52 protein-coding genes (1 of these 52 only partly in view) are annotated in these 57,671 nt (G+C 40.5%); 21 read left to right on the top strand and 31 right to left on the bottom strand.

Annotated elements, in window-relative coordinates; all coding sequences use genetic code 11:
• The 11 genes from WSC_RS0116050 to WSC_RS0116000 form a co-directional block, all read right to left on the bottom strand.
• Positions 1 to 192 carry the 5' portion of an urease subunit beta gene (locus WSC_RS0116050; RefSeq protein ID WP_016956968.1) on the bottom strand. The gene continues 117 nt to the left of window position 1, outside the view, so the window shows 192 of its 309 coding nt (coding positions 1–192); the start codon lies at positions 190 to 192; the stop codon falls past the left edge of the window.
• A 9-nt stretch (positions 193 to 201) separates the two neighbouring features.
• The gene (locus WSC_RS0116045; RefSeq protein WP_016956967.1) at positions 202 to 504 is read right to left on the bottom strand and encodes an urease subunit gamma; all 303 of its coding nucleotides are present in this window, start codon (positions 502 to 504) and stop codon (positions 202 to 204) included.
• Between the two features lie 24 nt (positions 505 to 528).
• A complete protein-coding gene (locus WSC_RS0116040; protein WP_026016895.1) occupies positions 529 to 1,422 on the bottom strand; it encodes an urease accessory protein UreD in 894 nt (297 codons plus the stop codon).
• A 924-nt stretch (positions 1,423 to 2,346) separates the two neighbouring features.
• Positions 2,347 to 3,042, bottom strand: coding sequence for an urea ABC transporter ATP-binding subunit UrtE (gene urtE / locus WSC_RS0116035; protein WP_016956965.1), 696 nt, complete (start codon positions 3,040 to 3,042; stop codon positions 2,347 to 2,349).
• Complete coding sequence (gene urtD / locus WSC_RS0116030) at positions 3,039 to 3,848, bottom strand: urea ABC transporter ATP-binding protein UrtD (protein WP_016956964.1); 810 nt, start codon at positions 3,846 to 3,848, stop codon at positions 3,039 to 3,041. Before urtD ends, urtE begins: the two co-directional genes overlap by 4 nt.
• Positions 3,845 to 4,957 carry an urea ABC transporter permease subunit UrtC gene (urtC, locus tag WSC_RS0116025; RefSeq protein ID WP_016956963.1) on the bottom strand — a complete coding sequence of 371 codons (1,113 nt, stop codon included), beginning with the start codon at positions 4,955 to 4,957 and terminating at the stop codon, positions 3,845 to 3,847. The genes urtD and urtC overlap by 4 nt, the downstream gene beginning before the upstream one ends.
• Complete coding sequence (gene urtB, locus WSC_RS0116020) at positions 4,957 to 6,576, bottom strand: urea ABC transporter permease subunit UrtB (protein WP_026016894.1); 1,620 nt, start codon at positions 6,574 to 6,576, stop codon at positions 4,957 to 4,959. Before urtB ends, urtC begins: the two co-directional genes overlap by 1 nt.
• A 302-nt stretch (positions 6,577 to 6,878) precedes the next feature.
• A complete protein-coding gene (urtA, locus tag WSC_RS0116015) occupies positions 6,879 to 8,162 on the bottom strand; it encodes an urea ABC transporter substrate-binding protein (RefSeq protein WP_016956961.1) in 1,284 nt (427 codons plus the stop codon).
• Between the two features lie 30 nt (positions 8,163 to 8,192).
• Positions 8,193 to 9,134 carry an outer membrane beta-barrel protein gene (locus WSC_RS0116010; protein WP_016956960.1) on the bottom strand — a complete coding sequence of 314 codons (942 nt, stop codon included), beginning with the start codon at positions 9,132 to 9,134 and terminating at the stop codon, positions 8,193 to 8,195.
• Between the two features lie 302 nt (positions 9,135 to 9,436).
• Complete coding sequence (locus WSC_RS0116005) at positions 9,437 to 9,664, bottom strand: DUF350 domain-containing protein (protein ID WP_016956959.1); 228 nt, start codon at positions 9,662 to 9,664, stop codon at positions 9,437 to 9,439.
• Positions 9,645 to 10,745, bottom strand: a complete 1,101-nt coding sequence (locus tag WSC_RS0116000) for a hypothetical protein (RefSeq protein WP_016956958.1) — start codon at positions 10,743 to 10,745, stop codon at positions 9,645 to 9,647. The genes WSC_RS0116005 and WSC_RS0116000 overlap by 20 nt, the downstream gene beginning before the upstream one ends.
• A 117-nt stretch (positions 10,746 to 10,862) precedes the next feature.
• On the opposite strand from WSC_RS0116000, the gene WSC_RS0115995 reads away from it, so the two are divergent.
• The 7 genes from WSC_RS0115995 to WSC_RS0115965 all read left to right on the top strand — a co-directional run bounded on the left by WSC_RS0115995 (position 10,863) and on the right by WSC_RS0115965 (position 19,505).
• Positions 10,863 to 14,243 carry a hybrid sensor histidine kinase/response regulator gene (locus WSC_RS0115995; RefSeq protein ID WP_016956957.1) on the top strand — a complete coding sequence of 1,127 codons (3,381 nt, stop codon included), beginning with the start codon at positions 10,863 to 10,865 and terminating at the stop codon, positions 14,241 to 14,243.
• Positions 14,236 to 15,120, top strand: coding sequence for a response regulator transcription factor (locus WSC_RS0115990; protein WP_016956956.1), 885 nt, complete (start codon positions 14,236 to 14,238; stop codon positions 15,118 to 15,120). The genes WSC_RS0115995 and WSC_RS0115990 overlap by 8 nt, the downstream gene beginning before the upstream one ends.
• Before the next feature lie 229 nt (positions 15,121 to 15,349).
• Entirely contained in the window at positions 15,350 to 16,252 is a 903-nt protein-coding gene (locus WSC_RS0115985) for a DMT family transporter (RefSeq protein ID WP_016956955.1), read from the top strand.
• A gap of 59 nt (positions 16,253 to 16,311) precedes the next feature.
• Complete coding sequence (gene ubiK / locus WSC_RS0115980) at positions 16,312 to 16,575, top strand: ubiquinone biosynthesis accessory factor UbiK (protein ID WP_016956954.1); 264 nt, start codon at positions 16,312 to 16,314, stop codon at positions 16,573 to 16,575.
• Between the two features lie 243 nt (positions 16,576 to 16,818).
• Positions 16,819 to 17,763 (top strand): SPFH domain-containing protein, encoded by a 945-nt coding sequence (locus tag WSC_RS0115975; RefSeq protein WP_016956953.1) that lies wholly within the window; start codon positions 16,819 to 16,821, stop codon positions 17,761 to 17,763.
• A complete protein-coding gene (locus WSC_RS0115970) occupies positions 17,760 to 18,215 on the top strand; it encodes an NfeD family protein (protein ID WP_016956952.1) in 456 nt (151 codons plus the stop codon). Before WSC_RS0115975 ends, WSC_RS0115970 begins: the two co-directional genes overlap by 4 nt.
• A 102-nt stretch (positions 18,216 to 18,317) precedes the next feature.
• Positions 18,318 to 19,505: a mechanosensitive ion channel family protein gene (locus WSC_RS0115965; RefSeq protein WP_016956951.1), complete on the top strand. Its 1,188-nt coding sequence runs from the start codon at positions 18,318 to 18,320 to the stop codon at positions 19,503 to 19,505.
• A 141-nt stretch (positions 19,506 to 19,646) separates the two neighbouring features.
• On the opposite strand, the gene WSC_RS24340 is transcribed toward WSC_RS0115965, so the two are convergent.
• The gene (locus tag WSC_RS24340) at positions 19,647 to 20,966 is read right to left on the bottom strand and encodes a YfiM family lipoprotein (protein ID WP_016956950.1); all 1,320 of its coding nucleotides are present in this window, start codon (positions 20,964 to 20,966) and stop codon (positions 19,647 to 19,649) included.
• A gap of 119 nt (positions 20,967 to 21,085) precedes the next feature.
• Here WSC_RS24340 and chrA point away from each other — a divergent pair, with 119 nt between their 5' ends.
• Positions 21,086 to 22,258, top strand: coding sequence for a chromate efflux transporter (gene chrA / locus WSC_RS0115955; RefSeq protein WP_016956949.1), 1,173 nt, complete (start codon positions 21,086 to 21,088; stop codon positions 22,256 to 22,258).
• Here chrA and mutM read toward each other — a convergent pair.
• Positions 22,253 to 23,071: a bifunctional DNA-formamidopyrimidine glycosylase/DNA-(apurinic or apyrimidinic site) lyase gene (gene mutM / locus WSC_RS0115950; protein WP_016956948.1), complete on the bottom strand. Its 819-nt coding sequence runs from the start codon at positions 23,069 to 23,071 to the stop codon at positions 22,253 to 22,255. The two genes, chrA and mutM, sit on opposite strands and share 6 nt — an antisense overlap.
• Before the next feature lie 294 nt (positions 23,072 to 23,365).
• On the opposite strand from mutM, the gene glnK reads away from it, so the two are divergent.
• A complete protein-coding gene (gene glnK, locus WSC_RS0115945) occupies positions 23,366 to 23,704 on the top strand; it encodes a P-II family nitrogen regulator (protein ID WP_016956947.1) in 339 nt (112 codons plus the stop codon).
• A gap of 42 nt (positions 23,705 to 23,746) precedes the next feature.
• Entirely contained in the window at positions 23,747 to 25,012 is a 1,266-nt protein-coding gene (locus tag WSC_RS0115940; protein ID WP_016956946.1) for an ammonium transporter, read from the top strand.
• Between the two features lie 88 nt (positions 25,013 to 25,100).
• Here WSC_RS0115940 and WSC_RS0115935 read toward each other — a convergent pair whose 3' ends face one another.
• The gene (locus WSC_RS0115935) at positions 25,101 to 25,739 is read right to left on the bottom strand and encodes a TetR family transcriptional regulator (protein ID WP_016956945.1); all 639 of its coding nucleotides are present in this window, start codon (positions 25,737 to 25,739) and stop codon (positions 25,101 to 25,103) included.
• A 163-nt stretch (positions 25,740 to 25,902) separates the two neighbouring features.
• On the opposite strand from WSC_RS0115935, the gene WSC_RS0115930 reads away from it, so the two are divergent.
• From WSC_RS0115930 to WSC_RS0115910, 5 genes are all read left to right on the top strand, one after another.
• The gene (locus WSC_RS0115930; protein WP_016956944.1) at positions 25,903 to 27,036 is read left to right on the top strand and encodes an efflux RND transporter periplasmic adaptor subunit; all 1,134 of its coding nucleotides are present in this window, start codon (positions 25,903 to 25,905) and stop codon (positions 27,034 to 27,036) included.
• Positions 27,037 to 27,039: 3 nt separating this feature from the next.
• Positions 27,040 to 30,165, top strand: coding sequence for an efflux RND transporter permease subunit (locus tag WSC_RS0115925; RefSeq protein ID WP_016956943.1), 3,126 nt, complete (start codon positions 27,040 to 27,042; stop codon positions 30,163 to 30,165).
• On the top strand, positions 30,162 to 31,577 hold the full coding sequence (locus tag WSC_RS0115920) for an efflux transporter outer membrane subunit (protein ID WP_016956942.1): 1,416 nt from the start codon (positions 30,162 to 30,164) through the stop codon (positions 31,575 to 31,577). Before WSC_RS0115925 ends, WSC_RS0115920 begins: the two co-directional genes overlap by 4 nt.
• 151 nt (positions 31,578 to 31,728) lie before the next feature.
• The gene (locus WSC_RS0115915) at positions 31,729 to 32,121 is read left to right on the top strand and encodes a hypothetical protein (protein ID WP_016956941.1); all 393 of its coding nucleotides are present in this window, start codon (positions 31,729 to 31,731) and stop codon (positions 32,119 to 32,121) included.
• A gap of 40 nt (positions 32,122 to 32,161) precedes the next feature.
• Positions 32,162 to 32,656 (top strand): DUF3016 domain-containing protein, encoded by a 495-nt coding sequence (locus tag WSC_RS0115910; protein ID WP_016956940.1) that lies wholly within the window; start codon positions 32,162 to 32,164, stop codon positions 32,654 to 32,656.
• 32 nt (positions 32,657 to 32,688) lie between these two features.
• Here WSC_RS0115910 and WSC_RS0115905 read toward each other — a convergent pair whose 3' ends face one another.
• The 7 genes from WSC_RS0115905 to WSC_RS0115875 form a co-directional block, all read right to left on the bottom strand.
• Complete coding sequence (locus WSC_RS0115905; RefSeq protein WP_016956939.1) at positions 32,689 to 33,009, bottom strand: hypothetical protein; 321 nt, start codon at positions 33,007 to 33,009, stop codon at positions 32,689 to 32,691.
• Entirely contained in the window at positions 33,002 to 33,652 is a 651-nt protein-coding gene (locus tag WSC_RS0115900; RefSeq protein WP_016956938.1) for a hypothetical protein, read from the bottom strand. The genes WSC_RS0115905 and WSC_RS0115900 overlap by 8 nt, the downstream gene beginning before the upstream one ends.
• A 135-nt stretch (positions 33,653 to 33,787) precedes the next feature.
• A complete protein-coding gene (locus WSC_RS0115895) occupies positions 33,788 to 34,477 on the bottom strand; it encodes a PspA/IM30 family protein (RefSeq protein ID WP_016956937.1) in 690 nt (229 codons plus the stop codon).
• Positions 34,478 to 34,490: 13 nt separating this feature from the next.
• Complete coding sequence (locus WSC_RS0115890) at positions 34,491 to 34,904, bottom strand: YjfI family protein (RefSeq protein ID WP_016956936.1); 414 nt, start codon at positions 34,902 to 34,904, stop codon at positions 34,491 to 34,493.
• Between the two features lie 92 nt (positions 34,905 to 34,996).
• Positions 34,997 to 36,742: a polyamine aminopropyltransferase gene (locus WSC_RS0115885; RefSeq protein WP_016956935.1), complete on the bottom strand. Its 1,746-nt coding sequence runs from the start codon at positions 36,740 to 36,742 to the stop codon at positions 34,997 to 34,999.
• Positions 36,743 to 37,645 (bottom strand): DUF350 domain-containing protein, encoded by a 903-nt coding sequence (locus WSC_RS0115880; protein ID WP_016956934.1) that lies wholly within the window; start codon positions 37,643 to 37,645, stop codon positions 36,743 to 36,745.
• A 23-nt stretch (positions 37,646 to 37,668) separates the two neighbouring features.
• Positions 37,669 to 38,658, bottom strand: coding sequence for a hypothetical protein (locus tag WSC_RS0115875; protein ID WP_016956933.1), 990 nt, complete (start codon positions 38,656 to 38,658; stop codon positions 37,669 to 37,671).
• 42 nt (positions 38,659 to 38,700) lie between these two features.
• Between WSC_RS0115875 and glnE the strand changes: the two genes are divergently transcribed.
• Both glnE and WSC_RS0115865 read left to right on the top strand, forming a co-directional pair.
• A complete protein-coding gene (glnE, locus tag WSC_RS0115870) occupies positions 38,701 to 41,601 on the top strand; it encodes a bifunctional [glutamate--ammonia ligase]-adenylyl-L-tyrosine phosphorylase/[glutamate--ammonia-ligase] adenylyltransferase (RefSeq protein WP_016956932.1) in 2,901 nt (966 codons plus the stop codon).
• A 126-nt stretch (positions 41,602 to 41,727) separates the two neighbouring features.
• Positions 41,728 to 42,633 (top strand): ABC transporter substrate binding protein, encoded by a 906-nt coding sequence (locus tag WSC_RS0115865; RefSeq protein ID WP_157447318.1) that lies wholly within the window; start codon positions 41,728 to 41,730, stop codon positions 42,631 to 42,633.
• Between the two features lie 31 nt (positions 42,634 to 42,664).
• On the opposite strand, the gene WSC_RS0115860 is transcribed toward WSC_RS0115865, so the two are convergent.
• Positions 42,665 to 43,585: a bifunctional GNAT family N-acetyltransferase/hotdog fold thioesterase gene (locus WSC_RS0115860; RefSeq protein WP_016956930.1), complete on the bottom strand. Its 921-nt coding sequence runs from the start codon at positions 43,583 to 43,585 to the stop codon at positions 42,665 to 42,667.
• Positions 43,586 to 43,637: 52 nt separating this feature from the next.
• Here WSC_RS0115860 and WSC_RS0115855 point away from each other — a divergent pair, with 52 nt between their 5' ends.
• Positions 43,638 to 44,303, top strand: a complete 666-nt coding sequence (locus WSC_RS0115855; RefSeq protein WP_016956929.1) for a spermidine synthase — start codon at positions 43,638 to 43,640, stop codon at positions 44,301 to 44,303.
• Between the two features lie 23 nt (positions 44,304 to 44,326).
• Here WSC_RS0115855 and WSC_RS0115850 read toward each other — a convergent pair whose 3' ends face one another.
• The 4 genes from WSC_RS0115850 to WSC_RS0115835 are packed head-to-tail and all read right to left on the bottom strand — an operon-like array spanning position 44,327 to position 47,327.
• Positions 44,327 to 44,908, bottom strand: coding sequence for a thioredoxin family protein (locus WSC_RS0115850; protein ID WP_016956928.1), 582 nt, complete (start codon positions 44,906 to 44,908; stop codon positions 44,327 to 44,329).
• A gap of 12 nt (positions 44,909 to 44,920) precedes the next feature.
• Positions 44,921 to 45,436, bottom strand: a complete 516-nt coding sequence (locus WSC_RS0115845; protein WP_016956927.1) for a DUF2937 family protein — start codon at positions 45,434 to 45,436, stop codon at positions 44,921 to 44,923.
• A 27-nt stretch (positions 45,437 to 45,463) separates the two neighbouring features.
• A complete protein-coding gene (locus WSC_RS23100) occupies positions 45,464 to 46,729 on the bottom strand; it encodes an MFS transporter (RefSeq protein WP_016956926.1) in 1,266 nt (421 codons plus the stop codon).
• A gap of 16 nt (positions 46,730 to 46,745) precedes the next feature.
• Positions 46,746 to 47,327 (bottom strand): hypothetical protein, encoded by a 582-nt coding sequence (locus tag WSC_RS0115835; protein WP_016956925.1) that lies wholly within the window; start codon positions 47,325 to 47,327, stop codon positions 46,746 to 46,748.
• 101 nt (positions 47,328 to 47,428) lie between these two features.
• Here WSC_RS0115835 and WSC_RS23095 point away from each other — a divergent pair, with 101 nt between their 5' ends.
• Entirely contained in the window at positions 47,429 to 48,700 is a 1,272-nt protein-coding gene (locus WSC_RS23095) for a CHRD domain-containing protein (protein WP_016956924.1), read from the top strand.
• A 311-nt stretch (positions 48,701 to 49,011) separates the two neighbouring features.
• Here WSC_RS23095 and ssb read toward each other — a convergent pair whose 3' ends face one another.
• Together ssb and WSC_RS0115820 are read right to left on the bottom strand one after the other, a co-directional pair.
• A complete protein-coding gene (gene ssb / locus WSC_RS0115825; RefSeq protein WP_016956923.1) occupies positions 49,012 to 49,614 on the bottom strand; it encodes a single-stranded DNA-binding protein in 603 nt (200 codons plus the stop codon).
• Positions 49,615 to 49,623: 9 nt separating this feature from the next.
• A complete protein-coding gene (locus WSC_RS0115820; protein ID WP_016956922.1) occupies positions 49,624 to 51,000 on the bottom strand; it encodes an MFS transporter in 1,377 nt (458 codons plus the stop codon).
• Positions 51,001 to 51,194: 194 nt separating this feature from the next.
• Here WSC_RS0115820 and uvrA point away from each other — a divergent pair, with 194 nt between their 5' ends.
• Positions 51,195 to 54,014, top strand: a complete 2,820-nt coding sequence (gene uvrA / locus WSC_RS0115815; RefSeq protein ID WP_016956921.1) for an excinuclease ABC subunit UvrA — start codon at positions 51,195 to 51,197, stop codon at positions 54,012 to 54,014.
• A gap of 676 nt (positions 54,015 to 54,690) precedes the next feature.
• Here the strand turns inward: uvrA and rpe are convergent.
• Positions 54,691 to 55,362: a ribulose-phosphate 3-epimerase gene (gene rpe, locus WSC_RS0115810; protein WP_016956920.1), complete on the bottom strand. Its 672-nt coding sequence runs from the start codon at positions 55,360 to 55,362 to the stop codon at positions 54,691 to 54,693.
• Between the two features lie 421 nt (positions 55,363 to 55,783).
• On the opposite strand from rpe, the gene WSC_RS0115800 reads away from it, so the two are divergent.
• Positions 55,784 to 56,458 carry a TorF family putative porin gene (locus WSC_RS0115800; RefSeq protein WP_016956918.1) on the top strand — a complete coding sequence of 225 codons (675 nt, stop codon included), beginning with the start codon at positions 55,784 to 55,786 and terminating at the stop codon, positions 56,456 to 56,458.
• A gap of 105 nt (positions 56,459 to 56,563) precedes the next feature.
• Here the strand turns inward: WSC_RS0115800 and WSC_RS0115795 are convergent, their stop codons facing one another.
• Positions 56,564 to 57,427 (bottom strand): Dam family site-specific DNA-(adenine-N6)-methyltransferase, encoded by an 864-nt coding sequence (locus WSC_RS0115795; RefSeq protein ID WP_016956917.1) that lies wholly within the window; start codon positions 57,425 to 57,427, stop codon positions 56,564 to 56,566.
• Positions 57,408 to 57,671 (bottom strand): SPOR domain-containing protein (locus tag WSC_RS0115790; protein WP_016956916.1); only part of this gene is annotated, 264 nt, incomplete at its 5' end. The genes WSC_RS0115790 and WSC_RS0115795, both read right to left, overlap by 20 nt.

Genomic DNA, 57,671 nt, shown 5'->3' with positions numbered 1-57,671 from the left:
AGTAATGTCTAAACGAAAACCATATGCTTTTTCACGATCGAATTTAAGTGCAGGGTTTGCTTCGTAAAAATGGTAGTGCGAACCAACTTGCACAGGGCGATCACCACTGTTAACTACCTCTAAAGTAATTTTTGTGCGACCAACATTCAGTTGATGTTCACCCGCAGGTGTTTTAATTTCACCAGGAATCATGCTGCGCTCCTATACAATTGGGTTGTGCACTGTTACTAGCTTAGTGCCGTCTGGGAAGGTTGCTTCAACTTGTACTTCAGGGATTAATTCAGCTATGCCTTCCATAACCTGATCACGGGTTAACAAAGTGCGACCATAATCCATTAGCTCAGCAACGGTTTTACCATCGCGCGCACCTTCAATAATTTCCATGGAAATATAAGCCATGGCTTCTGGATAATTGAGTTTTAAACCGCGATTTAAACGTCGCTCCGCTAACAAAGCTGCGGTGAAAATCAGCAGTTTGTCTTTTTCTCTTGGTAATAAATCCATAATCAGTTCTCTTTGCTAGTTGTTCTATGTTAACCAGATTCTTGGTTGCGCCACTTGGCTTTGATACAAAGCTTGGCGAGTTGTTTGCCAAAGGGCGATAAATATTTTTTTACACTCAGCGCTGCGTTGGCCTAAGTAACGAATAACGTACACATTTTCAATTAAACTAATACTAACCTTTTGAGTTAACTCAGCTTGTTCAACTTGTAAGCGTAGTGCATCAAGCAAATCTTGCTGCGCGAGTTTGTCGGTTAATTTACTTGGCGCTGTGATATAAAAAGTGCCGATAATAGGATTGTTGGCCAAACCTGCACGCGCGAGTAATAATTTGTTTTCAGGCGCAATCACTAACCTGTCGTGAATAGCGAGTTTGTTGTCGATATAAATTTGCGTTAACTGCTCAAACTTACCCTGTTCAAATTCTTTGCCTATTGCCGGTAAACCGAGCGATATAACATCCCACCCCAAATAAACACCTTGTTTATCCACATGCACGGTTAGATTATTTTTAGCATTGGCATTTGGATAGATTAAGGTTTCTTGCGGTAAGTGCTCAAGTCTTGAGTTCGCTGCGACTGTATAGGCGGTGTCCTGCAACTGCAGCGCATGACCAATTTGGGCATTTTCACGCGCACGATAAAAACGATTCGCGCCCGGCGTGGTTAACAAAGCTTGGCTGTTTTCTTCAGTTTTGGCGGTTATGTATAACTCGTCCCCCGAGACTATGCCTGCAGGTGGGTGCAACAGGTACACATGTGCGCAATCTGGCCCTTCTGGATAAAAGGCTTTTTGTACCGACAATGGACCATTTCGTTTTATATGGCTTAGTCGGCTGCCATGTGCTGTTTGGCTGAATGTTAAATCTAGCTGCGCTAACCATTGTCTTTGTTGTGGTTGGGCGCTTGCTGTTATTGTCATAGTACCTTCTTTTGTTCTTCTACCTTGCTTTCTAAACATTTTTATCGCTGCCAGTACACTCGCGGCAACATCGAGGATTCCCAATCAGTCAGGAATCGTGGTTAATACGCAGACTCGCTGGTCACCAGTACCATGAAGCAAGTTTGAAGCATAATTTTTTAAAATCGCCGTGAATATATCCCTATAGGCTCTGCTTTATCATCCCTGATAAAGAAGTTTTAAAAAATCAGCATTCAAACCCGCTTCTTCCAACACTTTTATTGCTGCCAATAAACTCAACGCAACACCAGTGCTAAAAAGGTGGGTGGGCGTGTTGGTCGAAAAATCTCTTTTTCAGGGATGAAAAAGCGAAGCGTACATGGATGTATTCACCGCGTTTTTTCGAGCAATTCCCCATTCGCCTTAACTTTCCCTGCCACCCTACTAGCAGCGCTTTTAACTCCCTGCTACGAAGCAAGTTTGAAGCATAATTTTTTAAAATCGCCGTGAATATATCCCTATAGGCTCTGCTTTATCATCCCTGATAAAGAAGTTTTAAAAAATCAGCATTCAAACCCGCTTTTTCCAACTCTTTTATTGCTGCCAATAAACTCAACGCAACACCAGTGCTAGAAAGGTGGATGGGAGTGTTGTTTGCAAAACTTCAATCGGCATGGATGCCGTTTGCGAGCGGGCCATGGATGGCCTTGCAGCGTTTTTGCAAATAATACCCCATGCAACTTTACTTTCCCTGCCACACAACTAGCAGCGGCCAATCACCAATCGCAACACCAGTGCCCAAAAGGTGGATGGGCGTGTTGTTTGCAAAACTTCAATCGGCATGGAAGCCGTTTGCGAGCGGGCCATGGATGGCTTGCAGCGTTTTTGCAAATAATACCCCATGCAACTTTACTTTCCCTGCCACCAAACTAGCAGCGACTTACCCTAAACAGCTAAATATTTACCAACTAACTCATCATCCAAATCAGCCATTGGCCCAGAAGCAACAACCTCACCTTTCTCCATCAAATGAAACTGCTCACCAACAGCACGGGCAAAAGGTAACTTCTGCTCAACTAAAACAATAGTCATGCCCTGCTCTTTATTCAGCTTCAACAACACATCACGAATCAACTGAACAATATTTGGCTGAATACCCTCATTTGGTTCATCTAAAATCAGAATATCAGGATTCAACACCAATGCACGCGCAATTGCTAACTGCTGCTGTTGACCGCCGGATAAATCACCACCACGGCGATGCAACATCTCTTTAAGTACCGGAAATAACTCAAAAACAGATTCAGGAATGGTTTTACTTCCTTGACGTTTACAGTTCAAACTCACCTTTAAATTTTCTTCAACCGTTAACTGGCCAAAAATATGTCGGCCTTGTGGCACATAACCCACACCAATTTCCGGACGCTGCTCAACCGACTTTTTGGTCATATCCAAATCGTTAATAGTTACAGAGCCAGTGCTAACCGGCAACATGCCCATAATGCACTTTAACAAAGTGGTTTTACCCACACCGTTACGACCCATAATACAAGTGCGCGAACCTTTTTCTATTTTCATATTTAGGTTCCACAAAATCTGCGTGCCGCCGTATTTTTGATTTACATCTTTAAGCTCAATCATTCGCCAGTCTCCTCACCTAAATACACACGCACAACTTCTGGGTTAGATTGAATCTCAGACATGCTGCCTTCAGCCAAAACACTACCTTGATGCAACACAGTCACTTTGCGCGCAATTGAACGAACAAACGCCATGTCATGCTCAACTACCACCACAGAGTGATCACCCGCAAGCGAGGTTAATAACTCAGCGGTGCGTTCAGTTTCTTGCGCTGTCATACCAGCAACAGGTTCATCCACCAGCAATAGTCTTGGTTTAGCCGCTAACAACATACCAATTTCTAACCACTGTTTTTGCCCATGAGATAACGCGCCAGCTTGCATGTTACATTCACCAACTAAACCTATGGTGTGAAGAATCTGTGCAATTTCATCGCTCTGCTCGCCAGATAATTTATGGAACAAATTAGCCCAAATACCTTTATCACCATGTAAACTTAACTCTAAATTTTCAAACACTGTTAAGTTTTCAAATACAGTTGGCTTTTGGAATTTTCGACCAATACCAGCACGAGCAATTTGTGCTTCGTCCATTTCCAACAAATTAACTTGTTGACCAAAACTGACTTTACCAACATCTGGGCGAGTTTTACCGGTAATTACATCCATCAAGGTAGTTTTACCGGCACCATTTGCGCCAATTAAACAGCGTAATTCACCATCGTTAATATAAAGGCTTAAATCGTTTAATGCTTTAAAGCCATCAAAACTTACGCTGACATCTTCCACGTATAAAATAACCCCGTGGCGCGTGTCTGGCTTGATGTTTTCTTCTTCTAATAACGGGCTACCCGCTTCACGGCTCATGACTTCACCTCGGCTAATTTTTTCTGATTAAAACGCGCTGCAATCGCAGGGAAAAATCCGGCAATGCCTTTTGGCAATAACAAGGTTACCAATACAAACAAGCCGCCCAATGCATATAACCAAGCTTCAGGCATAATTGCGGTAAAACGTGTTTTTGCGTAGCTCACAACAATCGCACCAATAATCGCACCATATAAAGAACCACGACCGCCAATAGCCACCCAAACAACCATTTCAATTGAGCTTAACGGCGAGAATTCACCTGGGTTGATGATACCCACTTGCGGAACATATAAAGCGCCTGCGATACCAGCCAACATAGCCGAAACAACGAAGATCCAAACTTTGTAGTTTTCAGGTTTATAACCAATAAAACGTACTCGGTTTTCAGAATCACGAATGGCGGTTACTACACGTCCCATTTTTGAGTTAACGATAAAGTGACAAACCGCAAAACCAATTGCTAAGAAAGTTGCTGTGGTAGCAAATAACGCAATACGTGTTGTGTCTGACTGCAACGAGAAACCTAGAATATCTTTAAAGTCGGTTAAACCATTGTTGCCACCAAAACCCATTTCGTTACGGAAGAAAGCAAGCATTAAGGCGTAAGTAACCGCCTGAGTCATAATCGACAAATACACACCACTTACACGTGAGCGAAATGCCATAGTACCGAAGATATAAGCTAATAAACCTGGTGCTGCGACTACCATTACCATCATCCAGATAAAGCTGTCGGATCCCGCCCAATACCAAGGCAAGGCATCCCAGTTTAAAAACACCATAAAGTCAGGTAATTCAGGGTTGCCGTATACACCACGGTCGCCAATTTGACGCATTAAGTACATGCCCATGGCATAACCGCCGAGGGCAAAAAATGCGCCGTGACCTAGGCTTAAAATACCGCAGTACCCCCAAACTAAATCAACCGCTAACGCCAATAATGCGTAACACAAGTATTTACCAAATAAGGTGACAGTATAAGTACTCACGTGCAACGCTGAGCCTTCAGGAAACGCTAAGTTACATACCGACACATATAAAGTTGTAATAAATAAACAACCTACGACTACAGGCAAACTGCCTAGTTTTTTAAATAAATCAGCCATTAGTCTGCAGACCTCCCTTTTTGTGGGAATAAACCTTTAGGTCGTTTTTGAATAAACAACACTAAACCAACTAGCACGATAATATTGGCTAGTACTGAACCTGTTAGTGGCTCTAAGAATTTGTTGATTGAACCGAGTGACATAGCGGCAACTAAGGTGCCCCACAAGTTGCCAACACCACCAAACACAACTACTAAGAAAGAGTCGATAATGTACGACTGGCCTAAGTTTGGCCCTACGTTAGTTAATTGGCTTAACACCACGCCCGCAATACCAGCAATACCCGAGCCTAAACCAAAGGTAATGGCATCAACCCTGTCACTGCGCACACTTAACGCGCGTGCCATTTCACGGTTTTGCGCCACCGCTCTTACATGTAAGCCAAGTGATGAACGCTTCATAAATGCCAGCAAGGCGAAGAACACGGTTAAAGCAAAAATGATGATGTATAAACGGTTATAGGTAATTGAGAAAATTGGGTTAATTTGCCATGAACCACTCATCCATTCAGGCGCAGCAACTGTGCGGTTTAACGGCGAGAAAATAGTACGAACCAACTGTTGTAAAATTAAGCTGATACCAAAAGTTGCTAACAAGGTTTCTAACGGGCGACCTTTTAAGAAGCGGATAACACCACGTTCAATTAATACCCCAACAAAACCAGAGACTAAAAACGCCGCAGGAATAGCAATAAACAACGAATAATCAATCCATTGTGGGAACATTAATTGGATAACATATGTAGTGTAAGCACCTAACATGATCATCTCGCCATGCGCCATGTTAATTACACCCATTACCCCAAAAGTAATGGCTAAACCAATTGCCGCTAGCAATAGCACTGAACCTAGGCTTAAACCAAAAAACATATTTTCGATAAATTCGTAAATCGAACGTTTTTGTTTAATTTTATCTATCGCACTGGTTAACTCAGTTTTTAACTGTTTTTCCGTTGCGCTAAGTTGGCTTTTTTCAACTTCATCCAACAATGCCAATTGATTCACCATAGCATTGCGTACTGCTGGTTGTAAGCTGTCACGCAAAGCTTTGGCAACGGCTAATTTCTCTTCGGCATTGCCATTTTTTAAGGTATTCACACCTATGGCAGTTTGCATTAAATCTGCAACTGTTGAATCTTGTTCTTTTGTCACTAACTGAGTTAGCAGCTCGATTGTTTCGTCGTCTGGGGAGTCCAGAATCTGTTTAACCGCAGCTAAACGTACCTCGGCATTTTTGTGGGTTAAATCAAGCTGAGCGATTAGTCCACGAATTGTGCTACGAATTCGGTTACTGGTTTTAACCTTTTTCATTGATGATTTACTGGCTGTGCCAAGGTCATCACCAGTTAACACGTCAGTTAGTTGATAATCACCATCTGGCGTTTTGCGAATGCTCACTACTTGTTTGTTATTTTTCTTGTAGTAAAGATCGCCGTTTAAAATTTCAGTTAATACGGTTTTAGTTCGCTCATCGGGGTGAGCCGCAATTTGTTCCAATAAAGGGGTAATGTTGCGCAGAGACTTGCTGGGCAGTTGGTTAACCAACTGGGAAAATTCATCGGCTTGAGCCGAAAAACTCGCCAGCAGTATGGAGAGTGTGAGACAGAATATTCGCAGCATTGCGGCATCCTTCATGTTTGTTACTTCGTATTTGGGTTGGTGCTGCTGCCACTAGCTAACAGCAACACCTTGGGAGTTATTTTGGGCTGGCTTATGTTCGCGAACTCTTGCGGGGAGAAGGTAAATTCCTCACAAAGGCGCTGTGAATACATCCTTGTAAGCTTCGCATTCGCATCCATGCGAATGAGACTTTGTGATTAACTTACTTCCCCCCTCTGTTTGTTGCTCAACTCACTTTAAGCTTTGCCCTTGTGTGTTTGGCGGAGTGCCAAACACACGGCACATTTAATATCTTGCTATTATTAGAAGTTTTGGCCTGAACACTTACCAGTTTTAATGTCGAAGTTGCCGCATTTAACTGGTGCTGTCCAATCAGCAATTAGGTTTTTCGAGCTAGGTAAGAAGTCAGACCAAGCGTCACCAATTACTGTGTCAGGTGTTTGCCAAACAACTTCGAACTGACCATTTTCTTGAATTTCACCAATTAACACTGGCTTAGATAAGTGATGGTTTGAGTTCATAACCGCAGTACCACCGGTTAAGTTAGGTACAGTAATACCTATCATGGCTTGCTCAACTGCATCTACCTCTGTCGTACCTGCTTTCTCAACAGCTTTCGCCCACATTTTGAAACCAATGTACGTCGCTTCCATTGGGTCGTTAGTTACACGCTTGTTGTCACCAATGTATTTTTTCCAAGCTTTGATGAACTTAGTGTTTTCATCACTTTCAACACTTTGGAAGTAGTTCCAAGCCGCTAAGTGACCAACTAATGGGCTAGTGTCGAAGCCAGATAACTCTTCTTCACCTACGGAGAATGCAACTACAGGAATGTCTTCAGCTGAGATGCCTTGGTTACCTAATTCTTTGTAGAAAGGTACGTTTGCATCACCATTAATAGTTGAAACAACTGCAGTTTTCTTGCCTTTAGAACCGAATTTTTTAACTTCAGCTACTATGCTCTGCCAGTCTGAATGACCGAAAGGCGTGTAGTTGATCATAATGTCTTTATCCGCAACACCTTGAGCTTTTAAGTAAGCTTCTAAGATTTTGTTGGTGGTACGTGGGTAAACATAGTCAGTACCTAATAATACCCAACGCTCAGCGCCGATATCATTCATCAAATAATCAACTGCTGGAATAGCTTGTTGATTTGGTGACGCGCCTGTGTAGAATACGTTTTTCGATGACTCTTCACCTTCGTATTGTACTGGGTAGAACATTAAGCCATTTAACTCTTCAATTACTGGTAACACAGATTTACGTGATACCGAAGTCCAACAACCAAAGATTACGTCTACTTTTTCTTTAGCTAATAGTTCACGAGTTTTTTCCGCGAACAATGGCCAGTTAGATGCTGGGTCAACCACCACTGGCTCTAACTTTTTACCTAATAAACCACCGGCTTTATTTTGCTCTTCAATCATCATCAACACAGTGTCTTTCAAGGTTGTTTCAGAGATTGCCATAGTGCCGGATAATGAGTGCAATACACCTACTTTAATAGTGTCTGCTGCCATAGCCATTTGTGTTACTAAGCTACTGGCGATAATAGAGCTAGCTGCTATCAGTTTTTTAAGTTTCATAATAATAATTCCTCAAGTTATGTGTAGTGCTTAGAAAGAGATTAAAGCTTCAACTGCGATTGAATCGCTGTCGCCTCTAACATCACTTTCATCCATACGGTATTCGAACACCATAAGTAAGTTATCGCTTACTGCGTAGCTAGGCGAGATAGTTATTGCGCTGCCGTCATCAAACAATGCACCTGCTGCAGTTTCAATTTCAAAATCATGATAGCGAACTGTGATACCAGCTGAGCCCATAGCATAGTTAGCCATTAATAAGTAACCAGAACCGTCATTGCCGTTTGCGTAGTCACCTAAGTTATATTCAGCGGCTAAAGTTAAATCGCCAACTGCGTAAGAAGCCCAAACGTTAGTTGTGTTGGTGTCTTCATCTGATAAGTAGAAAGCTTTAACTGTAATTGAATCAGTTGGCATGATAGCGACCATAGCTTCGTAGCCAGGTTTTTCACTATCTGTGTCTTCAGGGCTGTATGGGCTATTGATTACAGAAAGGGCAACTGCGAAGCTGTCAGTGCTATATAAACCAGAAATACCTTGTTGGTAGTAACCATAGAAATAAGGTGCATAACCTGTACCTGAGTATTGGAACAAGCCTGTAGGCTCTTCAGTTTCCCAACCAGAGTAGCTTAAGAAACGACCCGCTTTTAACGTGAACTCATCTGTCACTGCGTAGGTAAAAAATGCTTGCTCTAAATCAACCGCACCGTATGAATCTTTGTATTCTAAATCTACTTGCGCTTTTAACTTGTCGTCAAAGCTATAAACCAAATCAATTTCAAATTGGTCTAAACCAGAAGATGACTCTGAGCTTGCGCCATCTGCATCTGTGTACACGTAAGACATATCAATAAAACCAGTTACTGATAGGTTGTCTGTTAAACTGAAGTCACCTGCATTTACCGCTGGTGATGCTGTTACTGTAGCTAGCGCAGCTGCGATACTTAAAGCTGTACGTTTGATTTTGCTCATTGTAATACCCCTGAAGTAGTTTGCTTAACCTTGTTATTTGCAGTGTTTGGGGTCGTAAACAAAACAGCCATCACAATTGGGAAATTGGCTTATGAGTACTGCCTTGTTTACGACTGTGGTTAGTATTGCGCGAAAGCGCTAGAGGGGATATTCGTCAAACTGCGCAGGGGCATACGTCAAATGACGTAGTTTTTAAAAATTGATGAAGATATTAAAAATAAAAGCTCAGCTAATTTGCTCTAGCTAGGCAAATTAGCACAATAAACTTTTGCTGCGATTATACATCTGATAGTACTCAACACTTAAGTCATCGCAATAGACACCACCAAACCAACAAATATCAAAATAACAGACTGCAAAATCGCCACTGCAACATTGCCCTTTTTAATCTCTTCATTAAAGTTGATATCACGGAAAATAAACTTATCAATAATGATTAACGCCAGTACGCTGACAAATAAACAAATCAAAGCGTACGCTAGGTTAATGGCTAAAAAGGTGATGTTTTGGCTAATGCTGGTGATTTCCATAATAAGCTTCTCTTTGTGTGGTTATTTTAAATGGTGTTTTTGGTGCTTCAGTTAACCAACCAACTGACCATGCGGTTATTGGCTCAATACTACTGTAGTTCAGTTGGCTAGAGTAATAATTCATTATGTCTGTAGTCGCATAACTTTTGGCATTTTCAATATTGTATAAATCGGCTGCGCCAAATAAATGTAATAACTCGTGCGGTAATACCTGTTGAAAATGCCACAGTTTGTTTATTTTGTATTGCGTGATAAGTTGCACATGTTCAAAATAACAATGACCTTTACCGCAAGTTCTCGCAAATGATCTGTCATCATTATTAGTATGAAAAATCAGTGCAACTTGACTGTTTTTATCACCACCAGTTAAATAATTCAGCCATGTTTTTAAATCAGGATATTTTTGATAATTGAGTAATTGCTCTGTGATATAAGCAAAATATTTTTGATCTCGAACGGTACGATTATTGATTCGTTTCGGAATAGATAAAAAGAAAAACCTTTGTTCAAAATCTAAATTATTGATTGCATATTGTTTGGCTGATTTTTGCAGCCAATCGCTTGCTACATCCGCATTTGACATAGCGTTTAACCTGTCTTGATTTGACCAGCGGCTCCACAAATTATCATCGACAAATACATAAGCTAAGATCACTTTGCCAGTTAATTTTTTATTCATGCCGGTATCACGCATATCTAAATAATTTTGACGTAGTTTGCGTTCACCTTGATTGCGGTTGATTAAATTTTTGACCTCAACAATGCGCTGCTTATGGTAATCACTGCCTGTTAGTTTATAAGCTTGTTGCAACATATTTAACTGCTTATGGAAATGCCACATCTGGTAATAATGCTCGGCGGCGGTATTCAATAACCAAACTTTAAGCTCTAACGGTAACTCTGCTTGAGTGAGTTGCTGATTAATCAATTTAACAGCTTTATCGGGGCGGTCTGCTAACACTTCCACTTGTTGGGCAATTGGGTATTTGTCGGCAAAACTTGTTTGAAAAAACGTGAAGTAAATCCATAGTCCAAACCAAATTAAACCAGCGCCAACTATTTTATAAAAAAATTCCTTCACCCTGTGTTATCTCATTTGTTACTTTTTGTGCACTTGAAAAACCTACGTACATCTACGCATATACAGCCAACTTGCTCGCCTGTTAAACTGCCGTCAAGTTAGTAGAAAAAGTTGATTATGCACTCAAGGCAAAAAATTCGCCACACCAGGCGTACTTATAACAAGTTGGTTGCCAACGAAATGATGGAAGATTTTGCGCTACGTTTCACCGCAAAACGTGCGCGCAAATGGTCATCCATGTGGATAGCCAATACCGCACTTGGCATAGTCTCGTTTTTAGTATTAGAAGCCATAGGTGGTGCAATTACCCTCAACTATGGTTTTGTTAATTCTGCTTGGGCAATTATCGCGGTTGTTGCCGTGGTTTTTTTTAGTGGATTGCCCATTAGTTATTACGCGGCCAAATACGGGGTAGATATTGATCTGCTCAGCCGTGGCGCAGGTTTTGGTTATATAGGTTCAACCATAGCTTCGCTAATTTACGCCTCTTTTACTTTTATCTTTTTTGCGCTTGAAGCCGCCGTTATGTCAATGGCACTTAAACTGCTGTTTGATCTGCCATTAGCAATTGGTTATGTGATCAGCGCACTGATTGTATTACCCTTGGTTACCCATGGTATTACCAATATCAGCCGTTTTCAGGTATGGACTCAGCCAATTTGGATTATTCTGCAAATCGTCCCACTCATTTATGTATTTAATCATCCTGACAGTAAATTAGACGAATGGTTTGAATTTAGCGGTTATGCTGGAGAAGACGGCGCTGCTTTTAATCCACTTTTATTTGGCGCAGCTTCAGCCATTTTATTATCGCTTGTTGCACAAATTGGTGAGCAGGTCGACTTTTTACGCTTTTTGCCGGAGAAACCACAGAAACAAGCTTGGCGCTGGTGGACTGCGCTAGTACTAGCAGGTCCAGGCTGGATGATATTTGGCGCGGCCAAACTCTTTTTGGGTTCATTTTTAGCTTGGCTTGCACTTAAACAAGGTATTCCGGCAGATGTTGCGGACGATCCAGCACATATGTATCAAGTCGCGTTTGGTTATGTTATTGATAACTCTACCATAGCAGTTGTTTTAGCCGCATCTTTTGTGGTGATTTCACAGCTGAAAATTAATGTGGCTAATGCTTATGCTGGCTCACTTGCTTGGTCGAATTTCTTCTCACGGGTTACCCACAACCATCCAGGGCGAGTCGTCTGGATGTTTTTTAATGTTGCTATCGCCCTGCTATTAATGGAACTTGGTATTTATCAAACCATTGAAAGCATGCTGCAAGTCTATTCTGTGTTAGTTCTTGCTTGGTTAAGCTCAGTCGTCGCCGATTTAATTATTAATAAACCGCTAGGGTTAAGCCCCAAACATATAGAGTTTAAGCGCTCACATTTATACGACATTAACCCTGTTGGTGTTGGCTCTATGTTAATCGCTTCTTTTGTTGGTTTTACCGGCCATTTTGGCTGGTATGGTATTTGGGTTGAAGCTTATGCTTCTTACCTCGCGTTCTTTTTGCCGTTAATCACAGCGCCGCTTATTGCGGTTGCCACCCGAGGTAAATACTACTTATTACCAAATCGCGATTTTAATATCACTCAGCCAACTAAATGTCATATTTGTGAAAATACCTTTGATGCGGAAGATATGACCCACTGCCCGGCCTACGGCAAACATATATGCTCTTTATGTTGTAGTTTAGATGTGCGCTGTGGCGATCAATGCCGCGAAGATGCAACTTTATTTGCGCAAGCGCAGCATTTTTTCCAACGAATTTTAACCCGCCAGCAGCTAAAAACTTTAAGCTCACCAACCATGCAATTTGTTGGTGTAACCCTAACCTTAAGCTTAATTGGTGCAGGCATTTTGTTTTTAATTTACCTGCAAGTACCTGATTCGGATATCCAACTGAAAACCGTTTTTGGCGCGACATTAGTTAAAATATTCTTCTTATTGTTGATAATTATTGGTGTCGTCAGTTGGTTATTTATCTTAGCGCGCAGCAGTAATCGCTTAGCTTTGTTAGAACTGCGCAGTCAAACTAAAGCATTAGCGCATGAGATAGAAGCGCATGAAAAAACCTACCAAGCTTTGCAACAAGCAAAAGAAGCGGCAGAGTCTGCCAACCAAGCAAAAACCCGTTATCTAACAGGTTTGAGTCATGAGTTACGCACGCCGCTCAATGTATTATTGGGTTATGCTCAGCTGCTTAGCCAAGACAAAGCTATCCCAGATAAACAGCGTGAATCTATCGGTATCTTAAAACGTAGTGGTGAACATTTAGCCGATTTAATTGAAGGTTTATTAGAAATCTCCAAAATTGAAGCAGGTCGTATGCACTTGCAGCGTGATGAAGTACAAATCAAGCCGTTTCTAAATCAGCTCGCTGATATGTTTAAGCTGCAAGCAAATAACAAAGGGTTAGTTTTTACTTTTGAGTGCAGCAACAATTTGCCCGAAGTGGTCGCAACTGATAAACAAAGATTTAGGCAGATCTTAATTAACCTATTATCCAATGCGATTAAATTCACCCAACAAGGTACGATCCAATTTAAAGTATCTTACCGCAACCAAGTTGCCCATTTTGAAGTGTCGGATACAGGTATGGGCATTTCCCCAGCGGATTTACAGCAAGTATTCAAACCCTTTGAACGAGTTAAAAATACTCAAACCCAAGCTATTAGTGGTACAGGGCTTGGTTTAACCATTTCGCAATCATTGGCACAATTGATGGGTGGCGAAATTGCTGTAACCAGTAAACTCGGTCAAGGCAGTACTTTCAAACTGAGTTTAATGTTAGCCAAAATAGACAGTAGTAATAAAGAAGCAGATTTTCAAAAAGCGCGTGCAGTCGCGTACGAAGGACAAAATAAGTCTATCTTAGTGGTTGAAGACGATCCTAATCAACGGCGCTTGATGGCAGACTTTTTAAGTCCACTTGGCTTTAATTTGCAAATGGCAGAAAAACCATCTCAGGCACTGGCTATTCTTGAGCAAAATACCATAGATTTAATTTTATTAGATGTGACTATGCCAGAAATGAATGGCTGGCAACTGGCGCGAATTTTGCGCGAAAAAAAATATGTTATGCCTATTATTATGGTATCTGGCAATGCGCGCGAAGCAGACACAGAGCAAGAGTCAGGGTATCATGATGACTATATGGCAAAACCGATTAACACAGATGTTTTACTACAAAAAATTGGTCAACAGCTTGATTTAGAATGGATGTATCAATATATCAACGAAGATACGAGCAACCAACAAACACAGCCAGAATTAGCTAACAAGCTGCCAATGACAAACGTACAATATCAAAGTTTATTGGAACTCGCTGAAATCGGTTATCTTTCCGGCTTTAAAGACAAGCTAGAACAGATAAAACAAACGTATGCGTTCCCACAAGAAGCGGTCGCAAAAATTACCGAGTTACTCCAAGGCTGCCATTTTTCACAAATTTGCCAGTACTTAAAAAACCTAATTGGTGAACAATCCGATGAATAATATTGTGTTAGTAGTAGATGATTCACCAGAATCATTAGGAATGTTAAACATTGCACTCAACACCGCAGGGTATACAGCTTTAGTCGCACTGAACGGTTTACAAGCACTCAATATTGCCGAAAAAATGGAACCCGACATTATTCTAATGGATGCAATAATGCCAGAGTTAGATGGCTTTGAAACCTGCAAACGTTTTAAACAAGCTTTCCCACATATACCGGTTATTTTTATGACTGGACTAACAGATTCAGAGGATGTAGTTAAAGGGTTTGAAGCAGGTGGTGTTGATTATGTGACTAAACCTATATCGACCGATGAAGTACTGATACGGATTAAAACCCATTTAAATACCGCTAGGCTAACCTTAAGCGCCCATACTGCACTTGATCATGCTGGTAAAAATGTTTTTTGTGTTAATCCACAAGGTGAACTATCTTGGGCAACCCCTCAAGTATATGAATTGATGGAACAAGCCTACAAAGGCATTTCCTCTCCTTGGAGCCAAATACAACCAGAGCTGCAACTATGGTTAGCACAAGAAGATAAACAAACAGCTTTAAACTTAACTGAATCAAACCCACAGTTACAAATTGTGTATGAACGCCAGCAAGATGGCTTGCATCTACTGCGCTTGAGCAAACAAAGAATTAAACGCAGTGCGCTAGATTTAAAAGAAAATTTGCCTATAACCAAACGCGAAGCTGAAGTTTTATATTGGCTGTCGCACGCTAAGTCAAATTGGGAGATTTCACAAATCCTCGAAATGAGCCCAAGAACAGTCAATAAACACTTAGAACAAATCTTTAAAAAATTAGATGTTGATAACCGCACAGCTGCAGCAACTATTTCAATTCGGATCTTAGAAAGTGAATCCTAACAGGCTCTACTAAAAAACAGGCAAAAAAAAGCCGCCTACAGCATAACTACAGGCGGCATACAAGGGAGATACAACAGGAACACACTTTAAATTCATAATAATAGACTGCGCGATTTCGGCTAAGTTCAATAAAAACTAAAATAAATTCAAAAAATTTTTAAATTTATTTTTCTCCTCCTTGTTACAATGCCAACTGATTTAATCCACATTGGCATTCACAAGGAAATTTGTGTTACAAAACAACTCTCTAACTAATTCTGGATTCAGCTTAGCTTTTATTGCTGTTGCAATGTTCTCGAGCAAATCTATTTTTATTAAGCTTGCATACGAATATGGCGTAGACACGACTACGTTAATGACATGGCGTATGCTGCTGGCAATGCCATTTTATTTATACATGTTGCATTTAGTGTTAAAACAACCAATGCGCCAACCTTTATCACGTGATTCAATCATTAGCATTATTGTTTTAGGTTTAATGGGTTATTACGCCGCGAGTTGGTTAGATTTATACGCACTAAATTTTATTACCGCACATTACGAGCGCATAGTCTTGTACACCTACCCCGCGTTTGTATTGATTATTAATGCCTTATGGCAAAAACGGCCGATTAAATTAGTTGAACTGGCCAGCTTAACCATAGCTTATGCAGGTTTACTGCTGATTTTTTATTACGACTTATCTAACTTAGGCGAAGCTGTGATCACCGGCACTTTATTGGTACTGGCCAGTAGTTTAAGTTTTTCTTTTTATGTGGTCGGTAGCCAGAAATATAGTGGTAAATACGGCAGTAAGTTTTTTACCTGTATTGCTATGTTGGCCGCAACTGTCGCTATTGTGATACATTTTTTCTTGACCCATAACCCGAGTGATCTGCTACAACCACTACCAGTATTGCTGTATGCAGCGGCTATTGCAATTATCGCAACAGTTATTCCATCATTTTTAATGAATGCAGCAATTGAAAAAATAGGCGCGAACAATGCGTCTATTTCTGGCAGCTTAGGTCCGGTATTAACCACAATATTTGCAATTATTTTGTTAGATGAAGTTTTTACCCTAGTACATGCTTTAGGCATGGCTTTGGTTATTGCCGGGATTTATTATCTGTCAAAAAAACATAAATCTTAATTTAATTTAGCAGTGTAACTAGCTACAATAAAAACAATTCATTCGAGACGATAAAGATTATGATCAACGCGAAAAAATTAGAAGAAATAGCCCATCAAATTAGTGAATCTATGCCAAGTGGTATCAAACAATTTGCTGGTGAGATGGAAGAAAAAACTAAACAAGTTTTACAAAGCAAATTAGCTCAGCTTGATTTAGTCACCCGCGAAGAGTTTGATGTGCAAACTCGTGTATTAATGCGTACGCGCGAAAAACTTGCTGATTTAGAACAAAAAATGGCTGAATTAGAAGCTAAATTATCCGATAGTAACAAAGGCGAATAACTCCAGTTATTTACCCTAACTTTGCCACCGTCTGCGCATTTAATCTTCCCTTTCTGCTGCAGAATCGCCTATCTAACGGTGGCAAATTAATCGCTTTATTCAAAACCTTCTGTTAAACACTCCAGAAAAATGTGAAATAGATCACACTTTCTAGCTATTTCTGACTAAAATAAATGCACTAAATTGGAATTCACGCAATACTGAAAACCCAAGACATAATATGTCAAAGAAAAAGGAAACATCATGGATATTTTGTTTGAATACGTTTTTACCACTCAATTTGCACTATTCGTTTTTGTAATAGTCACGCTTAAATCATCAATTAAATTTGTCCCGCAGAACCGCGCCTGGATAGTTGAACGTTTTGGTAAATACCAATCAACTAAAGAAGCGGGTATCAATTTTATTATCCCGTTTGTTGATAAAATTTCTGCAGATCGCTCACTTAAAGAGCAAGCTTTTGATGTACCTAGCCAAGCGGCTATTACTAAAGACAATATCTCACTAACAGTTGATGGTGTTTTATATTTCCGTGTGCTTGACCCATATAAAGCAACTTATGGGGTTGAAGATTACGTATTTGCCGTGACCCAATTAGCCCAAACCACAATGCGTTCAGAAATAGGTAAAATTGATTTAGACAAGACCTTTGAAGAGCGTGACATGCTTAACGCCAAGATAGTCCAGTCAATCAATGAAGCAGCTGATTCTTGGGGTGTGGCGGTTTTGCGCTACGAGATTAAAGACATTACCCCACCTTCTACTATTATGGATTCGATGGAATCGCAAATGAAAGCTGAGCGTGAGCGTCGAGCAAAAATTTTAGAGTCAGAAGGTGAAAAACAAGCTGCAATTAATATAGCTGAAGGTGAAAAACAGGCGCGTGTTTTAGCCGCTGAAGCAGAAAAGCAAGAGCAAGTATTAAAAGCTGAAGGTGAAGCTAAAGCCATTATCGCAGTTGCCGATGCACAAGCCGAAGCACTTGCAGTCGTGGGTAAAGCGGCAGCCACAGAGGAAGGTCAAAAAGCGATTCAGCTTGATCTAGCAACCAAAGCAATCGAAGCAAAACAAGCTATTGCTAAAGAATCTAGTGTAGTCTTGTTGCCAGATAGCTCAACAGACGCAGCATCAATTGTCGCGCAAGCAACCACTATTATTAATAGTTTAAACCAAGGTCAAAGAGCATGATTGAACCTTTAACCCCTTATATTCCACAGTTACTGATTGCCGCAGGTATTATCCTGCTGGCAATTGAGGTAGCAATTTTAGGTTTTGCGACTTTTATTCTGTTTTTTGTTGGTATATCCATGGTGATATCTGGCAGCTTAATTTGGTTAGGCATTTTACCTGATACATTAACCTCAATTTTATTAAGCAACGCGATTATCAGTGCATTATTGGCGATAGCTTTGTGGAAACCACTAAAAAATCTGCAAGGACAAAGCGAAATCAAACAGGTAAAGAGCGATTTTGACGGTGTGCGTTTTTTTAGTGAGCAAGCCATTGATAATAAAGGTCTAACCACACACAAATATTCTGGCATTGAATGGAAAGTCAAAAGCGAATCTCCGATAGCTGCAGGTAATGAAGTAGAAGTAGTTAAAGTTGAGGTTGGCACTTTATGGGTTAAAGCGATTTAATTCGCAATCAAGAAAAACCTCAATAAACAAACGGTTGATTGTTCCTAGCTAAGCTAAGGAGTAACATATCAACCGTTTTTCATTTGTATTTAAGGTCATCATATGCAAGATATTTCCTGGTTAGCTTGGTTACCAGAGCAAGGTGTTGCTTATACCGCATCTCGTATTGGCGTAATCTTTTTATTAGTTGCTGCAGTTGGCTTGCTCACTTTTAAAATAATCAGCCCACTCATCAGTACCGCAATCCGCAAAACTCGTTTGGAATGGGATGACTTGTTACTCAAAAACAAATTTTTAAATCGAATTTTGTGGTGTGTGCCTATTATTGTGGTTGAAAAAAGTACCCACTCATTATTTGATTTTACTGATACGCAACACGATGTATTTAATCAGTTTATTAGCATTACTCTAACCATTCTAATCGCCTCAGTTATTTTAAGTATTATTCATACAATTCGCGATATTTTTGACCGTAGTGAAACCCTACGTACATTACCAATAGATAATGTGCGCCAGCTTGCGGTATTAACCGTTTATATAGTGACAGTGATTTTTATTGTTTCTATTACCTTTAACAAATCCCCTCTGGCACTATTAACCGGTATTTCGGCCGCCATGGCCTTAGTACTATTGATTTTTAAAGATGTGATCTTAGGTTTTGTTGCTGGTGTGCAGTTATCACTGAATCGCTTAGTGCGTGTTGGTGATTGGATAGTCTATACACCCGGTGGTGCAGACGGCACTGTGATTTCTGTTGGTTTAACCGTAGTTAAGGTACGTAATTTTGATAATACGATAACCTCAGTACCGGTTTACGATTTAGTATCAAACAGTTTTACTAACTGGCGTGGCATGCAGGAAACTGGCGCACGCAGGATGAAGCGCGCTTTATATATTGACCAAAACTCAGTTCGACATATTACTCAAGAAGATTTCGATAAACTTAAGCAACATCCTCTGCTGCAAGAGTATTTGCAACAGAAACTCGAAGATGGTGCAACGGTTGCAAGCTCAGACAATTTACCGGATAAACGTACTTTATCTAATTTAGGTACTTTCCGCGCGTATGTTGAACGTTATTTAAATGCGAAAAAAGAAATACGCAGTGACATGTTAATTATGTGTCGGCAACTTGCAGCAACCGAAAATGGTTTACCACTTGAAGTATATTGTTTTACCGAAGTTGAATGGAAAAAATACGAAGCAATTCAAGCCGATGTGATCGATCATCTATTATGTGCCGCCGATTATTTTGGTTTACGTATTTATCAATTTGGTCAGGGAAAATAGATTTCAGTTAGCATTCTCACAACCATAATCAGGACAAGAAAACTCAATATAAATATACAGGCTAGTTTGAAAGATAATTATTTAAAATTAGCATTCAAACTAGCCTGCTAAGCAAATTGGTTGCTATGAGTGCCAATAGAATTATTGATATAAAGCCAGTTGGGCAATACGTTGGTCAATAATAGCTTCCAACTCTTTATACTCAGCTGATTCGGTATTACCAAAACTCTGATTAAATGCTTTTTCAGCTAGGCCCTCGGGTAAATCATCAATAGATGGGAAAAACTCAGTTTCAGCTAAATTGCCAGTTAACCTTTGCTGCGCTAATTCAGGCTGTTCCAAAACAAACTGGGCAAATTTAATGCCCGCTTTATCCGCGGCTAAGTCTGCAAAACTGAAACCCGAACCACCTTTATCCATGTCCATCAACTCTTTTAGTTCACCCACTTTTAAGCCCATGTTGGCTTGAACTAAACGTTCAAGGGCTGCTGAGAATAAAAAGTGCAATTTCAAATCGCCACGCCGCATTAAAGTTAATCTATCTCCGCCAAACTGATTGAGGAGCTCACGTGGTAGTGATAAGAAATGACCAAATTTACGATTACCAAAAGCAATAACCAATGCCCATAAAGCAGCCTGATTTTCCGCCGATGCATCCTCAAACTCGCTGCGCAGCGAGGCTAAATAAAATACATTACCTAGATAAAAAGATAACGATTGCGCTTGATTACTTGGGTTGTTGAGTTTGTACAAAGATTGAATTTCTTTTAGATAAATCTCAACTGTTGCAGGCTCAAATCCTGATAAACCGGTAAAACCATTAACAACGTGATTTTTCGATTTATTCTGAATAGCAGTCAAAACCTGTTGTTTAAGTCCATCTTGGATCAGCAAATCAATAGCGATATTCTCATCATCGAGTTCAACAGCTGTAACCATAGACAAAACAGTCTCTGCAAGCTTTTCATCAAACAATTGTTGAAGTAAAAAGGTATACGCAGGTTTTATCATCCATTTAGGTAATTTAATCTTACCTAAATCACAATAGTCGAGAGACAGCATGTTTTTGGATGTTTCCGACGGCAATAACATACAATGAAAATTAATATATTGGGTGGTATAAGGTGTGTTTATCTCTGTGGTCGCGACAAAATTAACACCTTGTTTAGATAAAAACGCGCGAGCTTTGGTTGAAGGCACAGTGTAAGAAACTATCGCCATCATGGCGTCAATATCTGATTGATGGAACTGGAAATATGCAGGCCCCACAGTATTATTGAGCTCTTTAGCTATACGCTGCAAAGACTGGCGCGCTTGTGAGACTCGCTCTGCCGATATTTGTTGTGTTTGGCTAACAAGCGGGCGATCTGCTCGAATTAAATACACAGACACGGCTATGCCAACTAAGCTTAGTATCAATAACCAAACAATTAATTTAAATAAATAACCTAGATACTTCATGGGTATGCGCTATATCCTGTATTAGCTTGTTCGCGTGTGGCGCTGTTATTCTTTTACTCTGGCTATATACTAGAAAATTCGAATAAACTTTGCACTTTATATCCGTAAATATTTTATAAATGAAAGATTTAATCAGCATATTTTTAACTTTTTTTCGTTTGGGCTGTATCGCATTTGGTGGTCCGGCAGCACATTTAGCTTTATTCAAACAGACCTTTGTTGATGAAAGGCGCTGGTTATCGGCAGATAGTTATGCCCAAATGATGGCAATCGCGCAGTTTACGCCAGGTCCTGCCAGCAGCCAAGTCGGTATCTGTTTAGGCATGCATAGGGCCGGACAGTTAGGCGGTTTTGCCGCTTGGTTAGGTTTTACCCTGCCAACAGCCATTTTGTTAGTGTTAGCCGCGTTTGGATTAACTCAGTGGCAAACGGAAAATTTAACCGGAGTGATAACTGGTTTAAAACTAGCAACCGCCGCAATTGTTTTACATGCGTGTTATAGCATGACTAAACAGTTTTGTACCTCTAAGCTTACCTGGTTGTTATTAATCGCCAGCACTTGTGTGATGATTTTATTCGATCACTTTTTGCTGCAATTTTTGGTGATTGTAGCAGCTGCACTATCTGCTATGTTTTTTGCCCCAGCACTTGAAAAATCAAATACGCCAGTGCAACTTGATATTTCGCGCACATTAGCAGTTAGTAGTTTATTACTGCTGTTGGCTTTGTTAGTAGTACTGCCCATTGTTAGCCAGAATAGTTCAAATTCATCTCTTATGCTGTTCGACAGCTTTTATCGAATTGGTGCCAGTGTATTTGGTGGTGGTCATGTGGTATTGCCTATGCTTGAAAATGAAGTTGTGGCAAATGGCTGGGTCAGTTTAGATGACTTTCTGGCCGGTTATGGTGTTACTCAAGCTATGCCTGGGCCTATTTTTACTTTTGCTGCTTTTTTAGGTGGCGTAAATCAATTAGATATACCCGTGTTAGTTGGCGCAGGCATATCGCTCATTGCAATATTTTTACCTTCTTTCTTATTAATTAACTGCTGTTTTTATTTTTGGCAAAACATAGCGGCTAATCAAGCTGTGCAAAAAGCTTTGCTCGGCATTAATGCCAGTGTTGTTGGTTTTTTAGTTGCCGCTTTTTACCAGCCTATTTTAACCAATGCGATAGATGAATATTGGCAAATTGCGCTGGTGCTAGCCTTGGCTGTAGTGTTGCAGCTAAAATGGTTACCCGCTTGGTTGTTGGTAGTCGCCAGCGGATTAATCACTGGCCTTTTGTTATAGAAGGGGTTGGCAACTAGGGCAATAAGCGCTCGCTCTTTGCCCTATCACCATAGTTTCAATAATGCTGCCACAACTTTTACATTTTTCACCGCTGCGACCGTAAACCAGCAGTTCTTGAGCAAAATAACCAGGTTTACCATCTGCTTTAGCAAAATCTTTTAGGGTTGTACCACCTTGTTTAATTGCGCGTGCGAGCACAAGTTTAATTTCATCAACTAACTTGGCACATTGTGCTTGAGTTAGTTTATTCGCTGGGGTTTGTGGATGTATTGCCGATTTAAACAAGGATTCAGTGGCGTAAATATTACCAACACCTACAACCACTTTGTTATCCATAATGCAGTTTTTAATCGCTACCTGACGTTTTTGCGTCCATTTAAACAGGTGCTGTTGATTAAAATCATCAGATAAAGGCTCTGGGCCTAACTTAGCCAACCAAAGATCAAGCTCACTTTTTTTGTCAAACATGAGTACTGCACCAAATCGGCGCGGGTCGTTTAAACGCAATGCTTGACCTGTAGTCAAAACGATTTCGAAGTGATCATGTTTCTGTTTTTCTATGCTTTTATCAACAACACAAAGCTTGCCCGACATACCTAAATGTAACAGCACATAATTGTGCTCTAATTGCACAATTAGATATTTAGCTCGGCGGCTAACAGATTTGATAGTTAATCCGGCCAATGACTTAAGTTCATCTTTAATAGGCCAACGTAACTGCTTGTGATAAATATTAATCTGGTGAATTTTTTGCCCTTGCAACATGGGGCCAATGCCCATACGGGTCACTTCTACTTCTGGTAATTCAGGCATAACTTAATTTTCTCAACCGATAATAGCTGCCAGTATATCAAATCATTCACTTAGTTGATGCCAACAAAAAATCACATAAAAGATAACATTTAAGAAACATTGATAATTTTGGTGCAACCTTAGCACCAAGCTGGTGCTAGTGCTATTTTTAACCGCACCAAATATGCGCAACAGATTATTAAACCGTTCACGTTTTATTTCAAACCATTGTTTTAATTAAACTTTTAAACTTTGGCACAAGGATTGTAAGTAGAACAAAGCCATTTCAATAAACATACTTAGGAGCATATCGCTATGAAACTGGTAAGTGCGATCATCAAACCATTCAAACTGGATGACGTCCGTGAAGCCATTTCTGAAATCGGTATCGAAGGTTTAACTGTTACCGAAGTCAAAGGGTTTGGTCGTCAAAAAGGTCATACTGAATTATATCGTGGTGCGGAATATCAAGTAGATTTCCTACCTAAAGTTAAATTAGAAATTGCCACGCAAGATGACAATGTTGAGCGCTTAATTGAAGCAATCAGCGGCGCAGCTAAAACTGGCAAAATCGGTGACGGTAAAATTTTCGTTTACGACTTAGAACAGTGTATTCGTATCCGTACTGGTGAAACTGGCGATTCAGCCATCTAATTTCCCATTTTTATAAATTTTAAAACTATTTAGGAGACTACAATGGAAAACAACGTATTTCACTTGCAGTACGCAATGGATACTTTCTATTTCCTAGTCTGCGGTGCATTAGTAATGTGGATGGCCGCGGGTTTTGCAATGTTAGAAGCGGGTCTAGTACGCGCTAAAAACACAACTGAAATCTTGACCAAGAACATCGCCTTGTTCGCGATCTCTTGTATCATGTATTTAGTATCTGGTTACGCAATCATGTACGGTGGCGAATACTTCTTAACAGGTATTCAAGACGTAGACGTAGCAGCTACTTTAGGTGACTTCGCTGCACGTGAAGACGGTTTTGAAGGTGGATCAATTTACTCAGGTGCTTCTGATTTCTTCTTCCAAGTTGTTTTCGTAGCTACAGCTATGTCAATCGTTTCTGGTGCAGTTGCTGAGCGTATGAAACTTTGGGCTTTCTTAGCTTTCGCAGTTGTTATGACTGGTTTCATCTACCCAATGGAAGGTAGCTGGACTTGGGGCGGAAACGAAGTATTCGGTATGTTCGGTTTAGGCGATTTCTCTGACTTCGCTGGTTCTGGTATCGTTCATATGGCGGGTGCTGCAGCAGCTTTAGCAGGTGTTTTACTTTTAGGTGCACGTAAAGGTAAATACACAGCTGACGGTCGCGTAAACGCAATCCCAGGTTGTAACTTACCAATGGCTACTTTAGGTACTTTCATCTTATGGATGGGCTGGTTCGGTTTCAACGGCGGTTCTGTTCTTAAATTAGGTGATATCGCCAACGCTAACTCAGTTGCTATGGTATTCTTAAACACTAACGCAGCAGCAGCTGGTGGTGTTGTCGCAGCATTAATTACAGCACGTATCTTATTCAAGAAAGCTGATTTAACTATGGCATTAAACGGTGCATTAGCAGGTTTAGTTGCTATCACTGCAGAGCCTTCTACCCCTAGCGCATTAGAAGCAACTATCTTCGGTGCAATCGGTGGTGTATTAGTTGTATTCTCTATCATTGGTTTAGATAAACTTAAAATCGACGATCCAGTTGGTGCTATCTCAGTCCACGGTGTTGTAGGTTTATTAGGTTTATTATTAGTACCAGTTACAAATGACGGTGCTAACTTCGGTGACCAATTGTTCGGTGCAATCGTTATCTTTGTATGGGTATTCGCAGCATCATTCATTACTTGGATTATCATCAAAACAGTTATCGGTTTACGTGTAACTGAAGAAGAAGAGTATGAAGGTGTTGATATCGCTGAATGTGGTATCGAAGCTTACCCAGAGTTCACTAAGTCTGCTAAATAATTTAGCTCTTAGTTAGAATATCCTTACCCAATGTAAAAAGCCGCTGTAGGATACAGCGGCTTTTTTGCTTTTATGCTGCGCAAAAAAGTTATTTTTTTACCCGTAAAAATGGGCTTTGTTTAAGCATAAAAATATAGTTATCAACAACACTCTCTGCCATCTCATCTAAACTAAAAGCTTCAGGCATAAATAACCAGTTGTTCATCAATCCGGCAAAATAACCATGTTTAATTAATGCTGCTTTTTTAGTGTCTAAGTCTTTTGGCAATTGACCTTTATTGACCGCATTTTTTAAGCCACGCTCAATTCTGTCAGTGCATTCACAAAAGGCTTGTTGCTGCCTTAATTCTAGTTCTGGCACTGAACCGTTCATTTCAAATCTATGGAATAAGATAGTAAAAACCCGACGCTTTTGTTCATCGTGAAAAACATCCTTTAAAAACTTGATGGAAAATTCACGCATCTTGTTCAAGGGATCAAATTCATTATCGTCAGCTGGTTCTTCAGCTAATGCATCCAGTGGCGTACGCACACGCTCAACCATAGCTTCAAACAGATCAACCTTGTTTTTAAAATGCCAATAAATAGCGCCGCGCGTCATACCACAGTGGTTGGCAACATCCATTAGCGTTGTTTGTGCATAACCTTTTGTATAAAAAACGTCTTCTGCGGCGTCCAATAATTGGTTGCGGGTTGCCAGCGTTTCTTCTTTTGTTTTTCTAACCATACTTGTACCACCCCTACTTTGTTCGCCTAGCCTAACTCAAAATCTGCACTATCTGCTAAGGTTATCTAGCAAGCGAATCGAAAATAACGGTTGAAATTCTAACCAATTCCATTCTAGAATACAACAAACATACACGTATGAATGTTTATTTCATGAGGATATTATGCAGCTAAATTTAAAAGCTTTGATATTAGTGCCAGGATTTGTTTTGGCGTTAACGGCTTGCCAATCTGACGAACAGTCACAACAAGCACCTATGGCTATGCCACCACAACAAGTTGACGCACTTGAGCTTATTAGCCAGCAAGTTGAAATTGTAGAAGAATTACCGGCACGCGCGGTCGCTTTTAAAGTTGCAGAAGTAAGACCTCAAGTAACAGGCATAGTGCAACAACGAAATTTTGCAGAAGGTAGTTACGTAGAAGCAGGGCAAACTTTATATCAAATTGATGATGCAGTTTACCAAGCCAATTATCAAAGTGCTAAAGCTGAGCTTAGCCGTACCCAAGCCAATTTAACCACGGCACGTGCTGAGTTAAAGCGCTACCAAGCTTTAATTGCAGACAAAGCTGTTAGCCAACAAACCTTAGATCAAGCACAAGCCAATTACCAAGCACTTGAAGCGCAAGTCGCAATGAACAAAGCAGCGTTACACAAAGCAAGTGTCGATTTAGCTTATACCAAAGTGTTAGCGCCAATATCAGGGCAAATCAGTAAATCAAACATCACTGAAGGTGCGTTAGTTAGCGCAGGCCAAACGACGAGTTTAGCGACTATTACTCAGCTTGATCCTATTTATTTTGACATGGTGCAAGCAAGTTCAGAGCTGGGCAAACTTCAACAGCAAATCAACAACGGAGAGTTGAATCCAAACGCCACTAAAGCCATATTGCAGTTAAACGGCCAACAACATATTGGTCAGTTTTTGTTTAACGAAGTTCAAGTTAACCCAACCACAGATACTGTGACAATTCGCAGTGAATTTGCCAACCCTGATAAGTCTTTATTACCAGGCATGTTTGCCAAAATTAAGTTAATTCAAGCGACCAGGCCAAACTCTATCTTAGTTCCGCAAAAGGCGATAATGATCGGCCGTAAAGGCCAAGCATCTGCTTATGTAGTTACAACAGACAATAAAGTTGCAGTGAAAACTGTCAGCATTGGTCGCTCATTTGCGGATAACTGGTTAGTTACCTCGGGATTAAATGCAGGTGACAAAGTAATTTTAACTGGCTTACAAAAAATAGCGCCGAATGCTCAAGTAAACCCAACAGTTACAACCCAGCAGGCAGAATAATTCATGGCAAAAACATTTATCGAACGTCCTATTCTCGCTTGGGTGATTGCGATATTGATAATGCTCGCCGGGGTATTATCTATTGCGCAATTGCCAGTTGCTCAATATCCAGATGTTGCGCCGCCATCAGTGTCAATTAATGCATCCTATCCAGGTGCATCTAGCCAAGTTGTACAAGACACAGTTGTCCAGGTCATTGAACAAAGTTTAACCGGTATAGATAACGTTGAATATATGAGCGCAAGCTCAGATTCGGCTGGTAATGCCAGTATCACACTGACTTTTACCGCAGGGACAGATCCGGATATAGCACAAGTTCAAGTGCAAAATAAATTGCAAAGAGCCACACCTTTATTACCACAAGTTGTACAACAAAACGGTATAGCTGTGAGTAAATCAACTTCTGGCTTTTTAATGGTGTTAGGTTTCTATTCAAGCGATGGCAGTATGGATAGAAACGATATTTCCGACTTTGTTGCTGCAAATATTCAGGATCAAATCAGCCGTGTGAGTGGTGTTGGCCAAGTTAACTTTTTCGGCTCACAATATGCGATGCGTATTTGGATCAATCCAGAAAAAATGACGCAATACGCGTTAACCACAGCGGATGTTGTCTCTGCTATTCGAGCACAAAATGCGCAAATTGCTGCCGGTGAAATTGGTGGTGCTCCTGCTGTTGCAGGGCAACAAATTAACGCCAGTATTATAGTTGAAACAGGTTTAACTACAGCAGAAGAATTTGCCAATATTTTTGTCAAAGTTGCAGAAGACGGTTCAACTATCCGCATGAAAGATATAGCGCGCGTTGAGCTTGGCGGTGAAAACTATCAATTCCTGACTGAATACAATAACCAAGCAGCAAGTGGTTTGGGTGTGAGTTTAGCTTCTGGAGCTAACGCCTTAGACACAGCCGCAGCTATACGTGCGCGCATGGATGACTTACACGACTTATTCCCACAAGGGCTCGAAGTAGTTTACCCATACGACACCACACCTTTTGTTAAATTGTCGATTATGGGGGTAGTGCAAACCTTAATTGAAGCGATTTTGTTGGTGTTTTTTGTAATGTATTTATTCTTACAAAACTTTAGAGCCACACTTATTCCAACAATTGCTGTGCCTGTGGTGTTATGCGGTACCTTTGCAGTTATTTGGGCATTTGGTTATTCAATCAATACCTTAACTATGTTTGGTATGGTGTTGGCGATAGGTTTGTTAGTCGACGACGCCATAGTGGTTGTTGAAAACGTTGAACGTGTTATGCACGAAGAAGGTTTATCACCAAAAGAAGCTACCAAAAAATCTATGGCACAAATTACCAGTGCGCTTATTGGTATAGGGTTAGTTTTGTCAGCTGTATTTGTACCTATGGCCTTTTTCGGTGGTTCCACGGGCGTTATTTATCGTCAATTTTCTATCACAATAGTTTCATCTATGGTGTTATCTGTGATGGTCGCTTTAATATTAACCCCTGCCCTGTGCGCAACTATGTTGAAGCCAGTTGAACATACTAACAAACCACAGCGTGGATTTTTCGCTTGGTTCAACCGCAAAGTCGACAGTTCAACCACAGGTTACAAAAATGCTTTGCAGAAAATTTTAGCTAAAACCGGCCGTTATATGCTGATTTATTTAGTATTGGTTGGTGGATTGGTTTATTTGTTTTCACGCATGCCAACATCATTTTTACCAGACGAAGACCAAGGCATAATGTTTACCCAAATGACCTTACCACAAGGCGCAAGTCAGCAACGTTCAGCAGAAGTTATGAACTCTGTAGAACAATATTACCTAGAAAACGAAGCAGACAATGTCGAATCGGTTTTCTCTGTTATTGGCTTTAGTTTTAGTGGCCGTGGGCAAAACAGTGGTATCGCTTTTGTCAGGTTAAAAGATTGGGATGAGAGAACCGAAGATCAGCAAGATGTACAAGCTGTTGCGGGTCGAGCTATGGGTTATTTTGCGCAATTAAAAGAAGCTTTTGTTTTTGCTTTTGTCCCACCAGCAATCACTCAGTTGGGCACTGCATCAGGCTTTAATTTCCAATTACAAGATTTAGCCGGATTAGGCCACGAAGCTTTGTTAAATGCGCGTAATCAATTGTTAGGCATGGCCGCACAAGATCCACGTTTAATGGCGGTTCGTCCCAACGGACAAGAAGATACAGCGCAATTTAAAATAGATATAGACCAACAAAAAGCACTGGCATTAGGTTTGTCTTTATCTGACATCAATCAAACATTTACTACGGCCTGGGCTTCCAATTATGTCAACGACTTTGTCGACAACGGCCGGGTTAAACGTGTTTATGTTCAAGCAGATGCGCCTTATCGTATGATGCCAGAGGATATCAAACATTGGTACGTGCGCAATAACCAAGGGGAAATGGTACCCTTTAGTGCCTTTAGTACCGCACGTTGGATGCATGGCCCAACCAAGCTAGAACGCTACAATGGGGTATCATCGCTACAAATTTTGGGACAAGCGGCTCCTGGTATGAGTACAGGTGATGCGATGCAGGCTATGGCAGAACACGCAGCTAAGCTACCAAAAGGCATAGGGTTTGAGTGGTCTGGCATGTCGTTGCAAGAAAAACAATCTGGTGCACAAGCACCTATGCTCTATGCATTGTCTATCCTAATTGTGTTTTTATGTTTGGCAGCATTGTACGAAAGCTGGAGTGTGCCATTTTCGGTCATGTTAGTTGTACCGCTCGGTGTGTTGGGAGCTGTTTGTTTTGCACTCGCACGTAGCCTCAGCAACGATGTTTATTTCCAAGTTGGTTTATTAACCACCATAGGTTTAGCCTCAAAAAATGCCATTTTAATTGTTGAATTTGCCCGCGCTTTGTATGAAGAAAAAGGTATGGGGTTAATTGATGCGACCATAGAAGCTGCCCGTTTACGTTTACGCCCGATATTAATGACATCATTAGCATTTATGTTAGGTGTGACTCCACTGGTATTAAGTACAGGTGCAGGCTCTGGTAGCCAAAATGCCATAGGTACAGGTGTGTTTGGTGGCATGTTCTCAGCCACTGTGCTAGCAATATTTTTTGTCCCGGTATTTTTTGTAGTTGTATTTAAATTGTCAGCTAAATTAACCAAGAGTACAGGTGACAAAGTATGAAGTTAGTTCACAAAAGCTTATTTATCTTTAGCACATTGGCGCTAACTGCTTGTTCATTAGCGCCTGATTATCAGCAACCACAATCAAGTGTACTGACATCACAACAAACAAATGAGTACTCGACAGTCAACTGGCAGGATTTTTACCAAGACAAACAACTGCAACAACTTATTGCGCTAGCATTGCACAATAACAAATCACTGCAAATCAGTGCTTTGCAGTTGCAGCAATTACAAGCCAACTACCAAATTGAACAAAGTAAAAGTTTGCCGGATATTAACTTGTCGACTGCCGGTACACGCCAACTGAATTCACAATCGTCTACAACTGCGGCTTTTATGCCAAAGTATTCAAATAGCTATTCGGCAAGTGTTGGTTTTAGTGCCTACGAGTTAGATTTTTTTAATCGAATCGGCAATCTAAAAGAAAATGCGTTAGCGCAATTTACTGCAGGTCAATTTGCTCAAACAACGTTAGAGCAAAGTTTGGCGGCACAAGTTGCTAGTTTGTATTTTGACTATCAAGCGGGCTTGTTCAAAATTGATTTACAGCAGCAAGTGTTAGCGAGTGCGCAACAAAAATTTGCAATTGCGCATAAACAATATGATCAAGGTCTGATCACAAGTTTGGATTATCGTCAGGCTCAGTCTAACCAACAAAGCATAACGATTAATTTAAAACAGCTACAACAAACAAATGTTGCGACATTTAACCAGCTAAAACAATTAGTTGGTTATAATAATTTAGATGCGCTCAACAAGATTTCCGAGCAATTCTCACTTAGTCAGTTGCAACAATTACCTGCAAATATTCAATCTCAGGTATTGCTGGCACGCCCAGATGTAGCTGAAGCGGAACAAAAGATCAAAGCTGCAAATGCAAATATTGGTGTGGCGCGTGCCGCGTTTTTCCCGAGCATTAGCTTAACCAGTAGCTTAGGTTTCGCTAGCCAAGATTTATCTGACTTATTTAATGCCAACTCACAAACTTGGAGCTTTTCACCGCAGCTGAATTTGCCTATTTTCAATCATGGTCGATTACAAGCGCAACAACAGATTGCCGAGTTGCAGCAACAGGCTGAAATTATCCAGTACCAGAATGTAGTTGAAACCGCATTTACCGAGCTGAATACTCGCCTTTCTGCACAACAAGCTTTGGCAGAGCAACTAGAGTTGCAGCAACAGGTTGTTGATAATTATCAGCAACAAGTAAAATTGAGCGAATTACGCTTAACTCAAGGATTGGAAGACCCACTGACTTATCAAGAATTTAAACAGCTGTTGTTGTCGCAACAACAAAGTTTAGCCGAACTCGAATTGGCTTATTTGAAAAACCAAATTAGCTTGTTTAAAACAATTGGTGGTCAGTACACGCAAGTTGATCAACAACTGCAATTGGCTTTAGTACATTAAGGTTGGACTATAACAATCAATTTGTATGGTTTTATTCTCGGATAAAACCATACAAACATTACCCTGAGACTTGTTTACACTTTTAACTGCATACTTTGTTTAATATTAAGTATAATTAACTAATTCAAACTCATTTCTCAGGTGCCTATCTTTGAAAGCGTATAAACTTTTCCACAAAGCGCCTGTTCGTGTTCTTAAAATTAACCGCAGCGCTCAAAAGCTCAAACTTAGACGAGCCATGCTGTCGCTTAAAATAGCGTTACGCCAAGAAAGCGCCGAAACTCGGCAAATGCTCGAAATATACAAACGCAGTACAAGAGGCAAAGCGAGCAAAGAAGAAATCGCCATAGCCAATGAGCAGTTTTTAGATGTATTGCGTGGCATAGGTTTAGGCATTTTTGCGGTGTTACCTTTTGCGCCAATCACAATTCCACTGATTGTAAAACTTGGCCGCTGGGTTGGTGTTGAAGTGATGCCAAGTTCTTTTGCCCCAGCAAAAACGAATAAAAAATCAGCAGATACGGAACAAAACTCAAACTCATAGGTCTATATAGGATCAGAACAGCGGAAAAATGGGGAGATATATGATTAAACTGCTCAAATACTGTGTTATCAGTTTGACCTTAAGTTATAGCCAAATGCTTAATGCCGCCCAGCTGGTTGTTGAGTGGTCTGAGCCGAATGAATATACAGATATCAAAGAGGGTAATACCCAAACTCGCTCAGGTTTTCAAAAACATGTATTTACCAGTTTTGAAAAATTTTTAACTCACAGAGCGGCCAAACTACCTGAAGGACAAACACTGAAGTTGACGGTAACAGATTTAGATTTAGCCGGCGAAACCCGCTTTAACTTTGATGAGATCAGAATTATCAAAGATCACTATATACCAAGGATCAAATTCTCGTATCAGCTATTAGATAAATCAGGCAATGAGTTAGCCGCTGGCGAAGAAAATCTAAAAAACATGGGCATGTCGACCAACTATTTAACTCGACCTTCCGAAGAGCAGTTTAAATACGAATTTGCTATGCTGAATAGCTGGTTTAAAAAAACCTTTCCGGACAATAGCTTTTAGTTAAACACGAGTGAGTTTATTTATGTTTAAACTCACTTGCTTGCATGATCAATCAATTCTTGCATCACCCGCTTTTTAATTTCTAACTGATCATCAGCGGCTAAACCATATTTTTCCGCCAACACTTGATAATCTTCAGCAGACAAAGACACAGTTAACCTTGGACGTTTTGGTCTTTTGCTCACAGGCAAAGCGAGAATTTTGCGAATTTGATCAGATGGTCCTAAACCCGCGTCTAATGCTTCTTTGCGGATAACATATTGCAGCTTTTCGTCCATATCAAACGCAACTTGTACCGCTTTAATCGCTTTATTACTACTAGCCCATTTGGCTTTATCTGACTTATTACTCACTATCAGCTCCAGGGTACATATCTACAATGTCAGCCAATGGTCTATGGATAGTTAATAATACGTCTGTGTCACCATCTGACCACACTTCAATTTCGACACTACAGCTTTCATCTGCGCTAGTTAAACAAAAATAGTCGAACGCTTCGCTATCATCGTCTTCTTCTAAAGCGGGTTTGCTTGGGCGAAAATCTTTTTGGTAAAAATAACCGCGCTGAGCATAAGTTTGGCGGAAATAGACAGGGGCTAACCAGTTATTCAGCTCAGGTGTTTGCTGTTGCAGTGCAAGCTCTGGCTGAACTTCTTCTTCAAACACTTCAGCAAACTGTTCGAGATCAAACAATTGCCCTACTTGATTGCGATTAACTTTAATCGATAAGTTAAGCCATTCTTCATCGTCAGATTCAACTGACATAAACACTTGTTGATTATGCCCACCTAACAAAACAAACTCGTTAATGACTTTGTGCTCAAACTGGTAAGTGTTCACTTGGTTAACTTGGTAACTTTGTTTGCGAATCAGCTCAGGCAAAGCAAAATTGTCACTAAAATTAATTACATCACCTTGTTTCAACTGCTTGGGGTGAGTTATTTTAGTTACTTGCGGCTGCTCTTCACCGCCAAACCATTTTGAAAAAAATCCCATATTATCCTCACGAAACTGTTTCACTGACACACAGATTTAGAATGCAAAAAAGCAACTTCAGCCAAGTGCGTAACTGAAATTGCTCGAACGTGTCAAATTGTTCTGTCCTTTAGTTCAGCGGACAAGCTATAACTTTTATTGTTTTTGCGACTTTAATCTAGCTAAAATCGCATCAGCTGAGCTGTTTTGTTCGCCAATACCAGCAGCTTTTAGTTTAGCTTCAAGTGATGCATCACCTGATTCAGCTTGTAATTGCTCAGATGCAGCCATTCTATCATCAAAGTTTTGTTGTTTAGCTTTGATGCGCTCTAACGACTCTTTTGCATTGAGTAATTTGCTGTTACCTGAAACAAAGTTATCGGTAATAGCCGCTGTTGCTTTGTGTACACTGTCAGTGGTTTTAACCACACTTAATTGACGTTTGTAGTCTGCTAACTGACGCTCAGATTTTTTAATTAAATCTTTTAAACGCGCAACACTAGCATCAAAGTTTTGTAATGCACTTTGTTGTGCTGCCAATTCAGTTTCTAAGCTCGCCATTTTTTCAGCTACTTCTAACGCAAGCGCTTCGTTACCTTGGTTTAAGGCCTGAGTTGCATAACCTTCATGGGTTTGAATTTCTTTTTTCAAACGCTCAACTTCACGGCTGGTTTGCATTTGTTTTGCCATAACGTCAGTTAAATCACGCTTAGCCTTAGTTAAGTGATTTTCTGCATCACGAATTTCTTGTTCAAAAATACGTGTTGAGTTTGCATCTACTATGGCTTCACCCATCTCGGTTGCGCCACCACGAATAGCGGTAAAAATTTTCTTAAAAATGCTCATGTTTTGCTCCCGATTATTTCAAAAATTCACTAAAGTCGTCGATAACATCTATGGCGTTATCACTTAATACAGCCAGTTCATGCTCAATATCAGACAAACTAGAGTGGATAGATAAAGCACCAAACACTGCGTACTTATCCCCAATTTTCGCAAACGAAGATAATGGCATTGGCATGTTCATTTCTAACATGGTTTCCATCATTTCTGCTTTGCGCTCGCTGAGCATTTCACTTTCGTCCCACAAATAGGTAATACACAGAATTTGATCATCCGTAACTGATACAAATATTGGTAGCTCTTCACGACCAATTAAACTAATTTGTAGCACATCCACTTCACCGGCAATCGGCTGACAATCAAATGAATGACCTGTATCAGACTTGTCTGCTAGATCATTTAGGTATTGTGCAATAGTGTGTATATTCATTGCTATCCTCTGTTAGTTAGCTGCTTTACATTTAGACATATTATGTCTTGGTATTAACCTTAGCACTGCGACATTATATGTCAATTAAATTATCAATTTTTTTGTGACTGATTTAACGTTATCCGCCCCTGTTGCTTTCGCCACGCTAGATCATGATAGTTAAACAATTGCTGACTCCCCAAATAATTGACCTTAATATTGGCGTAATCGGCATAAAAACCTTTGGGAAATTCAAAACTAGCGAAAACCAGCGGCCAGGTTAACCACTGAGTTGGCACATCTAATATTTGTTGATTGGCAAACTGTTTTTCAAGGCGCTGGCGTACAGCTAAACCTTGTTTAACCGCAATAGTCCAACCCCATTGACCAAAACTTGGAACATTCTGATGATATTGTTCTACCGCAGTAAAACCCGCATCTGCGACCGTTTTACCAATAGATAAAAACGCTTGTTGCGCGTGATAAGGCGAAGTAGATTGCACCACCAGCACACCATCGGCATTGAGTAGTTGCTGTAAACGGGTATAAAAATGATTGCTATATAATTTGTTTAAATCTGGATGATTCGGATCAGGCAAATCAACAATAATTACATCGTAAATTTGCTGCTTGGCAACCAATACATCGACCTGATTAAAGGCATCGGCGTGAATAATATTTAACCTAGCATCATTTAAAGCATTTTGGTTTAGCTGGCTAATCTGCTGCGCTAAGCGAGTAGGCACAAACTGCGCTGGCTGTTGAAAAAGCTCAATCATCATGGGATCAAGTTCAAGCATATCAACTTGTTTAACTGGCCACTTTAATATTTCGCGTACAGCCAAACCATCACCCCCACCAACCAATAAAACTTTGTTGTGCTGCGCTGCAGCCGCCATAGCTGGGTGAACCAAGATTTCATGGTAGATATGTTCATCCATGCTAGAAAACTGCAAACGGCCATTGAGGTATAACTGTAAAATAGATTTAGTGTGTTGATTATCGCCAACTGCGACATTGCGTTCAGTTAAAACGATTTGTTGATATTGAGTTTGTTGCTGCAATACCACTTGGTCGCGATAAAGCATATCGGTAAAAGATTGCATCCAGTTTTGGCCATAAATGGATAACACAATGACAAAACCCAGCATGAATATTTGGCAACAAGTTAACAATAAGCGCCAAGCTATTTTCTGCCAAAACAGTATTAAAATTAAAAAGCCAATTAACAAGTTGGTTGAAGCTGTGATCACCGCAGCTTGGTTGATGTCTATTGCCATCATCCAGCCAATCCATAATGCAGCGCCTATGCCCGCACCTAAATAATCGGCCCCATAAACAGTACCTGCGTTATGGGTTAAGTGTTTTTGGTACAAAGCTTCACGCACACGCGCTATCAACGGGATTTCTATGCCAATAAAAAAACCTAAACAGGCGGCACTGACATAAGGTAAATATCGGGCGATATGATGAATATCTTCAACCCAACCGCCACGAGGTAAAACGTCTGCAGGTAAGTTGAAGGTATCAGTAATAATTTGTGGAAGATGAAAGGTAAAACCAATAGCACCAGCTATCAGTAAGATACTACTGGCACCCACTAAACAGATAAATAGTTCAAGCCAAGCAAAACCGGTAAATTCATCACGAATTTTGCGTGCAGCAAATGCACCAAACCCCATGCTGACTATCATAATGCCAATGGTTGCAAATATGGCGTGCTCTACAGCACCTAAAACACGTCCCGCATAATGTGACAATAGGTATTCATAAATCAAACCACAACCTGCTAATACTGCCATTATCAGTATCAGCAGGCTATCCAGTAGTTTTAACTTAGTGTTTTGACTGAGTTGCATCTATGCCATTAATGATACTGTGATCATGGCAATAGAAACCACAATTGCGAACTCAGCTGCGGCAACCCCAATATTTTCTTGTTGATCAACTTCAACACTGGTATTGATGCCAACTAAAATAATCGCGCGGGCAATTTTATTTAATAGATAAATCACCGCCGCCATCACCAAAGAAATGCCTAACCAACCGATTAAATTACCGATAATTTGTGTTGGTTGATAAATTAAAAAATAACTCGCAGCTTTCACTGCCAGCGCTGTCGCTATCATATGCCCAGCGTGACGAATAGCTAACGCAGTTTGACCATCAATCAAAGCTTGTTGGAATGAGCCATCTTGGTTTTTTGCCGCATATTGGCGCTCACGTAAACGGGTAACAAATACCAATACAGTTTGTGACACGGCAAAACCACTGACTATTGCAATAAAGGTATATACATTAATACCTTCAACCCATAACAATACTGAACGAATAATGATAGCGGTGGCAATAACCGCAGCAGCATCCACTATCGCAACACTGATATTTTCTTGGCGAATTTGTTCAGCTTTATCAATTTGATTCAGCGATACTTTGTCGTGAATAAAACGACCGACTTTAATCAAAACTAAACCAACCAAACCATAACTGGCAACACCAATCGCTTCAGCTAAATAACTATTAGCAGCTTCACCGGTAATTGCCCCGGTTAACACTAAGCCCATGGCGATAATGCCACCCGCCATGCTAATACCAAACGCAAAGTTATCTTTTTCAGATAGCTCTTGGGTGGTATTTACTTTTGCCCATAAACCAGAAATAAAACGCATCAAAGACAACAAACAAATGGCGATGGCTAAGTCTATCGCTAGCAGGGTTAAAAGTTCTGGTCGAATATATTGTAAAAAATTTAAACTGTTCATACTGTTTACCTTAATAATCCTTGTTATTTACCACCAAAACCGCCACGGCTAAAGCCGGACGAGCTGCTGCGAAAACTAGACTGGCCAAAAGTTGATTTTTTATTTTGGCTTTGGCTACTGCTGTTACTAAAGGTGCTTTTTGGTTTGGCGTAAGCACTGGTAAATTTATTTGCTGCATTCTGTGCTGTGCGGCTAGAGGTTGAAATACTGGTTGCGCCGACTTTAGGTTTAGCATAAGCGCTTTTAAATTGACCACCTTTAAATGATTTTTGTGCACGAGATTCTATCGTGCTTTGGGTACGCATTTGTTTCGGAGATGAATAACGATAACGCCCATAATCATTGTAATAACTATAGTCACGTCGGCCTGCCCAATCGTTATAATAAACCCGTCTGTCAGTTAAATTGCTGATCAGCGCATACATTCCATACCATTCCCAAAATGACATGCCATTGCTACCAGTTGACCACTGGCCATAAGCAGGGTTACCAATTAGCTGACTACCGTCACCAAAGTCTTGTGCTTGGTTAGCTTGCAAACTGGCGGCGCGGCTAACCGCGTTAACACGTGGCAATAAACCATCTGACATATCGGCTAGCACGTTAAGTGGATCTGACAAAGCATCATTAAACAAAGTGGTATCAGCCGCTTGATAGAGATTTTGCAACTCAGCTAAACGCTCTTCTTTGCTAGCAAATAAATCAGCATATTTAGCCGCTTCTTGATAGCGACTATTTAAACTTTGATACAAAGGCCCACGAGTTGTTGCGTCTTTGGCTAACTCATTCGCTATGCTTTGTAATTGTGGTTTAGCTTGACTTACCTGTTGTGCATACTCTTTAATTAGGTTTGCGTTACGAATTTGTTGGTTGTTGATAGCTTGTTCAAGCTTTTTCAGCTGCATATCAACAAATTGGATTTGGTTGTCAATTTTTGCATCTAATGGATCACCACAAGCTGTGAGCCAAAAGGCAAAGATAACAACCCAAACAGATTTAAATAATTTTGGCATGGCCGTGCGGTCCTCTGCTATCTCAATTCCAAGGCTTTAAATATGGATTCAACTCGCCCAAATCAATTTTTACCTAGCACATTAGACTTTTCTGCGTTACCTAGCGAGTTACAAGCTCAGGGCGATAAAGCTTGGCAGCAACTGCTTGACTCAAATAGATTATTTGAGCAAATGCCGGAGCAAAATAAAAACCAGCTGAAATGGCAATGTGCGATGAGCGACTTTATCCGCGAAGCAGTATTAAAGCAACCCCAATTCTTTGACAGCCTATTAAATCAAAGTTCGGATGCAGACACATTTTTTGCCGCACAGCAGCAAGAATTTCAACAACAAGCCAGCGAAATTAAAGATGAAATCAGCTTAAGTAAATTGTTACGCCTTTATCGCCGTCAACAAATGGCTTGGATAGCTTGGATGGACTTCAGCGGCCAAATAGATTTAGACCAAGCGCTCAAATATATCTCAGATCTAGCCGATGAACTGATAGAAACAGCGACTAACTGCTTGTACCAAATACTCACCCAAGTGATGGGCACACCAACCAATCAAAATGGTGAAGAACAACCATTTTTCATTTTAGGCATGGGTAAACTAGGTGGTGGTGAACTCAATTTTTCCTCCGACATAGATTTAATCTTTTGTTATCCAGATGCAGGAGAAACCAAAGGGGCAAGCCGCAGTTTATCTAATCACGAATTTTTCACCCGTTTAGGCCAAAGACTGATCAACGCGCTCAATCAACAAACAGTTGATGGTTTTGTTTACCGCGTCGATATGCGTTTACGCCCATACGGTGATAGTGGCCCCTTGGTGATGAATTACAACATGCTTGAAGACTACTACGAAGAGCAAGGCCGTGATTGGGAAAGATATGCTATGCTCAAAGCGCGTATCATCACGCCAACACAATGGCAAAATCATCCCGAAAAGAAATACTTAGAAGACTTAATTCGCCCATTTGTTTATCGCCGTTATATAGATTTTTCAGCGATTGAGTCTTTGCGCAAAATGAAACAATTAATAGTACAAGAAAATCGCCGCCAAGGTCTGGTTAACAATATCAAGCTAGGCGAAGGCGGTATTCGCGAAGTTGAATTTATTGTACAAGCTTTTCAGCTGATTCGTGGTGGTCGTGAGCCCGAGCTGCGTACCCGCTCGACCCGTGAAGCTTTGATTAAACTACAAATGCTCGACGAAATGTCAGCAGAAGAAATTACCGTATTAACCAAGGCTTATTATTTTTTACGTAAAACCGAGCATGTTTTACAGCAAATCGCCGATAAACAGACACAAACCTTGCCTGAGAATACCCTAGATCAAAAGCGTTTATTCGTAGCTATGGGTTTTAATAGCTGGGATGATTTTAAACAAGCACTTGAACAACATACTCGCGAAGTGAATCGGGTATTTAAAGAAGTGATTAAAAATGATGCTGAAGACGAACAAGCGGAAATTGAGTTTGATTACTGGTTGTGTAATTTAGACGCGGAAGCTGCAATCAGCCAACTAGAGCACGATCACTCAAGAGTAGATGCTGCTGCGTTTTGGCAACAGATAAGCGACTGCCAAGAACAAATTAAAAAGCGTGCTGTAGGTAAACGTGGGGCCGATATAATAGATAAATTGATGCCACGCTTAATCGAAGCTTGTTTAGATTACCCACAAGCGCATGTATTAATTAATCGCGTGCGTGAGCTGATAGTGTCTATTTGTACTCGTACAGCTTACCTAGAACTTCTGTTTGAAAACCCACAAACTCGCTCTATTTTGCTCGACTGTTTGCAAGCTAGTCCGTGGATAACCCAACAACTTTGCCAACAAGCATTTTTATTGGACGAATTACTCGATCCACGTCAGTTATACAAAGAATTAGACCCAAACAAATACCAAGCGGATTTACGTGAGCGTTTGCTTAGAATAGACCCTGAAGATCTTGAAAGCATAATGGATACATTGCGCCAGTTTAAACATGCTTATCAATTACGGATTGCGGTAGCGGATATTTTAGGCCACCTGCCATTAATGAAAGTTAGCGACCATTTAACTTGGTTAGCCGAAGCCATTTTAGCCCAAGTAGTCAATATTGCGTGGCAACAAGTGGTTGACAAACATGGTGTGCCTGAAGCTTTAGTTGGCACTAACGACAAAGGTTTTGCGGTAATAGGTTATGGCAAACTCGGTGGTTTAGAGTTTGGTTATGGCTCAGATTTAGATTTAGTATTTGTCCACAATCAAAAATCGGATCAACAAACCACAGGTGAAAAAGCCGTTGGCATCACCCAATTTTATATTCGTTTAGCCCAGCGAATTATGCATATCTATTCAACACAAACCCATGCTGGCATCTTGTATGAAATTGATATGCGTTTACGCCCGTCGGGCAATTCAGGTTTATTGGTTGCAACTGTCACAGGTTTTGAGAGTTATCAACAAGAACAAGCTTGGACTTGGGAGCACCAGTCTTTGGTACGAGCGCGCTGTGTCTATGGCGATCAAAATTTATGTCAGCAACTTGAAGATATTCGCAAAACTATCTTAGCAAAACAACGTGACATAGCCACTCTGAATAAAGATGTGACCGAAATGCGCGATAAAATGTTTAACCATTTAGCGAAGGGTGGTGAGAGCGAATTCGACCTCAAACAAGGACGCGGTGGCATTACAGATATCGAATTTATTACTCAGTATTTAGTTTTGGCCAACGCGCACAAACATCCAGAACTGTGTAAATACTCTGACAATATCCGTATTTTAACCACAGCTGCTGAAGTTGGTGTTATTAGCCAACAACAAGCACAAGATTTGATTGAAGCTTACAAGTTATATAGGAACGAATCGCACAAACTAGCGTTAGCACAAGCAAAAGTTGTGACACAGTTAACGCCTTTTAAACGTGCGATTGAATGTGTACAAGCGGTTTGGGGTAAGATATTTGATGTCTAATTTTATAGAATTATTCAGACTCTTAACTTGAACAATAGTTTTGAAAAGCGCAAAATAGCTTGTCTTGGTCGCGGAAGCTTGGCTAAGGCAAACCTGTCATCTCAACAACATTTTAGGGCCACGAGTTTGAAGAAATTCTGGATATTAATTACATTGTGCTTCTGTGTTGTCAGTCGTTTTGCTACAGCTGCCAATATAGTGGTTGCTTATCCAGAAGTTAAAGAACCGTATAAAGCTGTATTTGAACTTATTGTTCAAGGTATTCAAGAAAATGCCAGCGAAACAGTCACGCCGCTGGAATTTAAGCAAGGTATCGGCTCCGAATCAATTTTAAGTGAATTATTAAAATTGAATGCAGATGCCGCTATTATGCTCGGTGGTTACGGCTTTAAATACGCACACGATATAGTTAAACATATGCCAGTTATGGTTGGCGGCTACCCGATAAAACCGAATGGTTTTGGTGGTGTGAGCATGACCAATGATCCCGAAATAGTTTTTGCGGAATTAGACAGACTAGCCCCACATATCCAGCGTGTGTATATGGTCTATAGCCAATCAACCGAATGGATTATTCCGCGTACCCAAGCAGCCGCAAATAAACACGGTGTCGAGCTTGTGGCAACGCGTGCCGATGATATTAAAGCGGCTATGACCTATTATGATAGATTGTTTAAACGAATCGATCCGAAAAAAGACTCGATTTGGTTAACCCTAGATACTGTCACTGCCAACGATCAAGTGGTGTTACCTTATTTATTGGAAGCCTCATGGATGCGTAAATTTGTACTGTTTTCCAGTAAACCAACCCATGCTAAACGAGGGGCATTATTTTCACTGTTCCCTGATAATTATCAATTAGGTAAACGCCTAATTTCAATGGCAGAAAACACGCTAAATAACAACCTTATCTACAAAGTAGAGCCAATGGATAAGTTCCAAGTAGCAGTTAATTTGCGCGCAGCAGCACATTTGGGTGTGCAATATGATGAAAGTATTAAACAAGATATGCACATTATAGTGCCACGCTAATTGTAATTCTTAGGACAAGTCAACTTAACAACTAGGCGCTAGTATCACTTAATGGCAAAACCACAAATAACCCATTAAACTGGCCACATTCTTCGTGCTCATCAAACAAACGTACCATCACCTCTAACTTAGCTTTGCGTTTTTTTGCCAACACAGCAACATCCCCTGTTACATCATTAATATGTACAGTCGCCCGAGGCAAATTGGTTATAGGTTTGCGATAACTAATATCACCTTTGGCCAAAACAATATCACCTTTTAACACTTGCTCGCGCATTTGCATATGCACCATGCCCCAGCCAGTCAGTGTCGCTAGACAATAAATAGAGCCAGCAAACATGGTATTATGCAGATTTAAATTGGCATTTAATGCCGCACGCACTTCAAGCTGCGCACCTGTATATTGATGGATTTTAATACCCATAGCCGCAGAAATTGGGATCTGATTTTTCCAGGTTTCTTGCAATTCTTTGCACCATAACGGCTGGCGCAAAATTACATCATATTCAGAAAGTTTTTTGCACATCTGTCGGCGATTCAACCTTTGGTCCGACATGTGTTCAATCACTGGATTGTCTAATACATGGTAACCACAGCGTTCGAAAAAAGGCACTGTATCGAGTCGCGAAAAAGTAATCACACGTTTGGCATTTTGTTTGCGCGCAGCTTGTTCAAGCGTGGTCATTAAAATTGAGCCTAAACCTTTGCCACGGCAATAATCAGCCACGGCAATATGGCGAATTTGCGCTTCGTCTTGGCTAACATGGTGTAAACGACCAACCGCAAGCACTTTGCCTTCGCTACTACAAATCATTCTATGCTCAGCCAGATTGTCATATTCATCTCGCTCAGAGCCTAATGGTGCGCCCAAGGGCTGCTTCAATTGTTGCCACCTAAAATGATAGTAGCTGGTTAACTGCTGCTGTGTTTTTGGAATGATTATTTGGTACATGCAATTTCTTCTGATATAAATTGAAGCAGAATGAAGATTAACGGTTTATATTGTGCTTGTCGAACTTAAAAATTCTCTATCCGACGGTCAACTTGTCGCCTTTCATAAAGAAGGCAAACTGCAATGGCAGATTTTACAAAACGACAAATATCTTTGGTTAAAGCTAGACCAAACCGTACAGTCGGTTATGGACAAGACAGCTCACAATATATTGGCCTTTCCACACCAATATCCACTGCGAGGTTTAATCGCAGAACTCCCCGAAAAAGCCCAAATACTTGAGTTTGGTTTAGGCGGCGGCAGCAATTTTCGTTATATAAAAAGCCAGCGTCCACAAGCACAAATCACTATCATAGAAAAAAGTCAGTTGGTGATAGACTGGTTTAGTGAGTACTTCAACCCGGACAAACTCGAAGTTGAAATTCAGCAAGGTGACGCCTTTGAGTTTTTAATGGCTAATCAGCAAAAGTTCGATTTAATTATTACCGACTTGTTTACTGCCCATCAGTCATTGATGGCGACCTTTTGTTTAGATTACTTTGTGCAATTAAAAGAAAGTTTAACCAAACAAGGTTATGCTTATATCAACTTTTTACCGGAAACAGATTTTGAAGCACAATGGATAAAAGCCAACTTAAATCAAGCTGGCTTAGAAGTAATGTGGGGCGAAAAAATTGTTGGTTTTCGTAACTGGGTATTTTTAGTTAAACAGGGTTGAGCCTGCCAATTACAAAACTAGCCTTAGTCTTTCCACTTTATATTGCAACCCAAAGATGCTTTTTGCTCTGGGCTTGGCGTTTTACCGGCTAAAATCTCGTCTAATGCTTTGGCTAAATCAGCGCCTGTTGCTGGATTTTGTTCACTATCATAATTACCACTAGAAATTCTAAATGGACGCGAATCATCAAATTGGCCGCGATAAACTAAACTATCTTGCCCATCAAAAACAAAGATATCCGGTGTGCAGGCTGCATCATATGCTTTTGCCACTTCTTGGCTTTCATCAAACAAATATGGAAAAGTATAACCGCGCGCCTCTGCTTCTAATTTCATATTGTCGAAGTTATCTGCTGGATATTGCTCAGCGTCATTACTGTTAATAGCAACAAAGGCCACACCTTGCTGTTGATAGCTTTTTGCTAGCTCAGCCAACTTAGGTGCGATATGGATAACATAAGGACAATGATTACAAATAAACAATACCACCAAGGCTTTACGCGGTTGTAAACTTGCTAAAGTTACTTGTGAGCCATCGGTTGCTGGTAGTGAAAAATCAATTGCTTTAGTACCTAACTCCATCATAGTTGATGCTGTCATAACCATAAAAATAAACTCCTAAATTGTTTGCCGATCCGATTTTCTCTGTTTAAAACCGACGATTAAAAATAATAAACCCAATAGAATATCCAACAGTAAGGTAGACAATAATGCGCTTGTAATGCCCCATATAATAACCTGCGGACTAAATTGAATTTGATAATTGTAATGTTTAACTGTTTGTAACCAAATTTCACTTTGATATTGTGTTGCCACGTGTAAGGCTGCTGCAATCTGACCAGCATTGAGAATTTGTTGTTGCTGCTCTAGCTGAGTAATTGCTTGATAGATAGCTTGAATATTCGCGGCACTTTCTGTCACCAATATATCTTGATGCTGCTGATAGTACTGAATTAGCTTATGAATATCGCCATTAAAGTGCACATCGGCACTTTGTTGAAAACCAACAAAATCAGTCTTAGCTTGGCTTAACCTTGCGTCTAAGGTTTGTTTGTAACTGGCAACAAAAGCGGGAACCTGTAGGCCATACAATAAAGTAAATGCAAAACAAATCATTTTTAGATACTGACGCATAATGATGGCCTATCTCTCCAACCCAATTTAATTGCAAGCATATTGCTTGTGCATACAGTAGTGCACAAACATAGCTGTCGTTAAACCCAACACCACAAAATATTGCCCTAAAGACAACTGCAATATAGCTAATATAACAATAGCGACTATTGCCGAAACCACCATAAAAATAGCATTAAAAATGTTATTTGCTGCAATGACTTGGGCGCGAACATTTGCACTCACTTGCGTTTGCAAAAAAGTGTATAAAGGCACAATAAACACCCCACCAGCAATGCCCAATACGGTCAATAAAGCTGATGTTGTTAGTAGCTGACTCACTTGGTCGTAACCTGACCCCAAAGTTAAAACAAAACCACAGCAGGCCGCAGCCATTAGATAAGCTGCAGGTACAACTAAAGTGAATTTGACCTTACCTTTGTTTAAATAGTTACTTAATAACGAACCAATACCAACAGCTAAACTAAAAACCGCCAACAATATGGACACATAAGCAGGGTTATCTGATAAATACGCTTTAACTAAATTGGGTAACTGAGTTAATACACTTGCGCCCAAAAACCAAAACCAGCTGATTAATAAAATACAGTACAAAAGTTTTTTATCGGTAAAAATAACCTTGATTGCCTGTTTACTCGCTGCATAAAAAGCGATTTTTGTAGCTTGCCCAATATTCATCACCTTGGCTTCTTCTGTGGCTGGCAACTGTGGAATTTGTGCAGCTGCAAGCCATCCCAAAACAGCTAAGATAATAATACCAGCACAAGCAAAGATTATCGCTTGTTCAAACGCCATAACCACGCCAGCTAACAAAGTACCAACTAAGATAGCGACAAAAGTCGCCATTTCAACCAAAGCATTTGCTCCCAACAACTCATTTTTAGGCAAAACTTGTGGCAATATCGCATACTTGATCGGCCCAAAATACGCGGACTGAGTGCCCATAAAAAACAGTAAAATAAATAACAGAGTCAGCTGTTGAAAATACAAACTAATAGCAGCACTAAGCATTAATATAACTTCCAGCAGTTTGAGTCTGCGAATAATATTGACCTTGTTATACCTATCGGCCAACCAGCCAGCATGCCCAGAAAAGATAAAAAATGGCAGTATAAATAACCCTGCCGCCAAATTAACTAATAAGGCTGAATCAGCAGAAGAACCGACCGGAATAACAAATGCGATAAATAACAACAAGACATTCTTGTATAAGTTGTCGTTCATAGCCCCTAAACTTTGCACCAAAAAATAAGGCAGAAAGTTTTTTTGAGTCAGTAGCTTAAAACTTGTCATTGGAAATCCCTGTTTATTAACTTTTGTTAGTTTGGCAAAGTTGGATTAAATCGTATTTTACTGCTTGATACCGGACTAAATGATCTGAACTATCTAACCTGTTAGTGACCAACAAACGGCAAAAACCAAACAGCATATACCAAACACTATTCACTTTGCTGTTGTCTCGGATTAACCCAGATAAAGCACCACATACAATTTGCTGGCGATTCAAACTATGGTCAATTAAATGCGCAGCCTGATCCGGTGCATATTCAAAAATCAGTCGCCAAACAAAAGGCTGCTCGGCCGCCAATTCATATAAACAATCGGCTAAATCCGCCAGCTGAGTACACTTGTCCAATCTAATATCTAACCAATAACTAAAACATTTGTCTGCGATAAACTGCCAACATAGCTGGTAGGAGGATAATTTATTTAACAAAGTCGATGGTACACAACCAATAGCGCCGCTCAACTGCCGTATTGGTATTTGTTCTGCAGGCGTAGACTGCAATAACGGCAACGCAGCATTGAGTAACTTAAAACCAAAGTCATCTAAATTCATTTTGCTTGCATCAAAAATACCAAGCTGAGTATTTGTTACTAAAGTTGTCATTATTTGCAATGTGCTTAACAAAAGTTGGATAAAAAACAAGCAACATCAGCCAATGGGACTACACTTTAAAAGTTCATGTCAGCGCAATAGGAGATAGCAAAATGAATGCAACAACCAATTGGCAGAGCATCCAGTGGTTTAGAATGCTGATAGCCGCTTTGTTCTTAACGAGTTTAATGGCTTGTAATATATCAATAAATACCGATGATGACGATGACGACGACCCCCACCACGATGAATATATCACGCTAATGGTCAAATTAGATGGTCATCAAGAAAACCCTATGGTTGATACCGACGCTTGGGGCTGGGGTGAAATAAAAATAGATGAAGATGACATGATGATTAAAGGCATGATCACCATCTACAATTTAACCCCCGACGCTGCACATTTACATGTGGGCGTAGCAGGCACCAATGGCGGCGTAATTGTCGGCCTTAATCAAAGTTCTGACAGCGCCGATATTTGGGAGTTACAAGATACAACACTGTCAGCTGATGAGTTGGCCGCGGTGTTAAATGGTAAAACCTATATTAACTTTCATACCAGCGCACACCCTTCTGGGGAAATTCGTGGTCAAGTATTGCCACACCATATTGAAATTAGCGACTTTAAGCTAATGGGTATGTATGAGGTGCCAGTGGTTGATACCCAAGCTATGGGTTATGGTTGGGCAACAGTCGATCATGAAATGGAAACGTTAGAAGTGCATGTTACAACTATGGATTTAGACAATGCCACCGCAGCACATATCCATCAGGGTTACGCTGGTGTGAATGGTGATGTGGTTGTTGGCTTAACCCAAGACTCTGCTGATATGAATCATTGGTCTGTGATGACAGATTTAGACCAAACAAACAGTGATTTACTCCATATGGGTCAACTTTATGTCAATGTACATAGTTCTGATTTCGCTGGCGGTGAAATAAGAGGTCAAATTACCATAGGTAAAACTCATGTACTTTATACTGAGCTAACTGGCGACCAAGAAGTACCAGCCGTCACCACAGATCACTCAGGTTTAGCGTCTTTGACTATTATGGAAAAAGACGATGGTGGTGCTGATTTAGTTTTATATGTACACACAGACGTCGACGACGCAACTATGGCACATATACATGCAGGTTTACTTGGTGTGAATGGCGGCGTTGTGTTGGGCTTAGTCCAAGACACTAGCAATTTAATGAATTTCTCATTGATGGATAGTTTCACCGCTGAGCAACTTATGGCCTTTTTAGATGATGAGTATTACATCAATGTACATTCGACCACTCAAGCGTCTGGTGAACTCAGAGGTCAACTCATGCCAGATGACGATGATATGCATGATATGAACGGTGATGGAAGCGGTAATGGTTCGATGAATTACTAATCGAATTATTCGTCAACTCGCTCAACAACAAAAAATCCGCAGCACTTTATATTGCTGCGGATTTTTTATTGGATAAGCCAAGAAACAGGCAAAATCAAAATAATTAAAAAATTTGCAAATTATTTTGAACTAAGCCGATTTTCGACACTCTATAATTATGTGTTTGAAAATGTGCTCCTGTTGTATCTCCCTTGTAACCCGCTAGTGGCAACACCAGCGGGATTTTTTTATCCTAAATTTCAGTATTCCAAATAGCAAAGCCGCAAAATGCGGCTTTGGGAAATTAATTCAATTTTAAATTAGTTAAAATTTTAGAACGGAATATCGTCGTCAAAATCTAAGTTAGGTTCTGCTGGCGGCGCTGCTTGTGGTGCTGGCGCAGGCGCTGGACGTTGTTGTGGTGCAGACTGCTGATAACCGCCACCTTGTTGTGGTGCTTGGTTATATTGTGGTTGAGCTGCTGGCTGCTGATAACCACCACCTTGCTGTGGTGCTTGATTGTATCCACCTTGGTTATTATTTGCATAACCACCGCCTTGAGCGCCCTGCCCTTGGCCACCGTCGTTACGGCGATCTAACATCTGCATGCTGCCAGTCATATCAACAACAACTTCTGTGGTATATCTGTCTTGACCTTGTTGGTCTTGCCACTTACGCGTTTGCAACTTACCTTCAATATAAACTTGTGAACCTTTACGTAAATATTCACCAGCAATTTCAGCTAATTTGCCAAAAATAACCACTCGGTGCCATTCAGTTTTTTCATTCATTTGACCAGAATTACGATCTTTCCAACTTTCTGATGTTGCAATAGTTAAGTTTGCAACAGCATTGCCGTTAGGCATATAGCGGACTTCTGGATCCTGACCTAAATTACCGATTAATATCACTTTGTTGATGCCGCGAGATGCCATTATCTTCTCCTAATTCTGTTTCGCATGTTGGTTTAAGTAGCTGTCTAACGCCTGTTCGTCCAACTGCTTAGGTAAAACTTTTAAATATGCTAATTGTTCTTCAACGATAACAACCGCTTCTTCAATTCCTTTAATTTGAGTCAGCGCTTGTGCCATATCTTCTGCTATTTGGTGGCTTGCTACCGCCACACTCACCACTTTGGGTTTAGTTCTAACTGGTAATATTAAGTTATTTGCTAACCATAACCAAGGTAAACAAACTAAAGCACAAAATAATAACAGCCCATTTACTGAACTCAATTGTAAAACTGTCCCACCTATCATGCCACCGGCAAATGCACCGGCAAACTGACAGCTTGAAAACATGCCCATAGCTGAACCTTTCTGCCCAGCGGGTGCAATGCGACTAACCCAAGCGGGCAAGTTTGCTTCTAAATAATTAAAGGCGACAAAAAATACGATAAGCGCTGCAAATAAACCAATTAATATCTGCTGACTGAAATATACAACTAACATAGCCACAGCTAATAAAATAATCGCCAGCTTAAATACAGTTAACTCTTTATTGCTTTTAACTGCCCAAATTAATAAGGGCGCCATCAATACAAATGAAGCCAACAAAGCAGGAAAATACAACATCCAATGGCTATTAGCGGCAAAACCTGCATTGACCAATAAACCAGGAATGGCAACAAATAAACAGGTTAAAAGCATGTGTAGTACAAATACACCAAGGTTTAATTTAGCCAGTTGTGGATGTTTAACTAACTGTTTCAACTGCGCTGGTACCGGAATAGCATCACGGTTTGAGCCTCGGCTCACTGAGTCTGGCACTTGAAAATACACCAGCAGCATACCCAATACCGCAAATACTGCAGTTAAATAAAATATTCCAGATAAACCAAAACGCTCTGCCAATAATGGGCCAACCACCATAGCCGCCGCAAACGACAAACCTATGCTCATGCCGATAATGGCCATAACTTTAGAGCGCTGCTGCTCTCGGGTTAAATCGGATGCTAACGCCAATACCGCACTGGCGATAGCGCCTGTGCCTTGTAAAAAACGCCCGACTGCTACCCAATAAACATCTTCGGCCATGCCTGCTGTTACACTACCCAACGCAAACAAACTTAAGCCTAATAAAATAACTGGCCGACGACCAATTTTATCCGATAGCAAACCCATAGGGATTTGTAATAAAGCTTGGGTTAGTCCGTATGCACCAATAATTATGCCTATCCATAAAGGTGACACGCCAGCCAATTGGTCACCATACACTGCCATTACAGGCATGATCATAAATAAGCCCATCATGCGAAGGCTAAATATGCCGGCTAAAACTGCAGCAATTTTCTTTTCGTATCGGGTTAATGTCTCTGACATAAAATTGCAATAACTGAACTAACTAACGAGCGCGACAGTATAACATGCCATCAGCTTAGGTACTGTATAAATTTTAACGGCCGTTATACAACACAACAAAGCTTTTGCTCGTTTGGATAAAAACTAGAAGCAACAGAATAAACTGTGTCATAATAACTGTCTATATTTACAGTTAAATTGTTTGCAGGGCAAATATGGATACTATCGAAGTTAGAGGGGCGCGCACCCATAATTTAAAAAACATTGACCTAACTTTACCGCGTGACAAGCTTATTGTGATCACCGGATTGTCAGGCTCAGGTAAATCGTCACTCGCTTTTGATACCTTGTATGCTGAAGGCCAGCGCCGCTATGTTGAATCTTTATCCGCATATGCTAGGCAATTTTTATCTTTGATGGAAAAACCAGACGTTGACCATATCGAAGGTTTATCCCCTGCTATTTCGATTGAGCAAAAAAGTACTTCGCACAATCCAAGATCAACTGTTGGAACTATCACTGAAGTTTACGATTATCTCAGATTGTTATTTGCCCGTGTCGGTGAGCCTAGATGCCCTACTCATAAACAAGCATTAACCGCGCAAACTGTTAGCCAAATGGTTGACCAAGTTTTAGCTTTGCCTGAAGGCAGTAAACTCATGTTGCTTGCGCCAATTGTTAAAGGACGTAAAGGCGAACACATTAAAACCTTCGAAAGTTTATCAGCGCAAGGTTTTATTCGTGCACGAGTGAATGGTGAGATTTGTGATTTGTCTGATCCACCAACTTTAGAATTACATAAAAAACATACGATTGAAGTGGTAGTAGACCGCTTTAAAGTACGTGATGACCTAAAAACGCGTTTAGCTGAAAGTTTTGAAACCGCGTTAGACATTGCAAATGGTGTAGCAACTATTGCCTGGATGGACGACACAGCCAAAGATGAGATGGTATTTTCAGCGAACTTCTCCTGCCCTCATTGCGGTTATAGCATGCAAGAAGTTGAACCGAGAATATTCTCGTTTAACAGTCCATCTGGCGCATGTAGCAGTTGTGATGGTTTAGGGGTTAAACAGTATTTTGATCAACACAGAGTGGTGACTAACCCTGAGCTCAGTTTATCTGGTGGTGCGATTAAAGGTTGGGATAAACGCAGTTTTTATTATTTTCAAATGCTTAAAACCGTTGCTGAGCACTATGGTTTTGATGTAACCACACCTTGGCAAGAGTTAGATGCCGAGCAACATCAAGTAGTGTTATACGGCACGGGTAAACTCAGTTTAGATTTTAACTATATGAATGATAGAGGTGACATTATCCGTCGCCAACATCCATTTGAAGGCATAATTCCGAATATGGAAAGACGCTACCGCGAAACTGAATCTAACTCAGTACGTGAAGAAATGGCGAAATTCCTCAACAACCAAGCCTGCCCTAGCTGTAAAGGTACAAGATTACGTGAAGAAGCGCGTAACGTTTTTGTCGCCGACACAAACTTGCCACAAGTTGCGGATTTATCAATAGAACAAGCATCCGCATTTTTTAATAGCTTGCAGCTGACAGGTCAAAAAGCACAAATTGCCGATAAAATTCTTAAAGAAATTAACGACCGACTTGGCTTTTTAGTTAATGTTGGTTTGAACTATTTAACCCTATCACGCAGTGCTGATACTTTATCCGGTGGCGAAGCACAACGTATTAGACTTGCCAGCCAAATTGGTGCGGGTTTAGTCGGCGTTATGTACGTATTGGATGAACCATCTATTGGGTTACATCAAAGGGATAATGAGCGCCTGTTAAAAACCCTCACTCATTTGCGTGATTTAGGCAATACGGTAATAGTGGTTGAACATGATGAAGACGCCATTCGCTGCGCTGATTATGTATTAGATATTGGCCCCAAAGCAGGCGTGCATGGTGGTGAAATTGTTGCACAAGGAACAGTTGAAGATATAAAAAATAGTGAGCATTCACTTACTGGCCAATACCTTTCAGGAAAAAGACAGATAAAAGTGCCGACAGAGCGTACCAAGCCAAATGATAAGTGGATAGAGTTAAAAGGTGCCAGTGGCAATAACTTAAAAGATGTCGACTTAGCCATTCCATTTGGGTTATTAACTTGTATTACTGGTGTATCAGGCTCAGGTAAATCGACCTTAATCAATGATACTTTATTTAGTTTGGCGCAAACTGAACTTAACAAGGCGACCACAAATCAGCCTGCCCCATATAAAAGCATTCATGGGTTAGAACATTTGGATAAGGTGGTGGATATAGACCAAAGTCCAATTGGCCGCACTCCAAGATCAAACCCTGCAACTTATACGGGTATTTTCACCCCAATTCGTGAATTATTCTCAGCAACTCAAGAAGCGCGCTCACGTGGTTATAAACCAGGACGTTTTAGTTTTAACGTTAAAGGGGGACGCTGCGAAGCTTGCCAAGGGGATGGTGTAATTAAAGTTGAGATGCACTTTTTACCAGATGTATATGTAGCTTGTGATGAATGTAAAGGTAAACGCTATAACCGCGAAACTTTAGAAATTAAGTATAAAGGTAAAAGCATTCACGAAACTTTGGATATGACAGTGGAAGATGCGCGCGAATTTTTTGATGCTGTTCCTGCAATTTCACGCAAACTACAAACTTTAATGGATGTAGGTTTAAGTTATATTCGTTTAGGCCAAGCTGCGACAACTTTATCAGGTGGCGAAGCACAAAGGGTTAAACTGGCGCGTGAGTTGTCGAAACGAGATACAGGTAAAACTTTATATATTCTTGATGAGCCAACCACAGGTTTGCATTTTTACGATATAGAGCAGTTATTGGCGGTTATTCACAGGTTAAGAGACCACGGTAATACTGTGGTGATTATTGAGCATAATTTGGATGTGATTAAAACTGCTGATTGGATTGTTGATTTAGGCCCAGAAGGTGGTAGCGGTGGTGGTGAAATTCTCTTTGCTGGATCGCCGGAAGATTTAGTTAAACAGGAAAATAGTCATACAGGAAGGTTTTTAAAGCCGCTGTTGTAAGCGGCGTCCCAACTATTAGTAACTCGCCGCGCTTCTAACATAGTGCAATAGTGCTTGGAAGTTGCGGTCAATTCACCGAACGCTTCGAGCATGGTGCAGTATGCGGAAATCACTAGAGCATAACTATCGCAAAACCGCTAGCCTGATACTCCATAAGTCAGAGTAGCAGATCCCTCCATGGATGACAGGCCCTGTCGTCATCCATGACTCCACCTCATTCAGCTGCGAAGCGGTGCTTCGGTCTTCATTCGCCCCTGAAAAAGAAATTTTGCTCTAAGTTATCGCTCTAGCACTTTCCTTACAAATGAGTTGCTATCCGCAAACTGAATTGCCCCCAACTCCCAATCACCCATCAAACATTTTTGTCGCGATTAAAGCCAGCAATACAAATGCAGGGAAAGATAGTTGATATTGTTCATGAAGGAATGTCTATTCGCATACACGAATAAAGTGAGGGCTGTTGTTAGAATTACCCTAAGCAGAACCTACTTTTCAGGGATGAAAAGTCAGAGCGCACACGGACGTGTTTACAGCGTTTCTGCGTGGGTAATCTAACCTCGGGCCGGCTATATTGCACAAATGAGCCGTCAAATTAAACTAGCTCGACCATTCTATGGCAACGAACTAGCCGCGCTGTAGCTATGCGCAACGATACACGCATAGAGCTAAGATTGAATTACCCAATCTTAGCTAATTCGCTGCGCATCTCATCAATGGCAACTTTATAATCGTCAGCACCAAAAATAGCCGTGCCAGCAACAAACATATCAGCGCCAGCAGCTGCAACTTCTGCGATATTATTCGTTTTAACGCCACCATCAACTTCAATACGAGTATTCAAACCAAGTTCATCAATGCGCGCTCGCAACTGACGAATCTTATCTAAGGTAAACGGAATAAACGACTGACCACCAAAACCAGGGTTAACCGACATAAATAAAACAAAATCTAGCTGAGGTAATACATAATCTAACACAGATAAAGATGTAGCAGGATTAAGTACTAAACCCGCTTTAATACCACGTTGTTTAATTAAACTAATAGAGCGATCTACATGTTTACTAGCTTCTGGGTGGAAGCTGATATAAGCAGCACCAGCATCAGCAAACTGATTGATTAAATCATCAACTGGCTCGACCATAAGATGCACATCAAAATCAGCTTTAATACCATAATTTTTTAAAGCTTCTAAGACCGCTGGGCCAAAAGTTAAATTTGGCACATAATGATTATCCATTACATCAAAGTGGATAATATCTGCACCAGCTGCTACAACTTTTTCAACATCTTCACCAAGTCGAGCCAAATCCGCGGCCAAAATCGACGGTGCAATTAAATAAGGATTCATAGTCGTAATACCTAAACATTCTTGTATTTGTTAATAACAGCTATTCTAACCGCTAATTTTATCCAAACCAAACCTAACGAAAGCAATAAAAAATATTACCAGAAAGAAAAAATAATCAGCATTTATAAAAAACTAACTAAAAAGATGCAAAAAGTCGTACTTAATGACTCTAGATCAGTTCAATTGCACCACATTGATACACACCAGTTCACATTTGCACCATAGAATACCAGCGTTTTGTAGTGATTTTGCCAAATAAGTGCTATAAACTGGCGCTGCAGTTCACGAAAAGAAAGTATGAATCCCCTATTTATTAGGCTTTACACGCTTTTTTTAAGGGAAATTAAAAAATCGGCATGAGGGTTGCTAATCCTCTTCAGCACATTTAGAAAATTGAAAAATTCCAATTTGGAGAACTAGCATGAAAAAAACATTACTTGTAGCTTCTATTTTAGGCGCAGTATCTACTATGGCTTCTACTTCTGCTATGGCGGTAGAGGGTTTATCAGCAAATGCGGCAGTAACTTCTAACTATTACTGGCGTGGTATGACTCAAACTGACGATGGTGCGGCTGTTTCTGGTGGTATCGATTACGCAGATGAGTCTGGTTTCTATGCTGGCGTTTGGACCTCAAACGTAGTTTATGGCGGCGCAGCTTCAGAAGTAGATCTTTACGTAGGTTTCAGTGGTGAAATGGAAGGTATTGCTTATGATGTAGGTTATGTATACTTCAACTACCCACGTAAATCCGCGATTCCAGCAGGCGCAGCTACAGATTTAGATTTCGGTGAAATCTACGCTAGCGTATCTTTCGACGCTTTAACTTTAGGTATTGCTGTGCTTGCGAATGCTGAAACTTCTGGCGCTAGCTTCGGTGATTCTACTTACATTTCTGCTGACTACGCTCTAGAAGTTGCGGAAGGTATTGAAGCAGCTTTCCATATCGGTTCTTACGATGGTGATTTCGCAGCAGAAGGTATCGACGTTGGCGCAAGCATTTCTAAAGATGGTTTTACTTTAGGTGTTGTAGAATCAGACCGTGACGGTGAATCTCTAGGTTTCTACGTTTCTTACGCTGTAGACTTCGACCTATAATTTAGATAATCAAATCTAAATGACAAAAACCCGCTTCGGCGGGTTTTTTAGTTTCTGATATTCAGTAAATCAAAGTTCAGATGCGATTTACTCTATTCTGCTTAGTTAAACAGCTTTTGTTGACTGATGAATACTTCCAACCTTATACAGTGCTAGCACCTCTTTAACGGCTCGGCGGTTTTCAACTTTTTGGCTAATAACTCTAGAAACTTTAGTCGAGCGTATATTGGCATTGTGATACAACTTGCGACTTACAGGTGTATCATGGTTACTAATCAATACAGTGTTTGTTCCTTTAAGCGCCAGCTCAGCAGCTGTATGAGCCAAACGTTGCTGGTCGTGAAACGCGAAGCCAGCTCTAGCATACTGGGTAAAATTAGCCGTATCACTCAAGCTCACATACGGAGGGTCACAATATATTACAGCCCCTTTTGGTGCATGTTGCATACAGGTCTGAAAATCGATTTGTGTAAAAGTGGCATTTTGTGCTTTTTCAGCAAAAAAATACATCTCAGATTCAGGGAAATAAGGCTTTACATAGCGGCCAAACGGCACATTGTAATGGCCAGATAAGTTGTAGCGACACAAACCGTTATAACCATGCCGATTTAAATAGGTGAATATAACAGCACGTCTAAAGGTATCGGTTTCTTGGTTAAACTCAGTGCGGATTGCATAATAAGCATCTGCGTTGTTAAATTTATCTTGGTACAGCTTGGCACATTCGCTAATTAGGCATTCTGGTTTTAGTTGTAAATGCCGATATAAGCCAATGAGATCTGGATTAATATCATTTAAAATATAATGCTTATATTGTGTGTTTAAAAACACCGACCCAGCCCCAACAAAAGGCTCGACTAAAGTTTCCGGTCTTTTGGGTAATAATTGAGTAATTTTTTCAATTAGATTGTATTTCCCACCGGCCCACTTTAAAAAAGCTCGTTGTTTTTTATGGTTTTTTATCGTCATTTATTCGCTTTTTTATATCTGCAACCGATTTCGCAAATGCCCCTTTATTTTGTAGGCTTGCGGGTAAATTTTTTATCGCGTTATTTGTTTCAACTAAATTTGGGTATAAACCCACAGTGACCGCAAAGTACTGTTGGTAATGGTATACCTTGGCTACACCAATCAGTGTATGGTGAGCTAAATAATCAGCCAACAGTTTATCCGAGCTGATGAGGGTTAATTGTATCACATAGTATTTCGAATC

The sequence above is a fragment of the Catenovulum agarivorans YM01 genome (assembly GCF_000281085.1).
In the GTDB taxonomy this organism is placed as follows: domain Bacteria; phylum Pseudomonadota; class Gammaproteobacteria; order Enterobacterales; family Alteromonadaceae; genus Catenovulum; species Catenovulum agarivorans.
The sequence above is the reverse complement of the archived record's forward strand: the minus strand, read 5'-3'. Positions and strand labels throughout refer to the sequence as shown.

Coding starts and splice junctions, on each gene's coding strand:
- WSC_RS0116010 (WP_016956960.1), bottom strand. CDS start 9,134: ATGAGCAAAATCAAACGTACAGCTTTAAGTATCGCAGCTGCGCTAGCT.
- WSC_RS0115795 (WP_016956917.1), bottom strand. CDS start 57,427: ATGACGATAAAAAACCATAAAAAACAACGAGCTTTTTTAAAGTGGGCC.
- WSC_RS0115940 (WP_016956946.1), top strand. CDS start 23,747: ATGGAAAACAACGTATTTCACTTGCAGTACGCAATGGATACTTTCTAT.
- WSC_RS0116040 (WP_026016895.1), bottom strand. CDS start 1,422: ATGACAATAACAGCAAGCGCCCAACCACAACAAAGACAATGGTTAGCG.
- WSC_RS0115990 (WP_016956956.1), top strand. CDS start 14,236: ATGAATAATATTGTGTTAGTAGTAGATGATTCACCAGAATCATTAGGA.
- WSC_RS0115850 (WP_016956928.1), bottom strand. CDS start 44,908: ATGGTTATGACAGCATCAACTATGATGGAGTTAGGTACTAAAGCAATT.
- urtC (WP_016956963.1), bottom strand. CDS start 4,957: ATGGCTGATTTATTTAAAAAACTAGGCAGTTTGCCTGTAGTCGTAGGT.
- uvrA (WP_016956921.1), top strand. CDS start 51,195: ATGGATACTATCGAAGTTAGAGGGGCGCGCACCCATAATTTAAAAAAC.
- WSC_RS0115880 (WP_016956934.1), bottom strand. CDS start 37,645: ATGAACAGTTTAAATTTTTTACAATATATTCGACCAGAACTTTTAACC.
- WSC_RS0115895 (WP_016956937.1), bottom strand. CDS start 34,477: ATGAGCATTTTTAAGAAAATTTTTACCGCTATTCGTGGTGGCGCAACC.
- urtA (WP_016956961.1), bottom strand. CDS start 8,162: ATGAAACTTAAAAAACTGATAGCAGCTAGCTCTATTATCGCCAGTAGC.
- rpe (WP_016956920.1), bottom strand. CDS start 55,362: ATGAATCCTTATTTAATTGCACCGTCGATTTTGGCCGCGGATTTGGCT.
- WSC_RS0115845 (WP_016956927.1), bottom strand. CDS start 45,436: ATGCGTCAGTATCTAAAAATGATTTGTTTTGCATTTACTTTATTGTAT.
- WSC_RS0115970 (WP_016956952.1), top strand. CDS start 17,760: ATGATTGAACCTTTAACCCCTTATATTCCACAGTTACTGATTGCCGCA.
- WSC_RS0115995 (WP_016956957.1), top strand. CDS start 10,863: ATGCACTCAAGGCAAAAAATTCGCCACACCAGGCGTACTTATAACAAG.
- WSC_RS23095 (WP_016956924.1), top strand. CDS start 47,429: ATGAATGCAACAACCAATTGGCAGAGCATCCAGTGGTTTAGAATGCTG.
- WSC_RS0115875 (WP_016956933.1), bottom strand. CDS start 38,658: ATGCCAAAATTATTTAAATCTGTTTGGGTTGTTATCTTTGCCTTTTGG.
- WSC_RS23100 (WP_016956926.1), bottom strand. CDS start 46,729: ATGACAAGTTTTAAGCTACTGACTCAAAAAAACTTTCTGCCTTATTTT.
- WSC_RS0115860 (WP_016956930.1), bottom strand. CDS start 43,585: ATGTACCAAATAATCATTCCAAAAACACAGCAGCAGTTAACCAGCTAC.
- WSC_RS0115820 (WP_016956922.1), bottom strand. CDS start 51,000: ATGTCAGAGACATTAACCCGATACGAAAAGAAAATTGCTGCAGTTTTA.
- WSC_RS0115890 (WP_016956936.1), bottom strand. CDS start 34,904: ATGAATATACACACTATTGCACAATACCTAAATGATCTAGCAGACAAG.
- WSC_RS0115835 (WP_016956925.1), bottom strand. CDS start 47,327: ATGACAACTTTAGTAACAAATACTCAGCTTGGTATTTTTGATGCAAGC.
- WSC_RS0115800 (WP_016956918.1), top strand. CDS start 55,784: ATGAAAAAAACATTACTTGTAGCTTCTATTTTAGGCGCAGTATCTACT.
- urtE (WP_016956965.1), bottom strand. CDS start 3,042: ATGATTGAGCTTAAAGATGTAAATCAAAAATACGGCGGCACGCAGATT.
- WSC_RS0116045 (WP_016956967.1), bottom strand. CDS start 504: ATGGATTTATTACCAAGAGAAAAAGACAAACTGCTGATTTTCACCGCA.
- WSC_RS0115975 (WP_016956953.1), top strand. CDS start 16,819: ATGGATATTTTGTTTGAATACGTTTTTACCACTCAATTTGCACTATTC.
- glnK (WP_016956947.1), top strand. CDS start 23,366: ATGAAACTGGTAAGTGCGATCATCAAACCATTCAAACTGGATGACGTC.
- WSC_RS0115885 (WP_016956935.1), bottom strand. CDS start 36,742: ATGCAACTCAGTCAAAACACTAAGTTAAAACTACTGGATAGCCTGCTG.
- WSC_RS0115920 (WP_016956942.1), top strand. CDS start 30,162: ATGAAGTTAGTTCACAAAAGCTTATTTATCTTTAGCACATTGGCGCTA.
- urtB (WP_026016894.1), bottom strand. CDS start 6,576: ATGCTGCGAATATTCTGTCTCACACTCTCCATACTGCTGGCGAGTTTT.
- WSC_RS0115925 (WP_016956943.1), top strand. CDS start 27,040: ATGGCAAAAACATTTATCGAACGTCCTATTCTCGCTTGGGTGATTGCG.
- ssb (WP_016956923.1), bottom strand. CDS start 49,614: ATGGCATCTCGCGGCATCAACAAAGTGATATTAATCGGTAATTTAGGT.
- WSC_RS24340 (WP_016956950.1), bottom strand. CDS start 20,966: ATGAAGTATCTAGGTTATTTATTTAAATTAATTGTTTGGTTATTGATA.
- WSC_RS0115910 (WP_016956940.1), top strand. CDS start 32,162: ATGATTAAACTGCTCAAATACTGTGTTATCAGTTTGACCTTAAGTTAT.
- WSC_RS0116005 (WP_016956959.1), bottom strand. CDS start 9,664: ATGGAAATCACCAGCATTAGCCAAAACATCACCTTTTTAGCCATTAAC.
- mutM (WP_016956948.1), bottom strand. CDS start 23,071: ATGCCTGAATTACCAGAAGTAGAAGTGACCCGTATGGGCATTGGCCCC.
- WSC_RS0115965 (WP_016956951.1), top strand. CDS start 18,318: ATGCAAGATATTTCCTGGTTAGCTTGGTTACCAGAGCAAGGTGTTGCT.
- WSC_RS0115930 (WP_016956944.1), top strand. CDS start 25,903: ATGCAGCTAAATTTAAAAGCTTTGATATTAGTGCCAGGATTTGTTTTG.
- WSC_RS0115900 (WP_016956938.1), bottom strand. CDS start 33,652: ATGGGATTTTTTTCAAAATGGTTTGGCGGTGAAGAGCAGCCGCAAGTA.
- glnE (WP_016956932.1), top strand. CDS start 38,701: ATGGATTCAACTCGCCCAAATCAATTTTTACCTAGCACATTAGACTTT.
- chrA (WP_016956949.1), top strand. CDS start 21,086: ATGAAAGATTTAATCAGCATATTTTTAACTTTTTTTCGTTTGGGCTGT.
- urtD (WP_016956964.1), bottom strand. CDS start 3,848: ATGAGCCGTGAAGCGGGTAGCCCGTTATTAGAAGAAGAAAACATCAAG.
- ubiK (WP_016956954.1), top strand. CDS start 16,312: ATGATCAACGCGAAAAAATTAGAAGAAATAGCCCATCAAATTAGTGAA.
- WSC_RS0115935 (WP_016956945.1), bottom strand. CDS start 25,739: ATGGTTAGAAAAACAAAAGAAGAAACGCTGGCAACCCGCAACCAATTA.